This window comes from Proteus sp. TSJ240517, from assembly GCF_047921575.1.
Taxonomy (GTDB): Bacteria; Pseudomonadota; Gammaproteobacteria; order Enterobacterales; family Enterobacteriaceae; genus Proteus.
Genome location: NZ_JBLRMH010000002.1, coordinates 115,344 through 173,014 on the forward strand (window position 1 = coordinate 115,344; position 57,671 = coordinate 173,014).

Genomic DNA, 57,671 nt, shown 5'->3' on the forward strand with positions numbered 1-57,671 from the left:
ACAACTCTTTATTGATGCATATTACTTGTTATAGTGATGCATCAATTGACTTTTGTTCCTTGTTATCTCATTGAAAAGGTTATGAAAATGAAGCAGCGCAAGTTTCTTACACGTTTTGAGATCAATTCTATTTTGAAGCAAGCAAAGGAAGGACGGTATCCAGAAAGAGATTACTGTATGTTTTTAATGTGTTTTTTACATGGGTTTCGCGTGAGTGAACTATGTAATTTAACCTTAAGCGATATTGATTTAGAAAGTCGAATACTCTATGTCAGACGCTTAAAAGGCGGTTTATCAACAACACAACCGATTATCGAAGAGGAGTATGAAGCGTTAGTTAACTGGTTGAAAAAAAGGGAAACATGGAGAGAGGCTGACTCAGAATGGGTCTTTTTATCCCAAAAAACAGGTCCAATTTCTCGTCAACAAGTGTATGGATTACTTCGCCGTTTAGGTAAAGATGCTAATGTATCCATAGCCCCTCATCCCCATATGTTACGCCATGCATGTGGCTATGCACTCGCTGATTTAGGTAGAGATACTCGTTTAATTCAAGATTATTTAGGACATCGTAATATTTCACATACTGTTATCTATACCGCAAGTAATTCAAAACGTTTTGTTCACATTTGGGACGCAAGAAATTAACAATATTTATTTAATTAATATATTCTCTAAGAATTAATACACTAAATAGAGTAGGCTATATTTTTTCAATAAGAATACAGTTAATTTTAATATAACTAAGAAAATTAGGAATTGTTTTATATTAAATAAATAATCACGATTGCAGGTATTAATAATTTATTAATAATCGTTTTCTAATTAAAGAATAACCCAATATCATTATTCTTTTTTTGATTATCTTTATTGGAAGGCAATAAATTTAATATCAGTCTTTATTTATTAATAATATTAAACATTATTTGTTTGATTTTCGATCAAGAAATAAGGGTCTTATTTAAAGAAAATATCTATTCTTAAAAATTTTATTCATTTGCATTCCATGCACACGCTTTCATATCTCACTATCCCCAACGTTATCGTTTGGGGATAGTTATTAATTTCCTTAAAAAATACAATTATCCTTTTACACAAACAACCTGTCGTAGTGTATGAACAACCTCAACAAGTGATAACTGAGCCTTCATAACAGCATCAATATCCTTATAAGCCATCGGAATTTCATCAATCACATCTTCATCTTTTCGACATTCCACATGTGCTGTTGCTCGAATTTGGTCTTCAACACTAAAAGCTTTTTTCGCTGCTGTTCGGCTCATTACGCGTCCTGCGCCATGACTACATGAACAGAAACTTTCGGCATTTCCTTTTCCTCTTACAATAAAGCTCTTAGCGCCCATTGAACCAGGGATGATCCCCATTTCACCTTTCTGAGCTGAAACGGCTCCTTTTCGAGTCACCAGTACTTCTTCGCCAAAGTGCATTTCCTTTTGTACATAGTTATGGTGGCAGTTCACCGCCTGTTGCTGTGTCGTAAAAGGTTTAGTTATTTGTGTCGATAATGCCGCCAACACGCGTTCCATCATAATTTCACGATTATGTCGGGCAAAATCCTGTGCCCATTCTACGGCTTCTATATAGTCATCATAGAAAAGCGTTCCTTCTTTTAAGTACGCTAAGTTTTTATCAGGCAAATTAGCGATATGTTCCCTCATATCTTCTTGTGCCATTTGTATAAATAACGTACCGATAGCATTACCAACACCACGAGAGCCACTATGTAGCATTACCCAAACATTATCTGATTCATCAAGACACAATTCGATAAAGTGGTTTCCTGTTCCTAATGTACCAAGGTGACGATAGTTATTCGTATTTCGTAAACGTGGGTACTTATCGGTTAAAACCTTAAAACGCCCTTCAAGTTGTTGCCAATGTTGATCAACAAGTTTAGGTGGGTTCTTCCATGAACCACGATCATTCCCTGATTGATAACTTGTTCTTCCATGAGGTACTGCTCTTTCTATTGCCGTTCTTATGGCAAATAAATTATCTGGTAGATCATTTGCGTGTAATGATGTTTTCACCGCAATCATTCCACACCCAATATCCACACCAACAGCAGCCGGAATAATCGCGCCTTTTGTTGGAATAACACTCCCGATTGTTGAACCTTTCCCTAAGTGAACATCTGGCATTACCGCCATATGTTTGAAAATAAAAGGCATCTTCGCGGTATTAATAAGTTGTTTTAGAGCATCTGCTTCAACAGGTACACCATTTGTCCACATTTTGATTTCAGCAGTTCCTGCTTCTTTTACTATTTGATGATCCAATATCATGCCTGTGCACCTTTAATTTGTACTAACCCGTTTAATACTTGGTCTAAACCGCCATAAACGGAAATCTTATCAATACGTTCTGCAATACGTTCTACGGTTTCTAGCTCTTTTAATCGTAAGGCTACTGGGTTGTTTTCCATCACTTTTGCCGTATTTAATAAAGAACGCGTTGCGGATGTCTCTTCTCTTCGACGAATAACATTAGCCTGTGCTGATTTTTCTGCCTCAACCACTTGCGCTAAAATCGTTTTCATTTCGCCTGGTAAAACAATATCTTTTACCCCTAATGAAGCCACTTCAATACCATATCCTTTAGTCACTTCACTGATTTTTTCACTCACTAAGGTGTCAATCAGCGTTTTATTCTCTAATAATTCATCTAATGTTCTTGTTCCTACGGCTTCGCGTAACGCAAACTGCAACTCTTTATATAAGAACTCAAGAGGTGAACTCAGTAATTGGTACGCTGAAAGCACATCGCTATAACGCCAACTTGCTGACAAATTAATGCGTAATGTTACTTTGTCTTTCGTTAAGATCTCTTGACCACTCACATCGAGTGTTTGTAAGCGCATATCAACAACCTCAACATCAACTTTGTGCTGATAACGCCAATAGCCTTTTAATCCCGGCGGCAATAGTGATTGAACTTCACCATCAACACGGATAATGCCAGCATGCCATGTCGGAATATCCACACTTAATACACCTTCACTGCCTTTTACAGTTTGGTTACGTAATTTTGGATGCTGCAATTTTTTAACCAAAGTTGGCGAAACTTCCAATTCATTTGCTGACAACACTTCCATTGAGCGTTGTGCATAATTCCAATAGAGACGGCGAGTACTCGGCGCTAAGATCTCTTTGAGTGAGCCATTTTCATAGAGTAAGCCAATCTCTTCATCAGATAACACAATATCAAAACAATATTCACTCACCCATTCTGGATGATATTGGCGTAAAAACTCGGCTTTCTCTTTTTCAATTGCAGGGCCGTTTAACTCCACCAGCTCAACACTTAATTGGCGACGAAGATCGAAAAATTTATGCTCACCAGCTACAAGGACGTCAATATACTCATCATCCTTCTTTAATAAACCCAGCTGTCCTTGTTTCACTTTTATTGTTGTTCTTATCATCATTGCTTCCTTTTGCTCTTCTTTATTATTAGCTTTCTTTTATTACCATTTTTATCGTGACTTGCTTTCCACGAACAAACTTGGCGAAATCGAAGGGAAAACAAGAGAGGAACGTTACTTTGTTTGTCTCTTCTTCTGCCTTCAATCCAGCGTAGTTGCTGGTGGATAAGCAAGGTGACGGTACTGCTGTCACAACGATTTTCTATCTTTAATTTTACATTTGGATTTGTAATGGTTTTTGGTGTCAGGAATCGAACCTGAAAATAACCCTCTTCACCTACAGAGTCCCGATGTGGAGGAACACATTTAGATAACACCACAGAGTGTTCTTTATGTGCCTACCAGATTTAAAATCTGCTCAAGACGCTCATAATATTGCGAGGATCGTGCCAAGTTTTTAAATCTCACTAAAAATATTTTTAATTCATTGTTTTTATTTGAAAAAATACTTTTAACGTAATTTTTAAATATTTAGCCATTGAATTAAAAATGATAAAAACCTATCTTTTTATCTATACATTTATAAATATAGATAAAAAATAAGTAGGGATAACTTAATGAAACGCAAAGTGGTGATTGGTGTTTTAGGCACAACATTAGATAAACGAGGTAAAAGTCATAAAAGATGGAACTCATGGCGCCCAACAATTTCGATTTGCCATCAAAAAGATTTCCCCGTTAGTCGATTGGTCATGATCCATCAACCTAATGATTCAATGTTAGCGTCAAAAATCACTGAAGATATTCATACTGTCTCCCCTGACACAGAGGTATTACCTTACGAAATTGATATTTGTGATCCTTGGGATCTAGAAGAGGTTTATAGTCACTTTCTTGATTTTGCAGTAAATTACCCATTTGATACTGAAAATGAAGAATATTATGTACATATCACAACAGGTACGCACATTGCCCAGATTTGCTGGTTCCTCCTGACTGAAGCCCATTACTTACCTGCAAAACTATTACAAACCTCTCCTTCTTCTAAAATAGAAAATGAAGATGGCAGCAAAACAGTACAATCATCCACAGGTAGTTATGCTGTTATTGATCTCGATTTAAGCCGTTATACAAAACTAACGAGCCGATTTGAGCATTACCATAATGAGTCCCTCTCTTTCTTAAAATCGGGGATCGCCACACGTAATGAACGTTTTAATACTTTAATTGCTCAAATTGAACGTGTTGCATTGCGCTCCGTTGCGCCTATTTTATTAACAGGCCCTACAGGCGCTGGGAAATCATTCCTTGCTCAGCGTATTTATGAATTACGACAGTCTCGCCATTTTGTAAAAGGTCGTTTTATTGCTGTTAACTGTGCCACTTTGCGTGGTGACAATGCGATGTCCACTTTATTTGGGCATGTAAAAGGGGCATTTACAGGTGCATTACAAACCAGACAAGGATTATTAAGAGAAGCCGATAAAGGGATTTTATTTCTTGATGAAATTGCAGAGTTAGGACTTGATGAGCAAGCCATGTTACTTAAAGCGATAGAAGAGAAATCTTTTTATCCTTATGGCTCAGATACTGAGGTACAAAGTGATTTTCAGCTGATCGCAGGAACGCATCGTGATATGGACAAGCAAATTGCGAAAGGACTTTTCCGTGAAGATCTCTATGCAAGGATCAACTTATGGTCTTTTTCATTACCGGGTTTAGCCGATCGTAAAGAGGATATTGAGCCTAATATCGATTATGAATTGCATCACTTTGCAAAGCTTTATCAAAAGGCAATCCGTTTTAACGCTGATGCAAAATCACACTATATTCGATTTGCAACATCTGAACAGGCATTATGGCGTGGTAATTTCCGTGAACTTAGTGCTAGTATAACGCGAATGGCAACACTTGCCGAAAATGGTCGTATTACCCTTCCTCTTGTTGATGAAGAAATTAATCGTTTAAAACAAAATTGGGGAGTTGCTTCCTCTTCTTTATTTAATAGCACTGATATTGATCTTTTCGATCTTAGCCAACTGAATACCGTTATCAAAACGTGTCAGCAATCATCAACACTCTCAGAAGCTGGTAGAAAACTTTTCGCAGTATCAAGACAAAATAAAAAACAACCCAACGATGCCGATCGCCTACGTAAGTATCTTGCGAAATTCGATTTAAGTTGGGAACAAATTCGATATGGAGAATAATATTTCATTATGGAGCTCACTTTTTTAGGCACTAACGCAGGCGTTCCTTCTAAAGATCGCAATGTCACCAGTATGGTGCTCGATTTACAAAATAAACAAAAAAGTATGTGGATGTTTGATTGTGGTGAAGCGACACAACATCAAATATTGCATACCCGCGTGAAACTACCGCGTTTAAATAAAATTTTTATTACCCACTTACATGGCGATCATATTTTTGGTTTACCGGGATTACTTTGTAGTCGCTCAATGGGTGGAACGGAAACACTTTTAACAGTATATGGTCCTACGGGTATAAAAGCCTTTATAGAAACGTCGCTAACATTAAGCCAATCCTATTTAACTTACCCTATTAATATTGTTGAAATTGACAAAGCGGGTTTTCTTTTTGAAGAAGAAGGTATGAAAGTCAGTTGTGAGGCATTGTCTCACCCCGTACCTTGTTTTGGTTACCGCTTAGAAGAAGAAAACAAACCAGGTAAGTTAGATGCAGAAAAACTGAAAGCGGAAAATATTCCAGCAGGCTCTTGGTTACAAGACTTAAAGCAAGGCAAAACTATAACATTACCAGATGGACGAACAATTGATGGTAAAGACTATATTGGTGATGAAATAGAAGGTCGTTGTATTGCTATTTTTGGGGATACTCAACCTACACCTAATGCATTAAAGCTGGCTAATAATGCCGATGTTATTGTTCATGAAGCAACGTTTAAGCATGAAATGGCAGAGCAAGCAAATAGTCGCGGGCATTCAACAACTGTGCAAGCGGCAACATTAGCAAAAAAGGCTAATGCTAAAAAGCTGATTATTACTCATATTAGTAGCCGTTATTTACCCGAAGACTGCGTTGAGTTACTCAATGAAAGCCAACAGATCTTTAGCCATACTGAAATGGCTTCTGATTTTGAGGTATTTAAGTTGTAATGGCATTTTCGCTAAATAACAATGGCGACATGATGTCGCCATTTCGCTATTCACAAATCATCCAACCATTGATTTAAACTTCTTTAATTATCCTTCAATAGCGCGGTACGTTTTATCTTTCCATCTTGCAAAATAAAATTCACTTTGCCATCCCAAAATTCCGCCAAAAAAACATCTTCTGGTTTATCAATATGTTGATTTTTCATCTCATCTTGTAGCCACACTTCGTCTTTTTCTATTTGCGCTAATTCTGATGTTCGAATAACTCCGTCTTTCATGACAATAATCGAAGGCATTTTTGCACCATCACATACCACCGTGATTTGTCCATCAGGTTCAATCTGGGCGTAATTGACTTCCTGATATGAATGAATACCTTGAGCATGAAGACGAGACGTGATGTTAAGAATGTCTATTTTATTTTTTTTCTCCATGATGTTTTCCATAATAAACTCTCCCTTCTTGATAATAGGAATAGGATTACCAATGGTCACTGCACGGAAAAAATTGAAATGTTTGCTGATATAATTAAGCAAAGAGATAAAACAGACACCAATTAAGAAGACGATAATATATTGATAAAGAGGGATCGCATCGGTATAAATTACCCCACCCATAATGCCACCGAGCACAAAATTACCAATAAAATCAATAGGTGTTAATTGGGAGAGTTGTGTTTTACCCGATAAATTCATATGGGCTAGTATGATAGTAAAACCAATAATAAATTTGATAATAACCAGAAAGTAATATTCCATTTGCGTCTCACATTTCCAATAATTTCTGCACTTATTATAAAGTAGAAAATCTCATCTAGATAAAAATCTAAATTATTTTTACTTTGTTTTTCATGGGATTTGACTAAGAAAAAACACTTAATATACTTAGGTTTGTTGATTTTAAGACTCGCACTATACTTATTAAGATAGTTTTGCCGTAATCTCTTACAATCAACGCAATAGTTTCTCGCCTTTTCTAGTTTTTACGCGGGATATCACTGAATTGTTTTTGAACACATATTTTGGAGAAAAAAATGAATAAAAAACTACTTACTTCATTGGTTCTAGCGGGTCTTGTTACCATTACAGCTGGTTGTGATGATTCATCTAAAAAAGTTGATGAAGGCATTGACAAGGCGAAAGAGACAGCAACTCAAGTCACCGAAACTGCGCAAGATAAAGCGAATGAATTAACTGAACAAGCCAAAGATAAAGCTGCTGACTTGAAAGAAGATGCATCAGCAAAAGCAGATGAATTAACACAACAAGCTCAAGAGCTAAAAGATAAAGCTGAACAAAAAGCAGCTGAGCTAAAAGATGCAAGTGCTGCAAAAGCTGAAGAAGTTAAGCAAAACCTAGAAGCTGAAGGTAACAAATTATCTGAAAAAGCCGCAGAGTTAAAACAAGATGCGAGTAAAACAGCAGATAACCTAATGCAAGAAGCAGGCAACAAAATTGATCAGCTAAAAGGTGATGCTGCAAAAACAAGTGATGATGTAAAACAGCAAGCCCAAGAAACTGAAAACAAAGCACTTGATAAAGCGGATCAATTAACCGATCAAGCGAAACAAAAAATTGATGAGTTAAAAACTGAAAACAAATAATCCGATTTCAGTTTTTTTGATGATTTGTGAGCCAGTAAATTTTTACTGGCTTTTTTTGTTCATAAAAAAGACAAGGGTTGATCGATTAAGCAAAAAATGTAACCATGTTCTCCTTTTTTCAACAGGAGAAACCTATTAAAGTGCGAAAGCAGCTATAAACAAAAAACAGCAATAAATTGATTTAATTGTCATTTTCTTCATCTTACGGAAAAAATAATTTACTTCCGTTCTTTTTATAAAACATCACACTAATTTGATGCTTTATTCAAATTTTCTTATGAACTTTTCTTTTCTGATCACATAGACAATCAGAAAATTGATAGCGAAAAGTCTCTTTCTAGGAAAATAACAAAAAATAGGTTAGCTATGAGTCAACAAAACGATATAACCCCTCAAAAAGTTAGGATGAAAATTAATCCTCCCGTTTTTTATACATCTGCATTATTAATTTTATTGGTCGTTGGCTTCTCTGCATTATTTCCAGAGCTGGCAAATGATAAACTCAGTCATCTTCAGGAAAATCTCTTCACGAATGCGAGTTGGTTCTACATTCTAGCCGTTGCATTGATTTTGCTGAGTGTGACTTATTTAGGGCTTTCTCGATTTGGTGAAATCAAATTAGGCCCTGATCACGCTCGCCCTCACTTTAGTTATTTTGCTTGGTTTGCCATGCTCTTTTCAGCAGGAATGGGGATTGGCTTAATGTTCTTTGGTGTTGCTGAACCTGTTATGCATTATCTGATGCCTCCAACCGGTGAAGCTCAAACCATAGAAGCCGCAAAAGAAGCCATGCGATTAACCTTTTTCCACTGGGGATTACATGCATGGGCAATTTACGCCATTGTCGCTTTGATCTTAGCTTTCTTCTCTTATCGCCATGGTTTACCGTTAACACTGCGTTCTGCACTTTACCCAATTATTGGTGATCGCATACATGGCCAAATTGGTCATGCTGTTGATATTTTCGCTGTTATGGGAACCGTATTTGGTGTCGCAACTTCCCTTGGTTTTGGTGTTCTACAAGTTAATGCGGGTTTAAATCACCTCTTTAATGTACCTATTAACCCTACGATTCAAGTCGTATTGATTGTTGTGATCACAGGGCTTGCAACCATTTCTGTTGTTTCTGGTTTAGAAAAAGGCATTCGTTTTTTATCTGAACTTAACTTAGGATTGGCGGTTATTCTTCTTTTATTAGTCATTATTCTCGGTCCAACTGTATTGATATTAAAATCATTTGTTGAAAATACAGGGGGATATCTATCCGAAATTGTCAGTAAAACCTTTAATCTTTATGCATACGAACCAAAATCGAGTGATTGGTTAGGGGGATGGACACTGCTTTATTGGGGTTGGTGGCTTTCATGGTCACCATTTGTAGGGATGTTTATCGCCCGTATTTCACGAGGTCGTACTATTCGTGAATTTGTTGTCGGTGTTCTGTTTGTTCCTGCTGGTTTTACTTTACTCTGGATGACCGTTTTTGGTAACACAGCGATTCATTTAATCAAAGATAAAGGGGCAGAAGCCCTAGCCAATATCGTACAACAAGATGTGTCATTGGCTTTATTTGAGTTCTTAAATTATTTCCCATTCTCATCTGTTTTATCCTTCTTTGCGATGTTGATGGTCGTTGTCTTCTTTGTGACTTCAGCAGACTCAGGCGCGATGGTTGTTGATACTTTAGCTTCTGGTGGTGATAGCGAAACACCAGTATGGCAACGCATTTTCTGGGCGGGTTTAATGGGCGTTTCTGCAATTACTTTATTGTTAGCGGGTGGTTTAACTGCACTACAAACAGTAACCATTGCAAGTGCACTTCCCTTCTCGATAGTATTGCTTGCTTCTATTTATGGACTAATAAAAGCATTGCGAGTGGATGTATATAAACGTGATAGCCAACAACTCACGACAATTGCACCACCAGCAAGCCGCAATCCGATCCCTTGGCAACGCCGTTTAAGAAATATTGCCTATTTTCCTAAACGCTCTCATGTAAAACGTTTTATGGATGAAGTGATCCAACCCTCAATGGAAATGGTATCTGCTGAGTTAAGTAAGCAAGCAACGCAATGTTTTATCCATAATGAAGAAGATGATCGAATTGGTTTTGAAGTCGATTTAGGCGATGACATGAATTTCTTCTATGAAGTTCGCCTACGTTTTTATACTCAACCTGCCTTTGCTTTAGCTGGATTAAGTGATGAAGAAAAAGACGAAGAACATAAATATTATCGTGCTGAAATTCATTTAAAAGAAGGTGGGCAAGATTACGATGTAATGGGTTGGACGAAAGAACAAATCATTCACGATATTCTTGATCAGTACGAAAAACACATTCACTTTTTACATGTGTTAGGTAAACAATAATTCTATCCACTGATAAAAGTCCAAAAGGTGATGTGTTAAACATCACCTTTTTTCTTACTTTCAAGATAACTTATTTTTCAGCTTGCGCCGAGTCATCAGCCTCTAAAGCAATCAACTCTTTTAATAGACCTGACAGTCGCTGTAATTTTTCAGTGGAAAATTTTTGCTCAATTAATTGATAGCCCTTATCTATTTTAGGCTGAATTATGTCGTATAAATTTTGACCATTAGCAGAAAGAGAGACAAACAGCTTACGTTGGTCACTCACGGGTTTTAAGCGACAAATTAATTCGTCCCTTTCCATTCGAATCAGAATGCCCGTTAAACTAGGTCGAAGAATACACGCTTTTTGCGCTAATTCGTGAAAATCAATAGAACGCTTATCCGCAAGTACTCGAATAATCCGCCACTGCTGTTCTGTCAGATTATGCTCTTTGAGAACAGGTCGAAAAAAACCCATTGCAGATTCCCGAGCTTGTAATAGCGCGATAGTTAATGATTCATGCATAATCAAGAAGCTCTTTATATGGTGTTATAGGTGAAATGACAAAATATCACTCAATATAGACAGTGAAAAAGTACCGCTGTTTATGGTTTATAAAATGACTATATTCTAAGAATAGACTAATTGTTACAATTATTCATATTAACAAATAAATAAAGTTGACTCAATTTTTGCAATTTTCTTCCCTTTGTGCAATTTATCACCCACGTTCCTTTTTTAGGATTAATTTCATCTTCCGCAACATCTTGAGCTATACGCAATTTTTATGAATTGGCAATTTGTGTTATCTGTTTACCAATCAAAAAAAGTAGCCTAATTTGCCTATTATCCTACCTCTATATTAGGAATAATGGCGCTTAGCGATAAGGTTGTCTCACCGTTATTTGAGATAAAGTTAACGAGTTGTAACAAAGAAAGATTGCTATCTTTGTTCATGCGCGGTAGCGTTACGGCTTTAAAACAACGCAACAAAGAAACCGGCAATAACATCACAACTTTGTTAGCGAAGTAGTTAGGTGATTTTTTTAGTTATCTAACTAATAATTATTTTAAGTGAAGACGCCCACAGACGAGAAGTCTGGCAGTAGGAGTAAATAATGTCTGAGGAAAAACAGGCTAACCCACTTTTTCGGGATGCGATGGCAAGCTTAGGTGCTGCGGTCAATATCGTGGCAACAAATGGTGATGCGGGATGTTGTGGCTTAACAGCAACAGCTGTATGTTCTGTTACTGATAACCCGCCTACCGTGATGGTCTGCATCAACAGTAAAAGCCAAATGAACGCTATTTTTCAAGAAAATGGAAAATTAAGCATCAATATATTGAATCATGAGCAAGAAGAAATGGCATGTCATTTCGCCGGAATGACAGGGCTTGCGATGGCTGAGCGCTTTACCCAACCAGGATGGCAAAACGGACAATTACAACAACCCGTATTAACAAATGCGCTTGCCTGCCTAGAAGGTGATATTTATGATGTACGCCAAGTGGGTACACATTTTGTTTATATGACCGAAATTAAGAATATTTCGGTGCGTGAAGATGGTGATGGGCTTATTTATTTCAAGCGTCGTTTCCATTCTGTTAAAAATGAACAAGTACCAATCCCTGTTTAAATTTCACCTATTTTACCTCAAGATAAAAACGCACTTTTAATAAGGGCGTTTTTTTATTGATTATAATCACATCATAAATTAAATATTTATTTATATTAAATGAATATTTATTTAACTAAATAACATTCACTAGCGTTTAGATATTTATTAAATATTTATTAACATCTGTTTGTTATAAAAGATTAATTTTTAATTATAATGAAAAATTTCTTTCTAGAATCAATTAGTCACATAATCAAAAATATTTTCTCTCTACTTTTATCCTGTATCTTTATTTAATTTACTCAGATTAAAATACAAACAAATAATAATCTTCCTGATTATATTTTATACCAAAGATCAATTAAATGACTTTATTTTAAAATAAACTAATGAATATTTTTTTCAATCTGGTATTAATCTTACCCACAGTGTGATCAACCTTTGAGAAGTCATTCCATCAATATATTAGTCTACTCGACTTGCTGATTACCTTCTTAAATTTGCAAACATCACTCTAAATGCGACAGATAATGTTACCGTCGTGTAACATTCCTCGTGAATGTGAGTAAATAACATCGTTGTTGAAAATAAATAATAATTAGGGGCATTACAGATATGGATAAACCCGCTCAAGTCGGTTTATTACAACAGCCTAAACCATTCTTTATGATTTTCTTTGTAGAATTATGGGAACGTTTTGGTTACTACGGCGTACAAGGTATTCTTGCCGTTTATTTTGTTAGTAAACTCGGTTTCTCTCAAGAACAGGCTTTCATTACTTTTGGTGCATTCTCTGCACTGGTTTATGGGCTTATTTCTATTGGTGGTTATGTTGGTGACCACTTATTAGGAACAAAACGAACCATTGTTTTAGGTGCTATTGTTTTGGCTATCGGTTATTTCATGACTGGTATGTCAATTATGTATCCTAATTTAATTTTCTACGCATTGGGAACTATCGCAGTAGGTAATGGTTTATTTAAAGCCAATCCTGCAAGTTTATTAGCGAAATGCTATCCACCTAAAGATCCACGTCTTGATGGCGCATTTACGCTATTTTATATGTCGATCAATATCGGCTCATTAATTTCTTTATCTATCGCCCCAGTACTTGCTGAACGTTACGGATATGCACTGACTTATAATATCTGTGGTATTGGCTTGCTCATGGCGTTATTAGTTTATTTCTTCTGTCGTAAAATGGTTGCCAATATTGGTTCTGAACCAGACCATTTACCGATGAACTTTAGCAAACTGTTATTAGTTATTGCTGGCTCAATTGCTATGGTATTTGTTTGTGCATGGTTATTGCACAACGTTATGATTGCAAATATTGTCTTAGTTAGCTTGTCTATTATTGTTGTCTTCATTTATTTCCGTGAAGCGTTTAAACAAAAAGACAGAGTTGCTCGTAATAAAATGTATGTTGCATTTGTTCTGATGTTAGAAGCTGTTGTTTTCTACATTCTGTATGCTCAGATGCCAACTTCACTGAACTTCTTTGCTATTCATAATGTTCATCACACGCTTTTAGGCTTTGATATTAACCCTGTAAGCTTCCAAGCACTAAACCCATTCTGGATCATTATTGCTAGCCCAATCCTTGCTATCGCTTACAGCCATTTTGGCGCGAAAGGTAAAGATTTCTCAATGCCAGCGAAGTTTACTGCTGGTATGCTTCTGTGCTCATTAGGATTCCTTACAGCGGCAGCATCAGGTATGTGGTTTGCCGATGCTCAAGGCTTAACATCACCTTGGTTTATCGTTCTGGTTTACTTATTCCAGAGCTTAGGTGAACTGATGATCAGTGCGTTAGGTTTAGCAATGGTTGCAGCATTCGTACCGCAATACATGATGGGCTTTATTTTAGGTATGTGGTTCTTAACACAAGCCACGGCTTATCTGTTAGGGGGTTATGTAGCGACTTTCACAGCAGCACCAGAAGGTATTACTGATCCACTACAAACATTACCTATTTACACTGATGTATTTGGTAAAATTGGTATTGTGACCTTAATTGTTGGTTTAGTGATGTGGGCAACAGTACCTTTACTGAACCGCATGATGAAAGAAGAAAGCAAAGACGTTAAAGTCGCTGGCTAATCTTTCAATCAATATCTAATTGAATATTAAGCGCCTATTTATAGGCGCTTTTATTTTGGGCTAAGAAGATTATTCTCTTTTTGCTAGCCATAAAAAAACCCGCTAAATAAGCGGGTTTAGTTTAATCATTAAGAATGATTCAATTACAGAACATCAATTGCATTCAGTTCTTTAAAGGCTTGTTCTAAACGAACAACCATTGATGCTTGTGCTTGACGTAACCAGTTACGTGGGTCGTAGTATTTCTTGTTAGGTTTATCAGCACCTTCTGGGTTACCTAACTGACCTTGCAGATAACCTTCGTTCTTTTTGTAGAACTGTAAGATACCATCCCAAGTTGCCCACTGAGTATCTGTATCGATATTCATTTTGATAACACCATAGCCAACAGCTTCTTTGATTTCTTCTGCTGAAGAACCGGAGCCGCCGTGGAATACGAAATCTAAGCTATTGTGTGGTAAGTTGAATTTTTCTGATACGTAGTCTTGTGAGTTACGTAGAATTTTTGGCGTTAACTGAACGTTACCTGGTTTATAAACACCGTGAACGTTACCGAAAGATGCCGCGATAGTGAAACGAGGGCTTACCGCACTCAGTTTTTCGTATGCGTAAGCAACATCTTCTGGTTGAGTATAAAGCGCAGAGCTGTCCATACCCGTGTTATCAACACCGTCTTCTTCACCACCCGTACAGCCTAATTCGATTTCTAAAGTCATATCGATTTTAGCCATACGCGCTAAATATTTAGCACAGATTTCGATGTTTTCTTCTAATGACTCTTCAGATAAGTCAATCATGTGAGAAGAGAACAGTGGTTTGCCTGTTTTAGCGTAGTGTTTCTCACCAGCATCTAACAGACCATCAATCCATGGTAATAATTTTTTCGCACAGTGGTCAGTATGCAGGATAACAGGAACGCCGTAATATTCAGCCATTTGGTGCACATGGTGAGCACCTGAAATTGCGCCTAAAATAGCAGCTTGCTGTGGTACATCAGATTTAAGACCTTTACCTGCGATAAATGCAGCACCACCGTTAGAGAACTGTACAATAACAGGAGAACGAACTTTCGCAGCAGCTTCTAACACAGCATTGATTGAGTCAGTACCTACACAGTTAACCGCAGGCAGAGCAAATTTATTTTCTTTTGCTACCGCAAATACTTTTTGTACATCATCACCAGTGATGACACCCGGTTTCACGAAATCAAAAACTTTAGACATGTAATAAGATCCTATATTTGGAACAGGTAGAAAATAACTTTCTACCTGTATGAGCTGACTTAATTACTGTTTAGCGCGTTCTTCTAACATTGCAACAGCAGGAAGTTTTTTACCTTCAACGAATTCTAAGAAAGCACCACCACCGGTTGAAATGTAAGAGATTTTGTCTGCGATATCAAATAAATCAATAGCAGCCAGCGTATCACCACCACCTGCGATAGAGAATGCTTCACTATCTGCGATTGCATTAGCAATGATTTCTGTACCTTTGCGGAAGTTAGGGAATTCAAACACACCGACTGGACCATTCCACAGGATAGTTTTCGCGTTTTTCAGGATCTCAGCTAAACGTTCTGCTGTCACATCACCGATATCCAGCACTTGTTCATCATCTTTGATGTCACTTGCTGATTTTAAAACAGCTTCAGCAGTTTCAGAGAACTCAGTTGCAACACGAACATCACTTGGTACTGGAATATCACATTTTTCCATCAGTTTTTTAGCATCATCAACAAGGTCTGCTTCATATAAAGAACGACCTACTGGATGGCCTTCTGCTGCGATAAAGGTATTTGCGATACCACCACCAACGATTAATTGGTCAGCAATTTTTGATAAAGAATCTAATACAGTCAGTTTAGTTGAAACTTTAGAACCACCAACAATCGCAACCATTGGGCGAGCAGGTTTATCTAATGCTTTACCTAATGCTTCAAGCTCTGCTGATAACAGAGGACCCGCGCAAGCAACTTGTGCAAATTTAGCAACACCATGAGTTGATGCTTGAGCACGGTGAGCGGTACCAAATGCATCCATGACGAAAACATCACATAATGCAGCGTATTGCTTAGACAGAGTTTCGTCGTCTTTCTTTTCGCCTTTGTTAAAACGAACGTTTTCAAGAACAACTAATTCACCTGCATTGACTTCAACACCATTTAAATAGTCTTTAGCAAGGCTAACTGGTGCAGTTAATTTATCTTTCAGATAGTCAACAACTGGTTTTAAAGAGAACTCTTCGTTGTACTCACCTTCAGTAGGACGACCTAAGTGAGAAGTTACCATCACTTTAGCGCCTTGTTTTAACGCGGCTTCAATTGTTGGTAAAGAAGCACGGATACGCGCATCTGAAGTCACTTTACCATCTTTAACTGGAACGTTCAGGTCAGCACGGATAAGAACTCGTTTACCCGCTAGGTCTAAATCGGTCATCTTAATTACAGACATGATGAATCCTCTCATTGATTCTCTAAAATTTAGTAATCTTCTGTTCAGTGCCTTGTATTATTACGCGACACCGTCATTAAAACATGATTATTTAAAACCAGTTGCAGCCATTGCTAACGTTGTATCAAGCATTCTGTTAGCAAAGCCCCATTCATTATCACACCAGACTAAAGTCTTGATCAGGTGTTGCCCACTGACTCTTGTTTGTGTGCCATCAACGATTGCACTATGAGGGTCGTGGTTAAAATCAGTTGAGACTAATGGCAATTCTGTGTAATCCACTATACCACGAAATGCGCCAGTTGCTGATTTTTGAATTAACCGATTGACATCTAACACATTTACAGCAGTTTTTACAGTGACACTTAAATCAATTGCCGTCACATTAATTGTAGGAACTCGTACAGAAATTGCCTCAAAATGATCCTTAAATTTCGGGAAAATTCGAGTAATTCCTGCCGCCAATTTCGTATCAACAGGAATAATAGATTGTCCTGCTGCACGAGTACGGCGTAAATCCTTATGGTATGCATCAATCACAGGTTGATCGTTCATGGCTGCATGGATTGTGGTTACTGTTCCTGACTCTATATTAAACGCGTCATCCATCATTTTAATGATGGGAATAATGCAATTTGTTGTACAAGATGCGTTTGAAACAATTCGGTGCTCTTTTTTAAGTTCGTGTTGATTCACACCAAAAACGACAGTTGCATCTAAATCCGTTGTACCGGGATGAGAAAAAAGTACTTTCTTTGCGCCTTGTGCAATATGCGCTTCGCCATCAGCTCGTGAGCCGTAAGCACCACTACAATCAAGTACAACATCAATACCAAGTTCACCCCAAGGTAAATCAGTAATATCAGCGTGATGAAATAAACGAATAGTATCATCACCCACTTGCAATAAATCGTTATTAATTCGTACATCCCAAGCAAAACGTCCGTGGCTGGAGTCATACTTGAGAAGATGCCCAATACCTTGTGCATCAGCCAATTCATTTATTGCAATAACTGTTATTTCAGCTCGTTTACCTGATTCATAAAGCGCTCTTAACACATTACGCCCTATACGACCAAAACCGTTAATAGCGACTCTGATTGTCATGTGACTTCCTTGATAACTCGTGATTTGCAACCGCTTAGAATAATAGAGCAAGATACTAATCAACAACGATAAATCAAGTAAATCTAGAAATTGTGCAGTCACCGACATTTTAGGATTAACTGAAACGGTTCAGCTTACTGATAATCAGATTACGAGAAATGAGAGAAGATCGCAATAGTAAACAAAGATGGAAGGATAAAAAAAGAGCACATCTGAGAAATTCTTCCCAAAAATGTGCCCTTGTTAACATTTATTGATTATTTAAGTAAAGATTTTGCCTGTGTAACCACATTTTCAACAGTAAAACCAAACTCTTCAAATAACTCGTTTGCAGGTGCAGATTCACCGAAGCTACGCATACCTACAATCGCGCCATCTAAACCAACATACTTGAACCAGTAGTCAGCAATACCTGCTTCGATAGCAACACGCGCTTTCACTGATGCTGGTAATACTGCTTCACGGTAATCTGCATCTTGTTTATCAAATGCATCTGTTGCTGGCATAGAAACAACACGTACTTTACGGCCTTCAGCTGTCAGTTGTTCATAAGCGCTAACCGCTAATTCAACTTCAGAACCTGTTGCAATAAAGATTAATTCTGGAGTACCAACGCAATCTTTCAGGATGTAACCACCCTTCTCGATATTTGCCAGTTGCTCTGGAGTACGTGGTTGTTGTGCAAGGTTTTGACGAGAGAAGATCAGAGCTGTTGGACCATCTTTACGATCAATTGCATATTTCCATGCAACAGCTGATTCAACTTGGTCACATGGACGCCATGTGCTCACGTTTGGAGTTACACGCAGGCTTGCCATTTGCTCAACAGGTTGGTGAGTTGGACCATCTTCACCCAGGCCGATAGAGTCATGAGTATAAACAAAGATACTGCGGATCTTCATCAGTGCAGCCATACGTACAGCATTACGTGCATATTCCATAAACATCAGGAAGGTAGCACCGTAAGGAACAAAACCGCCATGTAGTGCAATACCGTTCATGATTGCAGACATACCGAATTCACGTACACCGTAATGGATGTAGTTACCCGCTTTGTCTTCGTTCAGCGCTTTAGAGCCAGACCACATAGTCAGGTTACTTGGTGCTAAGTCCGCAGAACCGCCCATGAATTCTGGTAATACTTTACCGAATGCTTCTAATGCATTTTGAGACGCTTTACGGCTTGCAATGCTTGAAGGGTTTTGTTGCAGATTTTCAATAAATGCTTTGGAATCTTTTTCCCAGTTTGCTGGTAATTCACCAGAAACACGGCGTTTGAATTCAGCCGCTAATTCAGGGAATTGTGCTGCGTATGCAGCAAATTTAGCATCCCATGCAGCTTCTTTTGCTTTACCCGCTTCTTTCGCATCCCACTCTTTATAAATTTCTTGTGGAATTTCGAATGCGCCGTATTCCCAGCCTAACGCTTTACGTGTTTCAGCGATTTCTGCATCACCTAATGGGGAACCGTGAGAATCAGCAGTACCAGCTTTATGAGGAGAACCAAAACCGATAGTGGTTTTACAAATCAGCAGTGAAGGTTTGTCAGTGATTTGTTTTGCTGCTTCAACAGCTGCTTTAATGCTTGCTGCATCGTGGCCATCAATACCACTGATTACATGCCAGCCATAAGCGTCGAAACGTTCTGCTGTGTTATCAGTAAACCAACCATGCACTTGACCATCAATAGAGATGCCATTGTCATCATAGAATGCAATCAGTTTACCTAATTGTAATGTTCCCGCTAAAGAACACGCTTCGTGGGAGATACCTTCCATCATACAACCATCACCCATAAAGGCGTAGGTGTAATGGTCAACAATGTCATGACCAGGACGGTTAAATTGAGCCGCTAATGTACGTTCTGCAATAGCAAAACCCACTGCGTTTGCAATACCTTGACCTAAAGGACCCGTTGTTGTTTCAACACCTGGGGTATAACCATATTCTGGGTGACCTGGTGTTTTAGAATGCAATTGACGGAAGTTTTTCAGATCATCTAAAGAAACTTCATAACCAGACAGGTGCAGTAAGCTGTAAATCAGCATTGAAGCATGACCATTAGATAAAACGAAGCGGTCACGATCAGCCCAGTTAGGGTTAGTTGGGTTATGATTTAAAAAATCACGCCATAATACTTCTGCAATATCAGCCATACCCATAGGGGCGCCAGGGTGTCCTGATTTCGCTTTTTGCACAGCATCCATACTTAAAAAACGGATCGCATTAGCAAGGGTTTTACGAGTGGTCATTTTCTACTCCAAGTCGGATAAAAAGCATCTAGATAGCTGATTCTCTCAATGCGGGCAAAAAACCGCAATATAAAAAATCCACAAAGGTGGCTATCGTAATTAGCATAAAGCAATAATTCTTTGATTTGCACAGCATTTTTTACAATCAAAGCGGAAAATAACATTACACCACCGCATTGTTGCGCAACAAAAAGCAAAAGAGACAATAATTTGCGCAATTGAGAAGCGTGCTATTAAACCCTAGCTTGATATGACTAATCAAGATAAAATTTCATTGCTGAATTATCCATCAAATCAAATAAATACCGTATTTGTGTTAATTATAGCCTAATAACTGACTGGACTTGTTATCAGGAAGTAGAATTATACAAATTTTAAAAAGATAAAAAGCAGATAATTCACTGATTCAGTAATAAAAATCCTATTTACATCATATATAAATAAAAGGAAAGCATCGCGTAACACAGTTGTTACCCCTTTTATAAAAATAACTTATTTATATATTCTACTTATTTTTAATTAATTTTAGATAAGTAATATTCTAAGTGTAATTCCTTAAAATCTTCTTTTCTGACAAAAAAATGCAAATCAATAATTGATTTCAATAATAGAAAAAACTTTAAATTATCTCTTCTACAAAAAGCTTTTAATTTCAAAATTTCATTTGGATTGTTTTTCAAAATATAATAATTATAATTCATGATGATCATTTTAGACACAAAGACATTGAGTGCTGATTGATCTTTACTTAAGAAACTGGCTAATATTTTAAATATTTTATCCGTATCATTTTTATACGCTTTGATAAATTTCTCAGGTGATAGATAAATTAAACATTGATCTTCTAGTGTAAAAACAAAGTTTTCATCTTTCTCTAGAAGAAAATTAACGATCTCTATTTGTTGTTTTTTAATTATATTAAAATCATCATGATGTTTTTCATTACTGTATTTTAATACAAGATCATAAGTTACATTAATTAGCTCGTCAGCTTTTATTACTTCATCACTAGAATAACGAAAGTAGAGTTTATTATCTTTAACAATAAAATAATGATAATAAAAATCAGCAAATCCCATATCATAGAATAAATAATTAATAAGTTCGGTTTTATAGGTATTCTCTTTTTCTTTACCTAAAAAAGAAAGATCGGATTTTAATTGCGAAACAATATAGCTTGAAAATAAATTTTTATTATAAAAATTTTCATTTCTATTTATAGATAATAAATTAGGTAATATTCTCAGAAAAGAAAAAAATTGATAATAATTTTGATCATAAAGTTCATCACTAATAATCTCATCTATTTTTTTTGAATTAAAAAGCTCATTCCACCACGAAAGATAAAGAGCTGATTTATTTTTTAGTTTTACTGAAATAATTTCATCCAATTCTCCCTCCCAAGGCTGTAAAAATAAAATACCATGTTCAAAAGAAAGCGCTCTTGGATTAAATAATTTTCTTAATTTATATTGATAAATTTTAGTGATATCCATTTCTCTACGTCCTTACGTTATTATAAAACCTTAAAAAAACCAGCAAATTTAAATAGTTATTACTTTATTATGGTAGATCCCTATTGGCCAATATCCTTGATAGTAGATATTAACAATATTTTCCCAGTTGTCTCCAAGGGAAAAGTATTTTTCTGATAAGTATTGCCGAAATGCGTAACTAATCGCATTTTTAGCTGCAATATTGAAATCATGGGCATCATATTGAAATGGAGTACACGGGATATTTTTCACGCTATCCATCACACAACACGTTATCTTTATACGTTGTTCTATTAATGCCTTAGGTAGGGTTTGCTTTGTATAAAAAGGATCATCTTGAGTTGGTGAGGTAGGTAACCATATAAAATCTAACTCAGAGAGCAATAAACTCTCCAGACCTGAAAATAAAATCACATTATCAGCCTGTAAATCCGCTTTTCCCATATTAGAAAAAAAAGCGGAGCTCTCTATTTTGTGTCGTACTTCGTCAAAAAAAATCATGATTAATCGGCTCAATAAACTCAACATCAATTCTATCAACAGTCACAGTAATATACTGATTTTCAAAATATGTGTAATGATAAAAAAGATCATCTTCAAAGACTAAATTAGCAACAATCAATTTGTTATCGAACAACATTCCAGTAAGTTGGTAAGAAAACGTATTTTCTATTAAACAAATTCCATTACTTTCCTTAAAATAAAAATATTGATGAGCCGTTATAAATTCGATATTCAGACTATGTAACGAACAAAGATCAACAAATTTTTGGGAAATAACTAATAAACCGATTTTTCATCCCTTTTACATCAATAAGTGCGCCTTATGTATTAGCAATAAAACCAAACTTATAAAATGTCATTATTTCTCCTTAGGATCAGTACCAACGTCCCATAGGTGAATTCTCTCTCAGATTTTTATCAATCAATTCTGGTGTGATAATATTTTGTTCAATAACAGGAAGCATAATTTCATCTAGAATTTCGCAATCAATATGACAACCTGTATTATGAAATATAAGGGTTAGCGCTTTATCAATTAATGCTTGCTCATCATATTTTTTTATTTCAAGAATAAATTGAACAATCGCTTGTTTTATCTCTTTATTTTTACTGTATTCGGCTTGTTCCGTTTCGAATTCTTGATAATAAAAGTTATCGAGTTCTTTGGATAGCGTATTTAAACGTAAACGAAATTCCTGCTTCATAAATGAATCCTAAATATACCTAAGAGTATGATTTGATGTCTTTTATCAATAGCAAACCATCCTTATAAATAAAGATAAGAAATAGCATGATTAAGACAGATAAGCAAAGTGCTTTAGTTTGATAAAAGGAACAGTTTGATAGGCTATAAACGCAAAAACCCCAGCATAAATGCTGGGGTTTGGAATGTTGGCGGAACGGACGGGACTCGAACCCGCGACCCCCTGCGTGACAGGCAGGTATTCTAACCAACTGAACTACCGCTCCGCGTATCCTTTCGGACGAGGTGAATATTACGAATCTCTTGCCTTGTCGTCAACTGTTTTTCTAACAAAAAGATGCATTTGGATAATTTTTAATCTCAACTTACTCTTTGTGCTTTTTTTATATTCAAACAGTTTCATCATTTGGTGCAGGACGCCATAAACAATGCCCGCCTTTCTTCTCAACTAAATCTAATCGAGACTCATGCTCAGCAAGTTCATCTGCGGTTGCTCTTATTATTCTTAATCCTGAAACTGGGCGCTCGATACGCTGAATATCATTTTGCTCTTGCTCGTTACTTGATTCGCCTTCCATTGAAAATGCCAATGCTGTTTGTCCACCGGTCATAGCCAAGTAAACATCAGAAAGTATTTCAGCATCCAATAACGCGCCGTGAAGAGTACGTTTAGAGTTATCTATTAAGTATCTATCACATAAAGCATCAAGATTATTTCGTTTACCAGGAAATAATGCCCTTGCCATTGCAAGGCTATCGGTAATTTGGCAGAACGTTTCAGTAGGCGGAATATCACGATTAAGCTTTCTAAACTCATAATCCATAAAGCCGATATCGAACGATGCATTATGAATGATCAGCTCTGCGCCACGAATATATTCTAAAAACTCATCGGCAATATCAGCAAAAGAAGGACAATCCTCTAAAAATTCATCACTAATACCGTGAACTTCAAACGCTTCAGGATCAACTAATCTTTCAGGCTTAATATAAACATGGAAATTTCGCCCTGTTAGTCGACGATTGATAACCTCTACGGCACCAATTTCAATGATATTATGACCTTCATAATGAACGCCCAGCTTATTCATACCGGTGGTTTCGGTATCAAGTACAATTTGTCGTGTGATTGGAGTGCTCATAATCCGTTTTTATGTCAGACTTAGGGTTAGTTTTTCGTATTAATCAAAAAGGATAAGTCGCCTTTATGCACAAGCAGGTAGAAATATTCACCGATGGTTCATGCTTAGGCAACCCAGGCCCTGGTGGTTATGGCGCTATTTTACGCTATCAACAACATGAAAAAACCCTAAGTGAAGGTTTTTTTATGACCACCAATAACCGAATGGAACTTCTTGCCGCTATCGTAGCATTAGAAACATTAAAATTCCCTTGTAAAATTACACTGACAACAGATAGCCAATATGTCAGACAAGGTATCACGCAGTGGATCCATAGCTGGAAAAAGCGCCAATGGCGCAAAGCAGACAAAAGCCCTGTGCTTAATGTCGATTTATGGAAACGCTTAGATAGTGCTATTACTCGTCATGAAATTGAATGGCATTGGGTAAAAGGCCATGCAGGTCATGATGAAAATGAACGTTGTGATGAATTAGCAAAAACGGCGGCTCAATCACCTACACAAGAAGATACTGGCTATATTGAAAGCCAGAAAGATAAAACACAATGAATCATATTTTATAGCTCTGAGTGATTGCGTGTAGCACCTAATACTCGACCTTTTACACTCATGCGTGGCAATGCAAATTTCAATGCAGTGGGTGTTAAAGGAAGCGTTCTTTTACGAGCAATAATTAAATTTAAACAGCCACCGGCGTGATAGCGGCTACCATCACGTTTTATTGGTCTTGAACATGGCATAATCTGGAAATTCTGTTGTGTCATCACTTCGTAATTTAGCACACTAAGCCAATCAATTTGGCGTCGAAGTGAAAACATACGACTTGAATAAGGCTGTTTTTGTCGTAAAACAGGCGTGCATTTACCCAGTCCTAATAAACTAATAGGGTTAAAGCTCGTTAATACTATCCAGCCATCATCAATTAAAACACGATCAGCTTCTCTTAATAGCCAATGAGGATCTGCACTATAATCAAGTACATGAGCCATAAGGCAAACATCAACCGATTTATTTTCAAAGGGTAGATAATCTAAAGACGCGATAACATCCGCATTTATTGCATTTGATGTCACATTGACTTGATGTGAAACGATACTTAATTTGGTATCCAACTCGGCACTGAGTTGACCGAGTTTTAGCAAATGAAAGCCATACATTTTCGGCCACCAGTTTTGTAAACGCAATTCAATCGCCATGCGATAATATTCCCCCCAAGGAATATCACGCCAAGAATCCGGCATTGTAATTGGTTTTACTGAACGCGCTGCTTTCATTGTTTACCCCTTTATATTTTATAAGTAAGGTAACTTATATGGAGCTTATCAGAATTCCTGCTTTATCCGATAACTACATTTGGCTATTAAGTAATGAAAATAGTGAATGTGTGATTGTGGATCCGTCACAAGCAAAACCTGTTATTGAAATGCTCTCTCAACGCTCACTAATACCTATCGCGATTTTATTAACCCACCATCATGATGATCATGTTGGTGGAGTTGCTGAACTTGTAAAAAAATATCCTAACATTGACGTTTTTGGCCCACAAGAAACACAAAATAAAGGTGCCGAAAATATTATTCATAATCAAGAGCGTATTATTGTTGGCTCTTTCACTTTTAATGTAATTGGCACACCAGGTCATACATTAGGTCATGTTGCTTATTATTGTGAACCATATTTATTTTGTGGCGATACACTTTTTTCTGGTGGTTGTGGTCGTTTATTCGAAGGTACCGCACAACAAATGTTTAGTTCATTACAAAGATTGAGTGCTTTACCTGATAACACATTAATTTGTTGTGCTCATGAATACACCCTATCAAACATGGTCTTTGCACATCATATCATGCCAGAAAATGCACTTATTACCGATTATTTAGCCCAAGTTAGTGAAATGCGTAAAAATTTGCAACCTACTGTGCCAATAACACTAAAAAACGAAAAGAATATTAATCTTTTTTTGAAATCTGACGATATTGATTTACAAAGGATTTTAGGTATAACCCCTAATACTTACGCGCCAATTAAGACATTTACAAAATTAAGAGAATTAAAAGACAACTTTTAATTTCTATTGGTTGTTTTATTTTGGCACACTAAGTATTATTTGGTTCAAAAAACACACAGGATGAATTTTTCTATTATGAAGACAAAAGCGATTTTGTTCTCCATATTGCTCTTGGCGGGTTGCCAGCAATCGGAGAACATTAAACCTAATTTGTCTGCGATCACACCAACATCAACGAAAGGGACTTCAACTTCTCACCAACCTCAATATGATGTAAAAACCAATTTATGGGGTTATGTGGTAAGTGAATTAAAAATGGACCTCCCTGAAAATGAAAGGATCTCGCAGCAAGAATTATATTTTTTAAATAATCCCAAACATATACAGAGTGTTGCTTCTCGTGCTGAACCTTATATGTATTCGATTATTGATGAAATTGAAAAGCGTGAATTACCGATGGAACTTGCACTTGTTCCTGTCGTTGAAAGTGCGTTTAATCCCCATGTTACCTCTTCTGCAAATGCCGCAGGTTTATGGCAATTTGTACCAATAACCGGTAATTACTATGGTTTGGCACAAAACCAATGGTATGACGGTCGTCGTGATGTTATGGCATCAACTAAAGCTGCCCTTGATTTACTTGAGCGCCTTTATGTGATGTTTGATAGTGATTGGGCACTTGCCCTTGCTGCTTATAACGCAGGTGAAGGCCGTGTTATGCAAGCAATAAAGGCAAATGAAAGTAAGAATTTACCAACAGACTATTGGTCGCTTTCTTTACCCAAAGAAACTATGAATTATGTTCCTAAAATTCTAGCATTGAGCAAAGTTATTCGTGAAAACGAAGAAACCATTACTTTTCCAAAAAGTAACTACCGAGATAAAGCGTTAGCCTCATTTGATGTCGGCGAGCAAATCACGTTAAATAAAGTCGCTGAATTAAGTCAGTTACCTATTAATACAGTAAAAGATTATAACCCCGGCTATAAGCGTGGAATAACCGCACCGAATGGCCCTCATGTCATTATGTTGCCTCGCAATAAGCTTGACCAATTCCGTAACGCTTTTGAAGATGAAGCTGTATTAGAAACTATTCGCTTGGCTGTTGCCAAAACGAATCAATCTATTAAGCAAGAAGGCGTTTATAAGGTTCGTTCAGGAGATTCGTTTTACGCTATTGCTCGTCGCTACAATATGAGTGTAAAAGACTTACAGCGTATTAATGGATTGAATGCAAAGAGCACATTACTGGTTGGTCAAACATTAAAAATTCATAATGCAGGTAGTGTCAGTAATACCACGACAACGAAACCAACAAAACCTTCACCAAGCTACTATAAAGTACGCCAAGGTGACTCTTATTACAGTATTGCCCGCCGTCACGGCATTAATCTTAAATTATTAATGAGTTGGAACGCCGACATTAAGATGTTAAAACCGGGTACACAACTCACGCTTTATACTAAATAATTAATATCGTCTCTGTTTTATGCTTCTTTAAAAGCCATCGATATGTTTAATACCTTACAGGTGATAAATGTCGATGGCTTTTTTATTACCAATAAAAAAGCGCCTGATATTAACTTATCAAGCGCCTTGTTTTTTTAACTCTACCTGATTAATTCAGCGTATTCACTTACAGCCAGAAGAACCAAGCAAACAGAGAGATAACAAAGATACACACTAAGTTTAGTACACCACCAACACGTACCATTTCAGTTTGTTTAATGTAACCTGAACCAAAGACAATCGCATTTGGTGGGGTTGCAACAGGCAACATAAATGCACAAGATGCACCGATACCGATAATCATTGTTAACGCCATTACAGGCATGCCTAATGCTTGTGCTACTGTTGCAAAGATTGGCACTAACAATGCGGCACTTGCTGTGTTACTGGTAAATTCAGTTAATACGATGATAAAGGTGGTCACGGCAAGAATAATCACAAACCAATGGCTATTACCGAAAGTATCTTTCATAAAGTCAGCCATAACAAGGCTTGCACCAGAAGACTGTAAAATTGCGCTCAGCGTTAAACCACCACCAAACAGCATTAATACGCCCCACTCTGTGTTTTCTTGTATTTGACTCCAACTTGCGACACCAGTTACACCAATAACAATGGCCGCGCTCACAGCAATAACTGTATCTAAATCTTTTACACCACCAAAAGCACTGCTGATGAAAGAGCTGAAGATCCAGCAAAATACGGTAACTAAGAAGATAATCATGGTGATAACACGTTTGTTATTCCACTCTAACACTTCTAGTTTTAAGTCAAATTTGTGTTTTAAGTTAGGACGTAGCATCAGGTACATCACAATAAACATGATAGGCAATAGCACCAACATGATTGGAATACCGTACTTCATCCATGTAATAAAATCTAAGTTCAGTTGAGCTGCGGCAATCGCATTTGGTGGGCTACCAACCAACGTACCTAAACCACCAATACTGGCACTATAAGCCACACCTAATAATACGAATACAAAAGTATTACGCTCTGAACGAATATCTAAGTTAGATAAAATACCTAAGACTAAAGGGAGCATCATTGCTGCTGTTGCAGTGTTACTGATCCACATGGAGAGTAATGCAGTAACGCCAAATAACAGTAATACCGCGACTGAAAGTTTACCTTTTGCAATCATTAGTAAGCGGTTAGCAATTAAACGATCTAACCCTTGAATATGAAGTGCTGTCGCTAAAGCAAATCCACCAAAGAATAAGAAAATGATAGGGTTAGCAAATGATTTTAATGACTCATTGGTATTCATTAGCCCAAGTACAACGGCTAAAATAGGAATGAATAATGCCGTGATCGTTACATGAATAGCTTCAGTTAGCCATAGTACCCCTACAAATACCATTAATGCTAGGCCAGCATTAGCCTTTGGATCATAAGGTAAAAACTCTAACAATAGCAGTAGCAAAACAACATCTATTGCTAGAATAATTAACCCTCTCTTATTTATCGGGCTTGATTTTGCCGATGGGGCTAAATTGGACGCGTCCATGATAATACTCCACATTAACTGATGTGAACATTAGGTTCACTAAGCTTGAATTGTTAACGAAATAGGTTATATGTGAAATATAAAAACATTTCGCACCATTGAAAATGCGCAAAAGCGATAATTGGGATCTCATCCACGAGAATTAACCAATTTATTAATAAAAGAGTAATAATTGAACACTATTATCTCTTATGCATCACACTTTTTGATCGTTTAAAGGCAGCGGTAATTTTATTTTTGTTATATTTAGGCAAAAAAAATGGGTAAACATCAGGTTTACCCATTTAGAATCAATTAGATTTTCTAATCAAATAAGCGATTATGCTTGGCCTTTAACTTCTTTCAGACCGTTGAAAGGCGCTTTATTACCTAATGCTTCTTCGATACGGATCAGTTGGTTGTATTTAGCAACACGGTCAGAACGGCTCATTGAACCCGTTTTGATTTGGCCTGCTGCTGTACCCACTGCTAAGTCAGCGATAGTTGCATCTTCAGTTTCACCAGAACGGTGAGAGATAACTGCTGTGTAGCCAGCATCTTTCGCCATTTTGATTGCTGCTAAAGTTTCTGTCAGTGAACCGATTTGGTTGAATTTGATCAGAATTGAGTTAGCGATGCCTTTATCGATACCTTCTTTCAGGATCTTAGTGTTAGTTACAAACAGGTCGTCACCAACCAGTTGGATTTTGTCACCAAGAACTTTAGTTTGGTATGCGAAACCATCCCAGTCAGATTCGTTTAAACCATCTTCGATAGAAACGATTGGGTATTGTTTAGTCAGTTCTTCTAAGTAATGAGTGAACTCTTGTGAAGTGAAGGTTTTACCTTCGCCTTTCAGTTCGTAGTTACCAGTTTCATTGTTGTAGAACTCAGAAGCTGCACAGTCCATAGCCAGAGTAACGTCTTTACCTAAAACGTAACCCGCTTTCTCAACTGCTTCTTTGATAGCAGCTAATGCAGCAGCGTTAGATTCTAAGTTTGGTGCATAACCACCTTCGTCACCCACTGCAGTGTTCATACCTTTTGCTTTCAGCACTTTAGCTAAGTGATGGAAGATTTCTGAACCCATACGCACAGCTTCTTTCAGAGTCGGTGCGCCAACTGGTTGGATCATGAATTCTTGGATATCAACGTTGTTATCTGCGTGCTCACCACCATTGATGATGTTCATCATTGGCAGAGGCATAGAATATTGACCGTGAGTACCGTTCAGATCAGAAATGTGCTCGTACAAAGGCATACCTTTTGCAGCAGCAGCCGCTTTTGCGTTTGCTAAAGAAACCGCTAGGATTGCGTTTGCACCAAAGTTTGATTTGTTTTCAGTACCGTCTAAATCGATCATGATTTTATCGATGTTAGCTTGGTCTTTTGCATCCTGGCCAAGGATCGCTTTAGCGATTGGACCATTAACAGCAGCAACCGCTTTCAGAACACCTTTACCTAAGAAACGTGATTTATCACCATCACGTAATTCTAAAGCTTCGCGAGAACCTGTTGATGCGCCTGATGGAGCAGCCGCCATACCAACAAAACCACCTTCTAAGTGAACTTCTGCTTCAACTGTTGGGTTGCCACGAGAATCAATAATTTCACGACCAAGTACTTTAACGATTTTGGACATTCGGTTTTCCTCTGTACAAGTTAAATTTCCGAGAAGAGATACCCTATCTCTTCTCATATATCCTATTTCAGCAGACCTTTTTGGTTATCAAAGGCTGCTTTCACAAAGCCTGCAAATAACGGATGGCCGTCACGCGGCGTTGAGGTAAACTCTGGGTGGAACTGACAAGCAACAAACCAAGGGTGGTTTGGATTTTCAATAATTTCCACCAGCTTGTTATCTACTGAACGACCTGCGATACGTAAACCCGCATCTTCGATACGTTTTAATAGCAGATTATTCACTTCATAACGGTGACGATGGCGTTCTGTAATGGTGTTTTTGCCATACAGAGTACGTACTAAGCTATCACCACTTAAATGGCAAGGCTGAGCACCAAGGCGCATCGTGCCACCTAAATCACTGTCTTCTGAACGCACTTCGACATTACCGTCTTCATCACGCCATTCTGTGATTAACGCAATGACTGGATATTTACAATCTGGTGCAAATTCAGTGGAGTTTGCATCTGCCATATTGGCAACATTACGAGCAAACTCAATCATAGCAACCTGCATACCTAAGCAAATGCCCAAGTAAGGGATTTTATTTTCACGGGCAAATTGAGCGGCCATAATTTTGCCTTCGACGCCACGTTCACCAAAACCGCCTGGTACTAAGATTGCATCTAACCCTTTAAGCATATCAGCGCCACGGGTTTCAACATCTTGTGCATCAATCAATTTGATATTTACTGCAACACGGCTTTTGAAACCGCCATGTTTTAACGCTTCAATCACTGATTTATAGGCGTCTGGTAATTCGACATATTTACCCACCATACCAATGGTCACTTCGCCTTCAGGATTAGCTTCTTCGTAAATAACTTGTTCCCACTCTGCAAGATTTGCAACAGGGCAATCTAAGCTGAATCGTTTACAGATATAATCATCTAATCCCTGTGATTTCAATAGTGCAGGGATTTTATAAATGGAATCGACGTCTTTTAATGAAATAACCGCTTTTTCTGGCACATTACAGAACAGTGCAATTTTGGCACGTTCGTTTGCAGGAATAACGCGGTCTGAACGGCAAATCAACGCATCAGGCTGGATACCGATCGACAGTAACTCTTTTACAGAATGCTGAGTTGGTTTGGTTTTCACTTCACCAGAAGCGGCTAAATAAGGCACCAAAGTTAAATGCAAGTAGAATGTGTGCTCACGACCCACTTCTGCTGCCATCTGGCGAATCGCTTCTAAGAATGGTAAAGATTCGATATCACCAACTGTCCCGCCGACTTCAACTAAAACGACATCATGACCTTCACCGCCACGGATGATACGTTCTTTGATTTCATTAGTGATATGAGGAATAACTTGAATTGTAGCCCCAAGATAGTCACCACGACGCTCTTTGCGTAATACTTCAGAGTATACGCGACCTGTCGTGAAGTTATTACGACGAGTCATTTTCGTACGAATAAAGCGCTCATAGTGTCCTAAGTCGAGATCAGTTTCAGCACCATCGTCAGTGACGAAGACTTCCCCGTGCTGAATTGGGCTCATAGTACCTGGATCGACGTTGATATACGGATCCAACTTCATCATGGTGACATTGAGTCCACGGGCTTCGAGTATAGCCGCCAGAGAGGCTGCGGCAATGCCTTTACCCAGAGAGGATACGACCCCGCCGGTCACAAAAATATAATTCGTTTTCATGCTGAACCTGAAAGTTTAGGTGTATTAGGATGATGGATATAACTGGACGGGAACACAGTATACCCGAACCTTATTTTCGCTACAAACATTCTTAGTAGTATAAAGTTCTTTTTCATCACGCCACTTATCCGTTTAAACACGAAAAAACAGTAAAAATTCAATTAACTAAACCCGTGAAAATATTTCTCAAGCATTTTAGCTTAATCCTTTCAGCTAAGATATCACTTTTAAACAAGAGATGCTTTATTTTTTTCACGATATTAAGTGTAGCAGGTTTATAGCGAGATCTTTTGCTTATGATCATGCTTTTAATTTTTTTGAGGTTAATCACATTTTTAATGCAATAAAATGTAACTGCGAGATTTTAAATTACCCAAAAACAAAAAAAACGAAATTACCTTTTATAATTTCGCTTTTTAAATATTTTTATAAAAATAGCTGAAAAAACGAGATGTTATAGACTATTTTTATCGCACTTTATGTCACGTTGACGTTAATTTGCGTGTCACAATTCACTCAACCTGTTGTCTTTTTGCTTTCTGCCAACAGATCTCCATCTCTTCCAATGAGGCATTTTCTATGCCTATACCTTCTTCTGAGAGCATTTTTTCAACAAAACGAAAGCGTTGTTCGAATTTTCGACAAGCTCGATTTAATGCTTGCTCCGGTTTCTGTTTTAAATGGCGCGATAAATTCACCACAGAAAACAGTAAGTCACCCAGTTCATCTTCAACTCGAGAAGCATCTTGAGGCTCTTTTTTCACTTCAGCCATCACTTCATCAATTTCTTCATAAACTTTACCTAAAACAGGCTCTAGTTCATTCCAATCGAAACCCACTGAAGCACAACGCTTTTGAATTTTTTCTGCTTTCATTAAGGCAGGCAAAGTAGCAGGAATATCGTCTAACAGAGAAAATTGATCTTTGGCTTCACGCTCTTGGGCTTTGAGTTTTTCCCAACGATGCTTTTCTGTAGCTAAATTATTGTCACTTTCAGATGCAAAAATATGAGGATGGCGACGTTCTAATTTATTGCTAATAGCTTCGCAGACATCATTAAAATCAAATAAATTTTGCTCTTTTGCCATTCGTGAATAAAAAACAACTTGATAAAGCAAATCACCCAACTCTTCTTTTAAATCAGAAAAATCTTTACGAGCAATAGCATCTAACACTTCATAGGTTTCTTCTAATGTATAAGGTGCGATAGTGTCAAAAGTCTGCACTTTATCCCATTCACATCCACTATTAGGATCACGTAGCTGCGCCATAATTTCTAATAAACGAAAGATTTCACGATTTTCTGACATCATATTGCCTTTTAAATAAGAGTTAGCTTTATTCTACCTAACACGTTTTTAGATAAAAAAATGCCGAGAACAGTAGTCTCGGCATCTTATCATTTTAATATTTTAGTGAGAAAAGCGTTTCGCTTCTATCACATCAGGCAACTGATTAAGTTTTGCCAATATACGACCTAATACTTGGAGATTATAAATCTCAATATTCATATCGATTGTCGCAATTTGTTGCTTCACATCGCTACGGCTACTCACACCCAGTACGTTTACTTTTTCATTGGCTAAAATTGTCGTGATATCGCGTAATAACCCACTACGATCATTCGCTACAACACGTACTACCAATGAATAACCACTGGAATAATTCTCTCCCCATACCGCATCAACAATACGCTCTGGTGCATGAGAAAGTAATTCAGCCAGTTGCTCACAGTCAGCACGGTGAATCGAAATACCACGACCTTTAGTAATAAAACCGACAATATTGTCACCCGGAATAGGCTGGCAACAACGTGCAATATGGTGCATTAAGTTACCCACACCTTCGACAACAATACTTCCACCCGAACCAGTGGTTCTTGGTGCTGGCGTTTTGTTTTCGAGCGTGCGCAGTGCCTCTTTATCTTCATCTTCTGCAGTGGCTTTATTCAATTTACTTTGAATAAAGTTCACTAACTGGTTGATTCGAATATCACCGACACCAATACCTGCTAATACTTCATCAACACTATGAACGTTATAACGTGCGATCAGCAGTTTTTCTGCTTCTTTCATGTTGATATCCATATGCGCCAATTCGTTATCTAAGATCTGACGCCCCGCAAGAATATTTTTATCGCGATCTTGCTTACGGAACCAATTATGAATTTTCGCACGTCCACGGCTTGTCGTGACATAACCTAAGTTAGGATTTAACCAATCGCGACTTGGATTTGGATGTTTTTGCGTAATAACTTCAATTTGGTCGCCCATTTGTAATTGATAGCTAAATGGCACAATACGTCCGCCAATTTTTGCCCCAATACAACGATGCCCCACATCACTATGGATATGATAAGCAAAATCAAGCGGTGTTGAACCTGCCGGTAAATCAACAACATCACCTTTTGGCGTAAAGACATAAACCCTGTCATCAAAGACTTGGCTACGAACTTCATCCAGCATTTCGCCAGAATCCGCCATCTCTTCTTGCCATGCAATCAGTTTACGTAACCATGCAATGCGGTTTTCATAGCTGCCTGTACCACCTTTCGTCGCAGCGCCTGTTGCACCTTCTTTATATTTCCAGTGCGCAGCCACACCCAATTCAGCATCTTCATGCATTTGTCGAGTACGAATTTGAATTTCAACCGTTTTACCTTCAGGCCCTAAAACAACGGTATGAATAGATTGGTAACCATTTGGCTTTGGATTTGCAACGTAATCATCAAATTCATCGGGTAAATGGCGGAAATGAGTATGCACAATACCTAATGCGGCATAACAATCTTGAAGACGTTCTACGACTATACGCACCGCTCTCACATCAAACAGCTCATCAAATGCAAGATTCTTTTTCTTCATTTTGCGCCAGATACTATAGATATGTTTGGGACGACCATAAATATCTACATCAACATTCTCTTCTTTCATATAACCGCGTACTGTACTGACAAAATTATCAATATACTGTTCGCGGTCGATACGACGCTCATGAAGCAAGCTGGCTATTTTCTTGTATTCATCAGGATGAAGATAACGGAAACAGAAATCTTCTAATTCCCATTTTAATTGTCCAATACCCAATCGGTTGGCTAATGGTGCATAAATATTAAAACACTCTTTTGCAGCCAGTACGCGCTCATCTTCTGTGGCATCTTTCACTTCTCGTAAATGGGCTATACGCTCTGAAAGTTTGATGACCACACAACGGAAATCTTCCACCATAGACAACAACATACGGCGAACATTATCCACCTGAACAGAACTTGTTTCATTGGTATGCGTTGCTTTTAACTGGCGTATGGCGTCCATTTCCATTACACCACGAACTAAGCTCCAAATCGCATCACCAAAATGTTCAGTAACGATTTCCTGATCAATAAGATTTTCTTCAGCAAGTGGGAAAAGAAGCGCTGCCCTCATGCTGTCTTTGTCCATGCTTAATGTCGAAAGAAGCTCAACCATTTCAACACCACGCCACAATAGCAGTTCGGCATCTTCATGCCCTTGAACAGTACGATGGCAGTATTCCCAGGTTTGCATGATTTCACTACCCGCATTGACATGGGTTAAGTTCAAGCTGTTGACCCATTTATCAACAGCAAACTCTCCTGCAGGTGTTAAGTGAGCACTTCTTACTGCAACCATATTCTCTCCCTACACGGTATAAATCTTATTTGCGACTTATTTACTGGCTAACTGTTTATTTTCGACTAAATTTATTTTCGACTAAACAGTGCCATTGATTCCAGATGACCCGTTTGTGGAAACATATCCAACATTTTTAAACCAGTAAGCTGATATCCAGAATCTAATAATATCTTACTATCTCTGGCTAACGTGGTCGGATTACAGGAGACATACACGATTTTTTCTGCGGATAACTTCACAATATGTGACATTACCTCCAAAGCCCCTGCTCTTGCAGGATCTAACAATACTTTGTTAAACCCTTCTTTCGACCACGGCATCGCAGAAAAATCAGACGATAAATCTGCATGCCAAAAATACGCATTACCTAATTGGTTTAGTTCTGCATTTTTTTTCGCCATTTCAACCAGTGCGGGCACACCTTCTATACCCACCACTTCACTGACGCGTTTTGCAATAGGCAAAGTAAAATTCCCCATACCACAAAACAGATCTAACACGCGATCTTCTGGCGATAAATCAAGCCACTCAATGGCCTGAGCAACCATCTTAGGATTTATTTCATCATTCACTTGAATAAAATCAGTGGGTGCAAAACGTAAATTAAGACCTTCTATTTGATAGAAGGGTTCCTTCTCAATTGAAGTTAATCGTGCTATCTCGCTATTATCACCTGCAAGATACATCGTAACTTGATGAGTTTGAGAGAAATCACTCAAACTCTGTTTATCACTCTCAGGCAATGGCGATAAATGGCGTAAAATAACCAGCGGCCCATTATCAGCGAGTACCATTTCAACATGCCCTAAATCACGTACTGATGTTAAATTTTTAAGGCATGTCCAAAGAGGAGACAATAAATCATTTAGCTGTGGCTTTAATACTGGGCATTTTTTTATCATGACCAAATCATTAGAGCGCTCTTGGCGAAAACCCATCACCAACCCTTTTTCTGGTTGATAACGTAATCCCAATCTTGCTCTACGGCGATAGCCATATTCGGCTCCCGCAATCACAGGCTCGGCTGAAATAATTACACCCGTTTCACGCTTAATAAGGTGCGATAACATACCTGCTTTTGTTGTACGTTGTAGCGCAATAGGTACATGCTGCTGCTGACAACCACCACAACGCTCATAATATTCACAATGAGGCGCTATACGCTGTTCGCTGGTAGTCAAACGCTTAATAACCTCGCCTTTAGCAAACTGGCGCTTTTCTTCTGTTAAACGAATACGAGCAGTTTCTTGTGGGAGTAATCCTTTTACAAAAATCGTTTTGCCCTCAGCATGAGCAATACCTTGACCATTTGCATCCAATGCACTGGCGGTCACTTCCAGAGTTGTTGCCTGTTTTTTCACAGGACGTTTTTTAGGGGAATAAAACTGCACCATAGTATTAAATTAAGTATCAATGACGGATTAACAGTGAAATGACATCGTTTTAGAATACGCTGTATGTTTTTCAGCGTTACATGAATGACTATGCATTTCAGAAGAAAACATGGGGAGAGTATAACATCGAACAAGTTATTTACTTAACTGATATAAGCAATATTTTTGTTAAATTGAGAAAACTTTTAATGATAACAACCTAAGATACTTGTTTTATGGATTTTATATTGTTCTATAACTAACAAATATTATATATAACTTTTATATTGAATATATTTACAATTAATAACATCTATTTTCTGTTATTTTAATAAATCTTTATTATCACTAAGAAAAGTCTAAAAATTATCACCAATCAATTAGATAGCGTTTCTCTTAATGATTATAAATTAATCACAAACCATTAATTTCCTATATTCTTCATAAGCATAATGATCGGTCATTCCACTGATATAATCTTGAATTAATCTTGTTCTATAATAAAACTCTAAAATCTTTCCTTTTTCAGAATTTATATCATCTAGCTTTTCTAACATCTCGTTATAAGCCAGTTTATGTTTAACAGAAAGCTTATGATATAAACGCGTCTCAATTACATATTTAGGATGTTCATTATATTTATGCAATCTTAAAAAATCTTCAGTTGATAATAAAAGCAAGGGCTTATAGATATCAAGTAATCCACTGATTACACGATATCCTTTCATTTCAAGCTCTTCAACTTCAGGATGGCTAAATACCCATTTTTTAGCGACACTTTTTAATGTCGTTAATAAACGATGCTCCGCACTATTTCCTTCAAGCAAGGCATGATTAAAGCTCCCTTCATAAACTTGGGGAAGGTTTTTTATAAAACGGTACGCCGTATAAGGCACTAATTTTCCAGTAATATAAACTCGTAAATACATAAAAAACTGGTCTTGCATACTGCGTTTGGCTTCATTTTGATCGACTTTTTTATAAGCACGATTCACAGTAATATCGAATAAATCACCTTCGATCACATCACCATTTTCACGCCATGCATCTCGTAAAAGCTGAACAAGGCGGTTGATATCAAAAATCCCCTTTTCTACCGCATCATCTAAATCCGCAATGCAATAAGAGATGTCGTCAGCCGCTTCCATAATATAAGTGAGAGGAAAGCGACAAAATTCCCCCATATCTAATTTTTCTTGCACTTCTTTTACGAATGCTAATTCAGACCAGTAATACCCCGGTTTTTTCATTAAATAGCTATATTCTTTAGGCACTTCCCCTTGCCAATAAGCAGGACGGGTATATTTCAATACACAACCTATTTGAGCATAGGTTAAATTCAATTTAAGCAGATGATGCGCCATTCGAATCGCTTGAGCATTCCCTTCAAATTGACATAAATCTTGGCGTAAAGTTTGTCGCAATTCATTTAATTGCACTTTAGCTGAATACTGCATAGGAATAAAAGGACAACTATCGAATTCGGCTGTCGCCTCTGGTGATAATACTTTTTGAAACCAATGCTTAATCGCGGCTTCACCAAAATGTCCAAAAGGCGGGTTACCAATATCATGCATTAAGCACGCCATCTCAATTAAGCTTTCTAAACTATCAATACGATCACTTAAACCATATTCTTCAAGCTTATTTTGTTTCTTTAATTCGCCAATAATCTGTTTAGCGATATAACGCCCAATTTGTTGAACTTCAAGAGAATGAGTAAGACGGCTACGTACAGCAGAATTTTGTTCTAGGGGAAAGACTTGCGTTTTTTGTTGTAAACGACGAATAGCGGCTGAGTTAATAATACGTCCACGATCACTTTCAAATTGACGAGAAACCTGAATTTCATCGTTAATATCGATATCACTGCTGTTATATTTGCGTTGATAATTTAACTTCAGCTTAAAATCGATCATTTCTGTCCTCTTTCTGGTTTCGATGAAACGAATTCTCTATTCTTTGTGTTATATCGTGTTTTTCCGATAGATGTTAAACTCTATTTAAATTTCTATTTATTATTAACCTACAAGTGAGTATGACACAATGAGAGTTGGCGTAATAGGTGCAATGGAGCAAGAAGTCACACTTCTGCGTGAGAAAATTGAAGATTGCCAAATCTTATCTCGTGGCGGCTGTGAAATCTATACAGGCACAATCAACGGTGTTGATGTTGCATTATTAAAATCAGGTATTGGTAAAGTTGCAGCAGCGATTGGTACAACATTATTACTTGAGCATTTTCGTCCTGATGTCGTTATCAATACTGGCTCTGCGGGTGGCTTAGACTCAAGATTAAATGTCGGTGATATCGTTGTTTCAACGGAAGTTCGCTATCACGATGCAGATGTTACTGCGTTTGGTTATGAACCTGGTCAAATGGCACAATGTCCTCCTGCTTTTATTGCTGAACCCAAACTTGTTCAAATAGCAGAAGAATGTATTGAATCGCTAAAATTAAATGCTGTTCGCGGTTTAATTTGTAGTGGTGATGCATTTATTAATGGCGCTGAACCTTTAGCCCGTATTCGTCGCACATTCCCAGATGTTGCAGCCGTAGAAATGGAATCAACCGCGATTGGCCATGTTTGCCATCAGTTTGGCACACCATTTGTTGTTGTTCGTGCTATTTCTGATGTAGCCGATAAAGAATCGCACTTAAGTTTTGATGAATTTTTATCTGTTGCTGCAGAACAATCAAGCTTAATGGTGACAGCGATGTTGGATAAATTAAAAGACTAATTAAGTCGAGATAATTCTAATATTGCTTTATCAATATCCCGCCTTTATTTTTTGCTTATTCTAAGATAAAAAATAGGTGGGTATTTTTTACTATTGGAAATGTAATGCGTTTATTTATCAATTTTGGGTTATTACTCTGTTCATTATTTTGGTTCAATTTCGCCATTGCTATCACGCCCGCTGATCGTGTTATTACACTATCACCATCTGCCACTGAAATGGCTTATGCCGCAGGTATGGGTGATAATATTGTCGGAGTTAGTGCTTACTCTGATTATCCAGAGGATGCTAAAAATATTGAACAAGTTGCCAATTGGCAGGGTATTAATATAGAGCGCATTCTATTATTAAAGCCTGATTTAGTGATTGCATGGCAAGGCGGTAATCCACAACGTTCATTAGATCAATTAAAAGCTTTGGGTATTTCTATCATTTATTCTAATCCACAAAGTATTGAAGAAATCGCAGACGATCTCGTTACTCTTTCCAATTATAGCCATCATCCTGATATAGCATTAAAAAATGCCCAACAATTGCGCCAGCAATATCAAGCGTTACAGCAAAAATATGTATCAAATATATCGAATCACCCTAAAAAAAAGGTGTTTATTCAGTTTGGGATGCAACCTTTATTTACGACATCAGCTCGCACATTACAGAGCCATATTACAGCGCTTTGTGGTGGGGAGAATATCTTTGCTAATAGCCCTGTCACTTGGCCTCAAGTAAATCGTGAGCAAGTACTTACAAAGCGACCTGATTTGATTGTATTCAGTGGTAAAGCAGAGCAAATACCTACCGTACAAACATTTTGGCAACCCCAGCTTACTGTTCCAGTTATTGCTATTGATGAAGACAGTTTTAGTCGCCCTTCACCACGTATTATTAATGCAGCACAGCAAATCTGCGAAGCCATCGCTAATAATGAATGAGTGATTTTATGAAATAAGCTCAGAAAGAATAAAGAAGAGAAAAAAATTTTAACCGACAGACAAAAGTCGTGAGTGAGCAAGCAGTGCAACAAGGCAGACAGCGCGCAGTAAGCGGAGCATACATTAGTATGTGAGCATTACGAGCACTGCTCTAACGCCGTGGCACTACTGCACAGCCACGACGCCAAAGAAGATAAACAGCACAAAGCATTACGAGCGGTGCTATAACGCCACAGCACTACTGCACAGCCACGACGCCAAAGAAGGATCAGATACTAAAAGAAGAGCCGCAACCACAGGTACTCTTAGCATTAGGATTAGTTACAATGAAACGCGAACCCTCTAACCCCTCGGTATAATCCACACAACCGCCCACTAAATACTGCAAGCTCATAGGATCAACCACTAAGGCAACACCTTGTTTTTCTATGGTCATATCGCCTTCGTTCATTGCATCATCAAAGGTAAAACCATACTGGAATCCGCTACAACCGCCACCCGTGATATAAACACGTAAACGCAGATTTGGATTTTCTTCATCTGCAATCAGATCTTTTACTTTATTTGCAGCCGCGTCAGTAAATTGTAACGGCAGAGCCATATCATCACTCATTGTTCACTCCAGACTGGGTATTCCAGCAAAAAAACAGCCAGCAAAAATTTATCTTTCTTGCTGATATAATGTGATGATTATCTAATACCTGCTCATAACCTTCAAGTTTGTTGTGGACAAAATACACTTTTTGCTACCTATCGCTTTTTACGATAATTCACATACTCACAATAACAGTGATAAATCAAAATCTTGTTGCCGTGTATTTGGCTTCATCTGCGCGGTGCTTTAGAATACGCCTTAATCTTACGCTCACCCATCATTAGGAGTCTGACATGAGCAAGTCTGAAACGCTTTATAATCTCGCACAACAAGTGATCCCCGGCGGTGTCAACTCACCTGTTAGAGCATTTAACGGTGTAGGTGGAACCCCTCTTTTTATTGAACGTGCTAATGGTGCGTATATTTATGATGCCGACGGACGCGCTTATCTTGACTATGTTGGCTCATGGGGACCGATGGTATTAGGACACAACCACCCTGCTATTCGTGATGCAGTGACTGATGCGGTACAAAAAGGTTTAAGCTTTGGTGCCCCAACAGCCGCTGAAGTTGAAATGGCAAACTTAGTCACTGAACTTGTGCCATCAATGGACATGGTTCGTATGGTGAACTCGGGCACAGAAGCGACAATGAGCGCCATTCGCCTTGCTCGTGGCTATACTGGACGTGACAAAATCATCAAATTCGAAGGTTGCTATCACGGTCACGCTGACTGCTTATTAGTAAAAGCAGGCTCTGGCGCATTAACTATGGGACAACCAAACTCACCAGGTGTACCTGCTGATTTTGTCAAACACACCTTAACTTGCACTTACAACGACTTAAACTCTGTACGCCAAGCATTTGAAAACTATCCTGAAGAAGTCGCTTGTATCATCGTGGAGCCCGTTGCTGGCAATATGAACTGTGTACCACCTAAAGCAGACTTTTTACCGGGTTTACGTGCGTTATGTGATGAGTTTGGTGCTTTACTGATTATTGATGAAGTTATGACAGGCTTTCGCGTGGCATTAGGTGGCGCACAAGCCTATTACGATGTTGATCCTGACTTAACGTGCCTTGGTAAGATTATCGGTGGCGGTATGCCTGTAGGTGCTTTTGGCGGACATATGGATGTAATGTCTAAACTCGCGCCAATTGGCCCTGTTTATCAAGCAGGAACCTTATCAGGCAACCCTATTGCAATGGCAGCAGGTCTAGCGTGTTTACACGAAGTTTCACAGCCAGGTGTTCATCAAACATTAGATGAGCTAACAACGATGCTAGCTGACGGTTTACTTGAGAAAGCTCAACAAGCAGGCATTCCAATGGTTATCAACCATGTTGGTGGTATGTTTGGCCTATTCTTTACTGATGCGAAAGAAGTCGCTTGCTACCAAGATGTGATGAATTGTGATGTCGAGCGCTTTAAACAATTCTTCCACTTAATGTTGGAAAAACGCGTCTACCTTGCGCCTTCTGCATTTGAAGCGGGCTTTATGTCTATCGCTCATACAAAAGAAGATATTCAACGCACTATTGATGCGGCGGAATATGCTTTTGAAAAAATGAAAGGCTAGTTTAAATATCCCTTTATAAAAGCCAGTTTAAGTCGCGTCAGCGTCTTAAATCATAACCACCCGTTTTACGGGCGGTTATGATTTCTTTTTCCTATCCAATATCAATAGAAATATCATTTTTGACATCTTTGAATTAAATTCAACCCATTGTTGCCATAATGACTTTAAAACACAAATCGAAGCATCATATTTGATACTTTCGTGTTAAATTTAATCATTTATTGCCATGGTGGCTTTAAAATAAGACTTAAAGTATCAAAAATGAGCCTTAATAAAATTTTGAAGACAATCGATGATTTATCAGCTGAAGAAAAAACAAGGCTATTCTTAGAATTAAACTCTAAGCAAAAATCAAATAACTATCGTTATTTCAATGAGATATGCAACCCTGAAAAATCACTTAATCTATTTGCACTAGAAGAGCATGAGATTAAAAAAATCATTACCTTAGAGCTAAAAAAGCAAGGCATTACCTATGAAGAGATGGCTATGCAAATTGATATTAACCTTAAACTTGCTCAAAATAACTACGCTATAGCAACAAAAAACAAACGGCACTTACGTGCCGTTTTTATTTTACCTAACCTACGTGATGACTTACTCAGAAAACAGATCTTGTAACCACTTTGGCGCGCCACTTTCATCGGTATCTTGCTGAACGGGCGTACACAATCCATCTGGGTTTGATGTCCATACTGGCAATGTACGCACTCCACCGCCATAACAAGCAAAGTTACCTTGGGCATCAACAGACATCTCTGCGATATCTTCTGGTGCTGGTGGATTTAATTTCAACGGTGCCTGATTCTCTAAATAGTTACGATACAGCAATAATGCCCCTGTTGAACCCGTTAAGTTCGTTGGACCATTATTGTCACGTCCCATCCATGAAATCGTCACTTCTTTGCCGTCAATCCCCGCAAACCAACTATCACGTAAATCGTTAGTGGTACCCGTTTTACCCGCAAGGTTGTAATTACCAAATTTTGGTTTTAATACACGCCATGCTGTTCCTGAATTCACCACTTGCTGCATACCAAATAGCGTCATATAAGCCGCTTGAGGTGAAACAGTGGTTTCCGCTTGAGGATAACTTTGATAAAGCACTGTACCATCTTGGGCAATAACAGAGCGCAATGATGATAGTTTTGCACGATTACCTAAACTACCAATTGTTTGGAAGGTTTGAGCCACTTCCATTGGTGTTAAGTTTAATGCACCTAATAGCATCGCGGGTACTTTTTCCAGATTTTCCGCTGGGGCGCCCAAGTTAATCCAAGTTTGAATTACTCGATCTAATCCGACTTCTAAACCAAGATTTACAGTAGGTATATTGCGTGAGGTTGCTAATGCATCCACCAGCATTAATTTACCTTTATAACCGCGATCGTAGTTACGGGGTTGCCAAGGCTTACTCCCCGGAATAGGCACTGAAATAGGTTCATCAGCAAGCCATGTATTTAAACGAAAACGATCAGGCTCACTTAATGCCGTTAAATATGTGGCAGGTTTTGCCAGAGAGCCAATAGAACGACGTGCAGATAATGCGCGGTTAAAGCCCGCATATTGTGGTTGAGAGCCTCCTACTAACGCCCTAACTTCACCACTTAAACGGTCAACAACCACCATTGCCCCTTCAAGATCGTCTATTTTACGTGTTTTACGTAAATCAGCGACACCCACTTCAACCGCTTTTTCAGCCGCGTCTTGCGAGACAGGATCTAATGTTGTGAAGATTTTCGTACCCGATAAATCTTTTACTTTATCGCCTAGGGTTGTTTGTAACTCTTGGCGAACCAATTGCATAAACGCAGGTTGAGGCGTTAACGCTTCACTACGTGGCTTCACCCCTAAAGGACGCGCACTAAGCACGTTATAAAGCTCTTGGTCGATTATCTCTTGGGTTTCCAGCAGTTTTAATACTACATTACGACGCTCTAACGCCGCTTTGGGATTACGCCAAGGGTTATAAGCTGATGCACCTTTAACCATACCCACTAAAAGCGCTTGCTGATCAAGGCTTAGTTCATCAACGGGACGACCAAAATAATAAAGGCTAGCTAATGGGAAACCACGGATCTGTTCATCACCACTTTGCCCTAAAAAGACTTCGTTAAGATACAGCTCTAAAATGCGATCTTTGCTATAACTCGCATCCATAATGATTGCCATATAGGCTTCATTAAGCTTTCTTTTTAGCGTTCTTTCGTTAGTCAAAAATAGGTTTTTCACTAACTGTTGCGTTAACGTACTACCGCCTTGAACCGCTTTACCCGCAGTAAAATTCGCTAATACAGCACGACCAATAGAATACAGGCTGATACCGTCATGCTCATAGAAGCGACGATCTTCTGTTGCAATTAATGTATCCACTAATAACTGTGGAAATTTGTCTCTTGCTAAGAATAAACGTTGCTCACCATTTGCAGATTGCATCATGGTAATCAGCTTAGGATCAAGACGGAAAAAGCCAAATTGGCGCTGATTATCCATGTTAGTGATACTAACAAGTGAATTTTGCTCAAAGGCTAATTTAGCTAAGATTTGCTCTTCACGACCATCAGGGAAATCAAATGGTCGGCGCAACATTTCAATGGTGTTGCCTCTTACCACAAACTCGCCAAGACGTGTGATTTTGTTAACATTGCGGTATTGCATACCCTCAAGTAAGCTCACCATCTCTTTTTGGCTATAATTCATGCCCGGTTCTAAGTTAACGGTACGTCCGTAAACCGCAGCAGGTAATTCCCAAACATTGCCATCAAGGCGCTCTTTGATTTGAGAATGTAAATAAACACCATAAATGCCCATTAAAACCGCAACCACAATGGCGATTTTGACAAATAACCAAAACCAAGAACGACCTCTTTTGGTTTGTTTCGCTGGTCTTTTCTTTCTACTCATGAACTGTATCTCTCATTAAAACCCCTTTATCACGGGATAAAGAAGCCTAACATTGTCGCTATTTTTCTGTGTGATCCCACAAGAAAGCTCTCAAATACGAATAAAACTAGAGCATATTGATCTGGGGTGAAACTAATATTCATTTATTGGCTATATTTTTTTACTCGCCGAGTCGGTGCCGTATTCGCTGGATCATCAGGCCATAAATGCTTTGGATAGCGCCCTTTCATCTCTTTTTGCACCTCTTTATAACTTCCTGCCCAAAACGTGGCCAAATCTTGTGTTTTTTGGATAGGACGATGTGCTGGTGACAATAATTCCATGACTACAGGCAATTGACCATTCGCAATAATAGGGCTTTGTTGTTCGCCATAAACTTCTTGAATACGAATAGCAATCACAGGCGGCAACTCCAAATCATAATTGATAATCACTTTTGTCCCTGTCGGCGCCAAATAATGCGTTGGAAATAAGCTTTGAAGCAACTGATTTTCATGCCATGTTAATTGATTTTTAATAATCGTATTAATATCAATTTGTTGTAATGCTTTTAATGTCTGAACTTCTCCAAGTTCAGGTAAGAGCCATGTTTCTAACGTTTCAAGTAACACAGCTTCTTCTAAATCAGGCAATAACGCTTCTGGGCACCACTTTTTCGCTAAAGAAAGACGAATAAAAAACTGTTGAGTCTCTTCACTAAGTGCTAAAGCACTTAAGCCGTTCTCTCTTAACCAATTCAATAACGCTTGTTGCATTTGCTGTTTATTGGGCTTGTCGAGTTGACGCTGACTTAAGGTTAATCGCCCTAATTGACGTTGTTGCCATGCAACTAACGTACCGCGTTTTTCATCCCATTCAACCGTGGTATTATTTTCAATAAGCTTAGGAAAGGTAGCTGATATTTCATCAATATCAATAGGCAAAGCTAATAAAATACGGACATCAGCATAATGTGCATTTTGCAGTAATAATGGCGCTAAAATCCACGGTGCATTACTCATAGATTGCGAGTCATCCATCATAGCACCTTGCCCATTTGCTAAACGAAAACGCCCTTGATTATCACGATTTTTAGCAATCCTATCAGGAAATCCTACCGCTAATAATGAACCTAACAATTCCGAGCAAAACGTTCCTTTTCGATGTTGAGAGAGCTGTTTTTCACGTCGCGACCAGAAGGTATTCTTTTGTTGTGCAATCCACTCTAGATTAATTTCTTGTCCTCTTGGAGGCTCTTCTAAAATTGCACATAGACGTGCGGCAGTAACAAGATGATTATCACTTTGCTCACTCGCATAATCCAAAATTGCTGCTAATCGAGGCTCAATGCCCCATTGCGCCATACGTGAACCTCGTGGTGTTAATCCACCTTGTTTATCTATCGCCCCCAAACGATACAATAACTCTTTAGCGGCATGTAATGCTTGTGGTGTTGGTGTATCCAACCAGTTCAACTGATTAATATCACGACATCCCCACTGCAAAACAGAAAGCCATAACGATGATAAATCACTGCTTAATATTTCAGGCAATTGATGAGAAGCAACGCGCTCTGCTTGTTCTTGGCTTATTAAATGCCAGCAAATACCTGCCTCAAGACGCCCTGCTCGCCCAGCTCTTTGCGTTTGTGATGATTGACTAGTTCGTTGACGCAATAAGCTAGTGACACCACTTTTCAAATCAAATTGAGCGCGCTTTTCAATAGCACTATCAAGGACTAAACGAATTCCTTCAATGGTAAGACTTGTTTCTGCGATATTGGTCGCAAGAACGACTTTCCGATAACCTTTCTCTGTGGGTTCAATCGCTTTTTGTTGTTCAGCTAATGAAAGCGCACCATAAAGAGGAAATAACAAAACATTGTTATCCACTTTATCTTTTAGAATGTCAGCAACACGCACGATTTCGGCACTACCCGGCAAGAAAATCAGCATGGAACCCGATTCTTGCGCAAGTAATCGTAAAGCCATAGTAGCAATTTCTTGCTCAAAGGGTTGATGTGTATTGATAGGAAAATAGACTCGTTCTACAGGATAGCTACGGCCTTCAGCGCTGATCATAGGAGCATCCGGTAATAATGCGGTGAGCTTTTGATTATCCAATGTTGCTGACATAATCAACACACGCAAATCATCACGTAATCCCATTTGTACATCGAGCAATAAAGCCAATGCTAAATCAGCCTGTAAACTGCGTTCATGAAATTCATCTAAAATCACAAGGCTTACGCCAGCCAACTCAGGATCTTGCTGTAACATACGGTTTAATACCCCTTCTGTTACCACTTCAAGTCGAGTTTTTGAGCTGACTTTGCTTTCCGCTTTCATTCGATACCCCACCGTATTGCCAACTTCTTCATTCAGCTGACTGGCTAAACGATAAGCAATACTTTTGGCAGCAATTCGTCTTGGCTCTAATAAAATTATTTTGCCATCAAAGCAATTTTGCTCCAGTAAATAAAGGGGAAGCGCCGTGGATTTACCTGCACCAGTGGGAGCATGAAGCAAAACTTGTGGGGATTGTTTTAACGCAGCAACGATTTTTTCTGTTACATCAAAGATTGGCAATAAATGCACACAGGCTCCATGATTCATTAACTTTCTTGGCTTGGCATTGTAGCATTAGCGCTTTATTAAAGGTCATATTTTCCTCGGAGTCATTATGAAATTTGAGCAACCGCTACAATCCGCCACTTTACTAAAACGATATAAGCGTTTTTTAGCAGACGTTGTCACCCCAAATGGGGAAGAATTCACGCTCCATTGCGCCAACACAGGCGCAATGACGGGATGTGCGACTCCCGGTGATACTGTTTGGTATTCCACCTCTTCAAATGCAAAAAGAAAATACCCGCACAGTTGGGAACTTACACAGACCCAAACCGATGATTGGATTTGTGTAAATACCTTAAGAGCAAACGGTATTGTTGCAGATGCCATTGAAGCAGGTGACATTCCAGAATTATCTGAATATGACGAGATAAAACGAGAAGTGAAATACGGTAGTGAGAACAGTCGTATTGACATTTTACTTAAATCAAATCATAAAGTTGACTGTTATATTGAAGTGAAGTCAGTCACCTTACTCGACAACGGTATGGGTTATTTCCCTGATGCAAAGACAGAACGTGGCCAGAAACATCTTAGAGAGTTGACCGCTATCGCAAAATTGGGTTTAAGGGCTGTCTTATTCTACGCAGTTCCCCATACTGGCATTACGGAAGTGACTGTTGCTAAAGAGATTGACCCTAACTATGCTTCACTGCTAAAAGAAGCGAGTGATGCAGGGGTTGAAATCTTGTGTTATCGCATCAATGTTAGTGAATACAATTTAACAATTGGACAGCAATTACCTTTTATTTCAAATAGTTAATTGAAAAGCATGGCATTAGTTAAGCATTTTTTAACTAAAAAGGGACATTTACTTGCGTGCCTTCACACCATGAGAAAACTTATTGAAGGAATAATTGCTATCCTCGCGGGCATCTGCTATTTATAGCGCCCTATTTTTTCCCCTTCCTGTTTTGAAGGTGGGGATTATTCAGAAATGCGTATGTAGGAGAAGCATTATGCAAGAAGGGCAAAAGCGTAAAACATCGTCCATGAGCATTCTCGCTATTGCTGGCGTTGAGCCATATCAGGAAAAAGCGGGCGAAGAGTACATGAACGAAGCCCAATTAGCGCATTTTAAGCTAATACTTGAATCTTGGCGCAATCAGCTCAGGGATGAAGTCAACCGCACCGTTACTCATATGCAAGATGAGGCGGCAAACTTCCCAGATCCCGTTGACCGTGCTGCACAAGAAGAAGAATTCAGTCTTGAGCTGCGTAACCGTGATCGTGAACGTAAACTCATTAAGAAAATCGAGAAAACACTGAAAAAAGTCGAAGATGATGACTTTGGTTTCTGTGAATCTTGTGGAGTGGAAATCGGCATTCGCCGTTTAGAAGCTCGTCCTACAGCAGATTTATGTATCGACTGTAAGACATTAGCTGAAATCCGTGAAAAACAGATGGCTGGCTAATAATGAGCAAACGCCTCAGCCTAATACGTTGAGGCGTTAATCTGAATCTTTCGATGCACGAGATTACAGACTATATTGGGCGCTTTGCGCCATCGCCAACGGGTCAACTTCATTTTGGCTCATTGGTTACTGCACTTGGCAGTTATCTTCAAGCTCGCGCACACCACGGGCGTTGGCTTTTGCGCATCGATGATATCGACCCTCTTAGAGAACCTCCCGGCACTGCATCCCAAATTATTCGTACATTAGAACATTATAGTTTGTTCTGGGATGAAGAGATCCTCTATCAATCGCAACGCCATGATGCTTACCGTGAGATTTTACACACTCTTTGGAAAGAAGGTGTTTGCTATCACTGTCATTGTAGCCGTCATCGTTTACATGACTTAGGGGGTGTGTATGATAACCACTGTCGTCATCGCGAGCCACTCACAACTAATGTTACACCTTTTGATAAAGAGAGTGCATGGAGGTTGATCCAACAGCATCCTGTTTATCATTTTGAAGATGTCATTCAAGGTACATATTATTCAAAGAGTACGTCTATCGTGTTAGAAGATATGATTATTCACAGAAAAGATAACTTATTTGCGTATAATCTAGTGACAGTGATTGATGATAGTTATCAGGGTGTAACCGAAGTTGTTAGAGGTGCCGATCTACTTGATCCCACATTGCGACAAATCAGTTTACATAAACAACTGAATTTACCTATTCCGCGTTATGCTCATTTACCTTTAGCAATAAATCATGACGGTAATAAATTATCAAAACAAAATCACGCAAATGCGTTACCAGATACTGATCCAAGACCCGTCATTATCGATGCTTTACGGTTTCTTAATCAGCCTATTATTGCGGGTTGGCAAGATTATTCGTTAGCATCATTGTTAGAGATTGCGATAGCGCAGTGGTCACCTTCTGAGATTTTAAAACAAAATCATCAGCAACAAGGGTATGAATAAACCACACAAAGCATTCTCAAAAAATGTTCAGTAGGCTATGATTAGCCGCTTAATTTTTTAATTATTAGAATTTATTATTCGAGGTGTCATATTTTTAATCGAGTAGCACATTTCTGCCGTAATCTGCTAGGGCGACAAACAACGTCATCAGACACACAACCGGTAGCGAGTGAAAGGCCAGTCACTGCATCTGACCGACCAATACAAGAAACACAGAAACCTGTGCGTCGGCGTCCTGCTATATCCGCAGACCGTCCCCGTAAAAAAAAGAGTAATAAAGAAAAGGCGAACGGGAGTGATTTGCCAATGACTGTGATCCCAAGAGATCAACACCCAATTTCACGTAACGACATCAGTGATAATGCATTAAAAGTGCTTTATCGCCTAAATAACTCTGGCTTTCAGGCTTATTTAGTTGGTGGCGGTGTCCGTGACTTATTACTGGGAAAAAAACCAAAAGATTTTGATATTGCCACTAATGCAACACCTGAAGATGTACGTCGATTATTCCGTAACAGCCGTTTAGTCGGTCGTCGTTTCCGTCTTGCTCATATTATGTTTGGCCCTGAAGTGATTGAAGTTGCGACTTTCCGCGGCTCTCATGAAGATCATGAAGTTTCAGACAATAACCAATCCCAGCAAGCACAAAGCGGTATGTTACTGCGCGACAATATTTTTGGCTCAATTGAAGAAGATGCCATCCGTCGTGACTTTACATTAAACAGCCTCTATTACGGTGTTGATGATTTTGCTGTACGTGATTATGTTGGCGGTTTAGCGGATCTGAAAGCGGGTATTATTCGCTTAATTGGCGATCCTGAAACGCGCTATCGCGAAGATCCCGTCAGAATGCTTAGAGCCATTCGCTTTGCTAGTAAATTGGATATGCAAATTGCGCCAGAAACCGCAGAGCCAATTGCCAGACTTGCTCCTTTATTACGTAATATTCCATCGGCTCGTCTTTTTGAAGAATCGCTGAAATTATTACAAACGGGGCAAGGATACAAAACTTACAAGTTAATGTGTCGTCATCAATTACTTGAACCGCTGTTTCCGCTGATTGCATCTAAAATGACAGAGCAACATGATACGCCGATGGAGAGAATGCTAGATCAAGTTCTCAAAAACACGGACTACCGCATCAATAAAGAGATGCGAGTCAATCCGGCGTTCTTATTTGCGGCGATGCTGTGGTATCCATTAATTGAACATGCCGAAAAATTAGTCCAAGAAAGTGGTCTTTCTTACTATGACTCTTTCTCTATGGCGATGAACGATATATTAGATGAGCAATGCCGTACTATTGCGATACCAAAACGCATTACCACAACAATGCGTGATATCTGGCAATTACAGCAACGTTTACCTAAACGCCAAGGTCGTCGTGCGAATAAATTACTTGAGCACCCTAAATTCCGTGCAGCATTCGATTTACTGGAATTACGTGCCAATGTACAACACAATCCAGATCTTCAAGCGTTAGCTGGTTGGTGGGCTGATTTCCAAGCCTCTAACAATACGCAACAGCGCTCAATGGTCTCTGAATTAGGCCAAGCACTCGTTCGTAAACGACCGCGTCCACGTAAACGCCCTCGTCATCCAAGTGCAAAACCAGCATCAAGACACGAGAACACCAATGAGTAAACAGAAAAAACGTGTTTATATCATTTTAGGTAGCAATTTGAATTCACCTGAAAATCAGGTGAATTCAGCGATTAAGGCAATCAGTGAGATCCCACAAACAACATTGATTGCACAATCATCTTGGTATCGTACTCGCCCAATGGGACCACAAGATCAGCCTGATTATCTTAATGTCGCTGTTGCGGTTGATACAACGTTAGCACCTGAAGAGTTGCTTAATAACACACAAGCGATTGAATTAGCGCAAGGTCGTGTTAGAAAAGAAGGCAACCGTTGGGGCCCAAGAACGCTTGATCTTGATATTATGTTATTTGGTGATGACGTGATCCAAACCGAGCGATTAACCGTACCTCATTACGGGCTTAAAGTACGTGAATTTATGCTTTATCCATTAGCGGAATTAGCACCCGACCTTCGCTTTCCTGATGGTGAGTTATTAGCAGATAGATTGGCGTTAGTGCCTGAAAACGGCATGGAAAAGTGGTAATTTCACACTAGTACGTTCTTAATGCTAAAGGTTGATACTGTAAAAAATATAAACAGTATCAGCCTATCTCTTCTCTTTTACTTTCCCTCAATTTTTCAAACACATCTCTCCTCCCCAATCTCTAAACTCTTTTATATTTATTTTTCACATATAGGCAATTGATAAATATAAATAAAAATTATCATTTATTATTTTTCATTACTCATTTAATTACTTTTTCTTCGTTTTTAGTCCTTAAATGCTACAATCGAAAGCGGCTTTATTTTGATGATCTAACATTTTCTTTAATAAACAAACAATTATGTGAAGTAATTAATTTTATCTACACACAAAAAAATGACAATGATGGAGTTTGTTACAATGAAACCCACTACGCTTTCAACGCTGAACCGCTATAAGCAAGAAAAGAAAAAATTCGCCACAATCACCGCTTATGATGCAAGTTTTGCTCGCCTTTTTGCACAAGAAGGTATTCAAGCCATGCTGATTGGTGATTCATTGGGTATGACACTACAAGGTCATAACAGCACCTTGCCTGTCACCGTTGAACAAATTGCCTACCACACTCGTTGTGTAAGAGCGGGTGCGCCTAATGCTTTCTTGATTGCAGATATGCCGTTTATGTCTTATTCCACCCCTGAGCAAGCTTGTCTTAATGCCGGCATTCTGATGCAAGCAGGAGCTAATATGGTGAAGATTGAAGGTGGAAGTTGGTTAATTCCTACCGTTAAAATGCTCACTGAGCGTGCGGTTCCTGTCTGTATTCATTTAGGTCTAACACCACAATCTGTCAACGTCTTTGGAGGTTATAAAATCCAAGGTAGAGAGCACGATGAAGCCGAGCAATTGAAGCAAGATGCCATCGCCCTTGAAAATGCGGGTGCTCAATTGGCGGTATTGGAATGTGTTCCTGTTACTCTGGCTAAAACAATTACAGACGCATTAACGATGCCTGTTATTGGTATTGGGGCAGGCAATGTCACAGATGGACAAATTCTTGTTATGCATGATTTATTAGGTTTAACACCTCAAGCCCCTAAGTTTTCAAAAGACTTTTTACAAGAAGCAGGCTCCTTAAAAGGTGCGGTTAGTCTTTATGTTCAACAAGTTGAACAAGGCCTGTTTCCAGAAGAAAAACATTCATTTAACTGATTTATTATCTTAATTATCAATATTGTTTAAAAGGAGTCACGCCGTGCTAATTATTGAAACTACGCTTATCTTACGCAGAGAAATCAAGCGATTAAAGCAAGAAGGTAAACGCATTGCATTGGTTCCAACAATGGGTAATCTGCATGAAGGTCACCTAAAATTAATTGAAGAAGCGCGTATTCACGCAGATGTTGTGATCACATCTATTTTTGTTAACCCACTTCAATTTGATAGAGAAGCGGATTTAGCAAATTATCCTCGTACTTTACAAGAAGATTGCGAGTTACTGCGTGATAAACATGTCGATATTATCTTTGCACCTTCAGCAAAAGAAATGTATCCACACGGTATGGAAAATCAAACAACTGTTGATGTCCCTGTATTATCTACCGTATTAGAAGGCGCAAGCCGTCCTGGTCATTTCCGTGGTGTCACGACAGTTGTCAGTAAGCTTTTTAACCTTGTACAACCTGATGTTGCGATGTTCGGTGAAAAAGACTTCCAACAACTGCAAATTATCAAAAAGATGGTAAGCGATTTATGTATGGATATCAGCATCGTTCCTGTTGCTATCGTACGTGACAAAAATGGTTTAGCGCTCAGTTCGCGCAATCGTCTATTATCTGATAACGAAAAACAACAAGCCCCTGCACTTTATCAAGCGATGCAAGAAATTGCTGAACAACTAAAGTCGGGTAATCATGATGTTAATCAGCTACTGCAAAATGCAAAAAACACCTTAGAGCAGCAAGGTTTTCGTGCAGATGAGTGCTTTATTTGTGATGCGGATACACTCACACCATTAAATGAAGAGAGCCATCGGGCCGTGATTTTAATGGCTGCATGGCTAGGTAATACACGCTTGATTGATAACCAGCAAGTTAACCTTGTTTAATATTCATTATTAGAAAAATAGGAAACACAACAATGCTACGCACTATGTTACAAGGCAAACTTCATCGCGTAAAAGTCACACAAGCTGATCTTCACTATGAAGGCTCTTGCGCAATTGATCAGGATTTTATGGATGCCGCAGGCATTCTTGAAAATGAAGCGATTGATATTTATAACGTTGATAATGGTGAGCGTTTTTCAACCTATGCCATTTGTGCCGAAAGAGGCTCTCGGATTATTTCAGTCAATGGAGCAGCTGCGCGTCGTGCCGCCGTTGGCGATCGCTTAATTATTTGTTCTTATGTGCAAATTCCTGATAGTGATGCGCGTAGCCATAAACCTAATATTGCTTATTTTGAAGATAACAACGAGATGAAACGTATTGCAAAAGCGGTTCCTGTTCAAGTTGCTTAATCAATAAGAAATAACACATTTCCCCATAAACAGAGGTTCCCTGTTTATGGGGAATTATCACCTGAATAATAAATAATCTATTGTTATTATTTGCTTGTCACGATTCACCACGACAAAAACGAGACATAAGATTCAAAACCGTGTTTCTTCTCCATTTTTCCTCGCTTATCTTTCTGTAGCTTGTTATAAATCATATAAGTATTGTCTGACTACTCTCTGACTAATAAAAAATTATGATAAAAGTTGCTTTAGTAGATGATCACATTGTTGTGCGTTCAGGATTTGCACAACTCTTAATGTTAGAACCCGATATTCATATCGTGGGTGAATATTCTAATGGGCAAGAAGCATGGCCTTATTTAGCACATGACGATATTGATGTTGCTGTGATGGATCTCTCTATGCCTGGCGAAAGTGGTCTACAACTCCAAAGTCGCTTAAAACAAAAGCGCCCTGATTTTCGCACCATTATTTTAAGTATCTACGATACGCCCGCTTTTGTTCAAAGCGCATTAGATTCGGGCGCCCGCGGTTATTTAACAAAACGTTGTGGCCCTGAAGAGTTAGTACAAGCCGTACGCGCTGTACATCAAGGTGGCTGTTATCTTTGTTCTGATGCAATGAAAGCGTTACGACAAACACCCGAAAAAGAAGATGCATTACATACGTTAACACCTCGCGAAAGAGAGATTTTCAATCTTTTAGTTCAAGGCGTTAATGTCAAAACAATTGCGGTACAACTTAACCTTAGCCACAAAACCGTTCACGTTCATCGAGCCAATGTTCTTGGTAAATTAAGCTGTGAAACCACTATCGATCTGGTTCATTTCGCCTTAAAAAATCAATTGATTACAGGCTCGCTGTAAAATGAAAAGGGGACTGCGTTTTTTTCTTCAATCCCTCTTTTTATTACTCACCTACTCTTTACTTTGGCTATCGCTTTGGGTGATTGGCTTCTATTTAAGTAAAAACGGGCAACAAGCCGCCCTTTTCTTACCTCAAGGTCTACGATTAGCCCTAATAATTTTACTTTGGCGGCGTTTTTGGCTACCAATGTTATTTGCTGAATGGGGGCTTTATTACTGGTTAGCGCAAGAGCAATTAATTACCCACGCCATTATTTATCTCTCACCAATACTAAGCCTTATTATCGCGTTAGAAGTTCAGCGTATTTGGTGGCGATATCCTCTTTATTGGCAACGCCTAACCCTATTAATTAGTGCCGTTGGCTTTAATAGCCTGCTACAAGCCTTTATTCTTGGTTTTGTAATTAATACCACCAGCGGTATTTTTCTGACATCCGTTACTGGTGGCATATTACTCGCCCCTTTTGTTTTTTTACTTTATGAATATCTACGCGAATTACAAAGTCGCACTTTAGTCTCTGACGGCACACTCGATCCGCCATTAAGAACCCCCTTACTCATGTGGGGATTTCTATTTTGCCTTATCGGATTAAGTGCACAGTTTTTCTTAACACCCGAAATAGAACGCTTATTAGTTATTCTTGTTTTTATCCCTAATGTATTTATGGCGTATCGTTATGGCTGGCAAGGCGGCGTATTATCTGCAATATTAGGCAGCTTAATTATCACCTTTGCTCGACAAGTTAATGGCGCGTTTAATGACTTACGTGAGTTAGAAATGTTTTTAACTACGCAAGCTATTATTGGCATTGGTTTAGGGATAGCAATAAGCCGTCAACAGCAATTAGCCCATAATTTACGTCACTATCGATTACGCTTAGAGCAAGAACTTCAAGCTAGACGCGAACTAATGGAGCAACTTGTTCACACCGAAGAAGATGTGAAAAAAGCCATTGCTCGTGAATTACATGATGAGATTGGGCAAAATATTACAGCCATCCAAATTCAATCAATGTTAGTAAAAAAGATGGCTGATAACGATAAAACGCGCCAAACAGGGGAACAAATCGAACGGCTTGCACTGCAAATTCATCAATCTACACGTCAACTACTCCGACAATTACGCCCTCCTGTTTTAGAAGAAATGTCGCTTGAAAAAGCCCTTCACCATTTAATTAATGAGTTTGCTTTTGATGACAACGGTATCATCTGTAATTTTAATTACTCGTTAGATAAAGAGCCTAA

Annotated in this window: 49 protein-coding genes and 1 tRNA gene (1 of these 50 only partly in view); 24 read left to right on the forward strand and 26 right to left on the reverse strand. The window is 38.5% G+C overall.

From position 1 onward, the window contains the following. Window positions 1-87 precede the first annotated feature (87 nt). Complete coding sequence (gene mrpI, locus ACNARN_RS04170) at window positions 88-648, forward strand: phase variation DNA invertase MrpI (protein WP_109371496.1); 561 nt, start codon at window positions 88-90, stop codon at window positions 646-648. A gap of 434 nt (window positions 649-1,082) precedes the next feature. Here mrpI and ACNARN_RS04175 read toward each other — a convergent pair whose 3' ends face one another. Genes ACNARN_RS04175 through ACNARN_RS04185 form a run of 3 tightly spaced genes read right to left on the reverse strand, consistent with a single transcriptional unit; the run spans window position 1,083 to window position 3,638 of the window. Then, a complete protein-coding gene (locus ACNARN_RS04175) occupies window positions 1,083-2,306 on the reverse strand; it encodes an RtcB family protein (RefSeq protein ID WP_088493562.1) in 1,224 nt (407 codons plus the stop codon). Then, window positions 2,303-3,442 carry a slipin family protein gene (locus ACNARN_RS04180; protein WP_198619451.1) on the reverse strand — a complete coding sequence of 380 codons (1,140 nt, stop codon included), beginning with the start codon at window positions 3,440-3,442 and terminating at the stop codon, window positions 2,303-2,305. Before ACNARN_RS04180 ends, ACNARN_RS04175 begins: the two co-directional genes overlap by 4 nt. 31 nt (window positions 3,443-3,473) lie before the next feature. After that, window positions 3,474-3,638: a hypothetical protein gene (locus tag ACNARN_RS04185; protein WP_198619430.1), complete on the reverse strand. Its 165-nt coding sequence runs from the start codon at window positions 3,636-3,638 to the stop codon at window positions 3,474-3,476. Window positions 3,639-4,002: 364 nt separating this feature from the next. Between ACNARN_RS04185 and rtcR the strand changes: the two genes are divergently transcribed. Together rtcR and rnz are read left to right on the forward strand one after the other, a co-directional pair. After that, entirely contained in the window at window positions 4,003-5,595 is a 1,593-nt protein-coding gene (rtcR, locus tag ACNARN_RS04190) for an RNA repair transcriptional activator RtcR (RefSeq protein WP_416304181.1), read from the forward strand. Between the two features lie 9 nt (window positions 5,596-5,604). Next, window positions 5,605-6,522, forward strand: coding sequence for a ribonuclease Z (rnz, locus tag ACNARN_RS04195; RefSeq protein ID WP_349442787.1), 918 nt, complete (start codon window positions 5,605-5,607; stop codon window positions 6,520-6,522). Window positions 6,523-6,605: 83 nt separating this feature from the next. Here the strand turns inward: rnz and ACNARN_RS04200 are convergent, their stop codons facing one another. Beyond that, window positions 6,606-7,280, reverse strand: a complete 675-nt coding sequence (locus tag ACNARN_RS04200; protein WP_198626063.1) for a DUF421 domain-containing protein — start codon at window positions 7,278-7,280, stop codon at window positions 6,606-6,608. A 275-nt stretch (window positions 7,281-7,555) separates the two neighbouring features. On the opposite strand from ACNARN_RS04200, the gene ACNARN_RS04205 reads away from it, so the two are divergent. Continuing rightward, the gene (locus ACNARN_RS04205) at window positions 7,556-8,125 is read left to right on the forward strand and encodes a hypothetical protein (RefSeq protein ID WP_198619427.1); all 570 of its coding nucleotides are present in this window, start codon (window positions 7,556-7,558) and stop codon (window positions 8,123-8,125) included. Between the two features lie 366 nt (window positions 8,126-8,491). Next, window positions 8,492-10,495, forward strand: coding sequence for a choline BCCT transporter BetT (gene betT, locus ACNARN_RS04210; RefSeq protein WP_416304182.1), 2,004 nt, complete (start codon window positions 8,492-8,494; stop codon window positions 10,493-10,495). 70 nt (window positions 10,496-10,565) lie between these two features. On the opposite strand, the gene hpaR is transcribed toward betT, so the two are convergent. After that, on the reverse strand, window positions 10,566-11,003 hold the full coding sequence (gene hpaR / locus ACNARN_RS04215) for a homoprotocatechuate degradation operon regulator HpaR (RefSeq protein WP_109371512.1): 438 nt from the start codon (window positions 11,001-11,003) through the stop codon (window positions 10,566-10,568). 593 nt (window positions 11,004-11,596) lie between these two features. Here hpaR and hpaC point away from each other — a divergent pair. Together hpaC and dtpB are read left to right on the forward strand one after the other, a co-directional pair. After that, a complete protein-coding gene (gene hpaC, locus ACNARN_RS04220) occupies window positions 11,597-12,115 on the forward strand; it encodes a 4-hydroxyphenylacetate 3-monooxygenase, reductase component (RefSeq protein WP_198619425.1) in 519 nt (172 codons plus the stop codon). A gap of 597 nt (window positions 12,116-12,712) precedes the next feature. After that, window positions 12,713-14,200, forward strand: coding sequence for a dipeptide/tripeptide permease DtpB (gene dtpB, locus ACNARN_RS04225; RefSeq protein WP_198619424.1), 1,488 nt, complete (start codon window positions 12,713-12,715; stop codon window positions 14,198-14,200). 143 nt (window positions 14,201-14,343) lie between these two features. On the opposite strand, the gene fbaA is transcribed toward dtpB, so the two are convergent. From fbaA to dnaQ, 10 genes are all read right to left on the reverse strand, one after another. Beyond that, window positions 14,344-15,423 (reverse strand): class II fructose-bisphosphate aldolase, encoded by a 1,080-nt coding sequence (fbaA, locus tag ACNARN_RS04230; RefSeq protein WP_198619423.1) that lies wholly within the window; start codon window positions 15,421-15,423, stop codon window positions 14,344-14,346. A 63-nt stretch (window positions 15,424-15,486) separates the two neighbouring features. Further along, window positions 15,487-16,650: a phosphoglycerate kinase gene (gene pgk / locus ACNARN_RS04235; RefSeq protein WP_099074324.1), complete on the reverse strand. Its 1,164-nt coding sequence runs from the start codon at window positions 16,648-16,650 to the stop codon at window positions 15,487-15,489. Between the two features lie 87 nt (window positions 16,651-16,737). Next, entirely contained in the window at window positions 16,738-17,757 is a 1,020-nt protein-coding gene (epd, locus tag ACNARN_RS04240) for an erythrose-4-phosphate dehydrogenase (RefSeq protein WP_098940985.1), read from the reverse strand. A gap of 257 nt (window positions 17,758-18,014) precedes the next feature. Continuing rightward, the gene (gene tkt, locus ACNARN_RS04245; RefSeq protein ID WP_198619421.1) at window positions 18,015-20,009 is read right to left on the reverse strand and encodes a transketolase; all 1,995 of its coding nucleotides are present in this window, start codon (window positions 20,007-20,009) and stop codon (window positions 18,015-18,017) included. Then, window positions 20,006-20,173: a hypothetical protein gene (locus ACNARN_RS04250; RefSeq protein ID WP_159363819.1), complete on the reverse strand. Its 168-nt coding sequence runs from the start codon at window positions 20,171-20,173 to the stop codon at window positions 20,006-20,008. Before ACNARN_RS04250 ends, tkt begins: the two co-directional genes overlap by 4 nt. Window positions 20,174-20,524: 351 nt before the next feature. Continuing rightward, a complete protein-coding gene (locus ACNARN_RS04255) occupies window positions 20,525-21,505 on the reverse strand; it encodes a hypothetical protein (protein WP_368887495.1) in 981 nt (326 codons plus the stop codon). A gap of 48 nt (window positions 21,506-21,553) precedes the next feature. Further along, a complete protein-coding gene (locus ACNARN_RS04260) occupies window positions 21,554-22,006 on the reverse strand; it encodes a hypothetical protein (protein WP_368887496.1) in 453 nt (150 codons plus the stop codon). A 377-nt stretch (window positions 22,007-22,383) separates the two neighbouring features. Continuing rightward, window positions 22,384-22,713: a hypothetical protein gene (locus ACNARN_RS04265; RefSeq protein ID WP_198619418.1), complete on the reverse strand. Its 330-nt coding sequence runs from the start codon at window positions 22,711-22,713 to the stop codon at window positions 22,384-22,386. A 188-nt stretch (window positions 22,714-22,901) separates the two neighbouring features. Then, window positions 22,902-22,978 (reverse strand) — tRNA-Asp (locus ACNARN_RS04270). Between the two features lie 123 nt (window positions 22,979-23,101). Further along, window positions 23,102-23,854 carry a DNA polymerase III subunit epsilon gene (gene dnaQ, locus ACNARN_RS04275; protein WP_198630210.1) on the reverse strand — a complete coding sequence of 251 codons (753 nt, stop codon included), beginning with the start codon at window positions 23,852-23,854 and terminating at the stop codon, window positions 23,102-23,104. 65 nt (window positions 23,855-23,919) lie between these two features. Between dnaQ and rnhA the strand changes: the two genes are divergently transcribed. After that, on the forward strand, window positions 23,920-24,402 hold the full coding sequence (gene rnhA / locus ACNARN_RS04280) for a ribonuclease HI (protein WP_023581088.1): 483 nt from the start codon (window positions 23,920-23,922) through the stop codon (window positions 24,400-24,402). A gap of 8 nt (window positions 24,403-24,410) precedes the next feature. Here the strand turns inward: rnhA and ACNARN_RS04285 are convergent, their stop codons facing one another. Further along, on the reverse strand, window positions 24,411-25,127 hold the full coding sequence (locus ACNARN_RS04285) for a methyltransferase domain-containing protein (RefSeq protein WP_198626060.1): 717 nt from the start codon (window positions 25,125-25,127) through the stop codon (window positions 24,411-24,413). 38 nt (window positions 25,128-25,165) lie between these two features. On the opposite strand from ACNARN_RS04285, the gene gloB reads away from it, so the two are divergent. Together gloB and mltD are read left to right on the forward strand one after the other, a co-directional pair. Further along, window positions 25,166-25,921 (forward strand): hydroxyacylglutathione hydrolase, encoded by a 756-nt coding sequence (gloB, locus tag ACNARN_RS04290; RefSeq protein WP_198619416.1) that lies wholly within the window; start codon window positions 25,166-25,168, stop codon window positions 25,919-25,921. 75 nt (window positions 25,922-25,996) lie between these two features. Continuing rightward, window positions 25,997-27,331, forward strand: coding sequence for a murein transglycosylase D (mltD, locus tag ACNARN_RS04295; RefSeq protein ID WP_109371532.1), 1,335 nt, complete (start codon window positions 25,997-25,999; stop codon window positions 27,329-27,331). A gap of 166 nt (window positions 27,332-27,497) precedes the next feature. Here the strand turns inward: mltD and ACNARN_RS04300 are convergent, their stop codons facing one another. The 7 genes from ACNARN_RS04300 to dgt form a co-directional block, all read right to left on the reverse strand. Continuing rightward, entirely contained in the window at window positions 27,498-28,880 is a 1,383-nt protein-coding gene (locus ACNARN_RS04300; protein ID WP_109371534.1) for an SLC13 family permease, read from the reverse strand. Window positions 28,881-29,199: 319 nt separating this feature from the next. After that, window positions 29,200-30,501, reverse strand: coding sequence for a phosphopyruvate hydratase (gene eno / locus ACNARN_RS04305; protein WP_036911952.1), 1,302 nt, complete (start codon window positions 30,499-30,501; stop codon window positions 29,200-29,202). A 62-nt stretch (window positions 30,502-30,563) separates the two neighbouring features. After that, window positions 30,564-32,201, reverse strand: a complete 1,638-nt coding sequence (gene pyrG / locus ACNARN_RS04310) for a glutamine hydrolyzing CTP synthase (protein WP_109371536.1) — start codon at window positions 32,199-32,201, stop codon at window positions 30,564-30,566. A gap of 512 nt (window positions 32,202-32,713) precedes the next feature. Next, window positions 32,714-33,511, reverse strand: a complete 798-nt coding sequence (gene mazG / locus ACNARN_RS04315; protein WP_198626059.1) for a nucleoside triphosphate pyrophosphohydrolase — start codon at window positions 33,509-33,511, stop codon at window positions 32,714-32,716. Between the two features lie 102 nt (window positions 33,512-33,613). After that, a complete protein-coding gene (gene relA / locus ACNARN_RS04320) occupies window positions 33,614-35,851 on the reverse strand; it encodes a GTP diphosphokinase (protein ID WP_416304183.1) in 2,238 nt (745 codons plus the stop codon). Window positions 35,852-35,922: 71 nt separating this feature from the next. Further along, the gene (gene rlmD / locus ACNARN_RS04325) at window positions 35,923-37,248 is read right to left on the reverse strand and encodes a 23S rRNA (uracil(1939)-C(5))-methyltransferase RlmD (protein WP_416304184.1); all 1,326 of its coding nucleotides are present in this window, start codon (window positions 37,246-37,248) and stop codon (window positions 35,923-35,925) included. Window positions 37,249-37,637: 389 nt separating this feature from the next. Continuing rightward, window positions 37,638-39,146, reverse strand: a complete 1,509-nt coding sequence (dgt, locus tag ACNARN_RS04330; RefSeq protein ID WP_198619413.1) for a dGTPase — start codon at window positions 39,144-39,146, stop codon at window positions 37,638-37,640. 127 nt (window positions 39,147-39,273) lie between these two features. Between dgt and mtnN the strand changes: the two genes are divergently transcribed. Together mtnN and btuF are read left to right on the forward strand one after the other, a co-directional pair. Next, entirely contained in the window at window positions 39,274-39,969 is a 696-nt protein-coding gene (gene mtnN / locus ACNARN_RS04335; RefSeq protein ID WP_109371548.1) for a 5'-methylthioadenosine/S-adenosylhomocysteine nucleosidase, read from the forward strand. 104 nt (window positions 39,970-40,073) lie between these two features. Further along, window positions 40,074-40,901 (forward strand): vitamin B12 ABC transporter substrate-binding protein BtuF, encoded by an 828-nt coding sequence (gene btuF, locus ACNARN_RS04340; protein ID WP_416304185.1) that lies wholly within the window; start codon window positions 40,074-40,076, stop codon window positions 40,899-40,901. A gap of 268 nt (window positions 40,902-41,169) precedes the next feature. Here btuF and erpA read toward each other — a convergent pair whose 3' ends face one another. Then, window positions 41,170-41,514 (reverse strand): iron-sulfur cluster insertion protein ErpA, encoded by a 345-nt coding sequence (gene erpA / locus ACNARN_RS04345; protein ID WP_006534944.1) that lies wholly within the window; start codon window positions 41,512-41,514, stop codon window positions 41,170-41,172. Window positions 41,515-41,789: 275 nt separating this feature from the next. Between erpA and hemL the strand changes: the two genes are divergently transcribed. Both hemL and ACNARN_RS04355 read left to right on the forward strand, forming a co-directional pair. Next, on the forward strand, window positions 41,790-43,076 hold the full coding sequence (gene hemL / locus ACNARN_RS04350) for a glutamate-1-semialdehyde 2,1-aminomutase (RefSeq protein ID WP_416304186.1): 1,287 nt from the start codon (window positions 41,790-41,792) through the stop codon (window positions 43,074-43,076). A 201-nt stretch (window positions 43,077-43,277) separates the two neighbouring features. Beyond that, entirely contained in the window at window positions 43,278-43,697 is a 420-nt protein-coding gene (locus ACNARN_RS04355) for a hypothetical protein (protein ID WP_416304187.1), read from the forward strand. On the opposite strand, the gene mrcB is transcribed toward ACNARN_RS04355, so the two are convergent. Together mrcB and hrpB are read right to left on the reverse strand one after the other, a co-directional pair. Then, window positions 43,674-45,980 carry a bifunctional glycosyl transferase/transpeptidase gene (gene mrcB / locus ACNARN_RS04360; RefSeq protein ID WP_416304188.1) on the reverse strand — a complete coding sequence of 769 codons (2,307 nt, stop codon included), beginning with the start codon at window positions 45,978-45,980 and terminating at the stop codon, window positions 43,674-43,676. The two genes, ACNARN_RS04355 and mrcB, sit on opposite strands and share 24 nt — an antisense overlap. Window positions 45,981-46,123: 143 nt before the next feature. Next, the gene (gene hrpB, locus ACNARN_RS04365) at window positions 46,124-48,556 is read right to left on the reverse strand and encodes an ATP-dependent helicase HrpB (protein ID WP_416304250.1); all 2,433 of its coding nucleotides are present in this window, start codon (window positions 48,554-48,556) and stop codon (window positions 46,124-46,126) included. Between the two features lie 85 nt (window positions 48,557-48,641). Between hrpB and sfsA the strand changes: the two genes are divergently transcribed. The 10 genes from sfsA to ACNARN_RS04415 all read left to right on the forward strand — a co-directional run. After that, a complete protein-coding gene (sfsA, locus tag ACNARN_RS04370; protein ID WP_416304189.1) occupies window positions 48,642-49,352 on the forward strand; it encodes a DNA/RNA nuclease SfsA in 711 nt (236 codons plus the stop codon). A 196-nt stretch (window positions 49,353-49,548) separates the two neighbouring features. Beyond that, window positions 49,549-50,004, forward strand: coding sequence for an RNA polymerase-binding protein DksA (gene dksA, locus ACNARN_RS04375; RefSeq protein ID WP_023580786.1), 456 nt, complete (start codon window positions 49,549-49,551; stop codon window positions 50,002-50,004). 53 nt (window positions 50,005-50,057) lie between these two features. Beyond that, window positions 50,058-50,969, forward strand: coding sequence for a tRNA glutamyl-Q(34) synthetase GluQRS (gene gluQRS, locus ACNARN_RS04380; protein WP_416304190.1), 912 nt, complete (start codon window positions 50,058-50,060; stop codon window positions 50,967-50,969). A gap of 90 nt (window positions 50,970-51,059) precedes the next feature. After that, window positions 51,060-52,613: a polynucleotide adenylyltransferase PcnB gene (gene pcnB, locus ACNARN_RS04385; RefSeq protein WP_416304251.1), complete on the forward strand. Its 1,554-nt coding sequence runs from the start codon at window positions 51,060-51,062 to the stop codon at window positions 52,611-52,613. Continuing rightward, window positions 52,606-53,100 carry a 2-amino-4-hydroxy-6-hydroxymethyldihydropteridine diphosphokinase gene (folK, locus tag ACNARN_RS04390; RefSeq protein WP_100159309.1) on the forward strand — a complete coding sequence of 165 codons (495 nt, stop codon included), beginning with the start codon at window positions 52,606-52,608 and terminating at the stop codon, window positions 53,098-53,100. Before pcnB ends, folK begins: the two co-directional genes overlap by 8 nt. A 360-nt stretch (window positions 53,101-53,460) precedes the next feature. Then, entirely contained in the window at window positions 53,461-54,252 is a 792-nt protein-coding gene (gene panB / locus ACNARN_RS04395) for a 3-methyl-2-oxobutanoate hydroxymethyltransferase (RefSeq protein ID WP_109371570.1), read from the forward strand. A gap of 43 nt (window positions 54,253-54,295) precedes the next feature. After that, a complete protein-coding gene (panC, locus tag ACNARN_RS04400; protein WP_198619406.1) occupies window positions 54,296-55,147 on the forward strand; it encodes a pantoate--beta-alanine ligase in 852 nt (283 codons plus the stop codon). Window positions 55,148-55,179: 32 nt separating this feature from the next. After that, complete coding sequence (gene panD, locus ACNARN_RS04405; protein ID WP_064719124.1) at window positions 55,180-55,560, forward strand: aspartate 1-decarboxylase; 381 nt, start codon at window positions 55,180-55,182, stop codon at window positions 55,558-55,560. A 233-nt stretch (window positions 55,561-55,793) separates the two neighbouring features. Next, complete coding sequence (locus tag ACNARN_RS04410; RefSeq protein ID WP_109371574.1) at window positions 55,794-56,426, forward strand: response regulator transcription factor; 633 nt, start codon at window positions 55,794-55,796, stop codon at window positions 56,424-56,426. A gap of 1 nt (window position 56,427) precedes the next feature. Continuing rightward, window positions 56,428-57,671 carry the 5' portion of an MASE1 domain-containing protein gene (locus ACNARN_RS04415; RefSeq protein ID WP_416304191.1) on the forward strand. Its footprint extends 313 nt past the window's final position, so the window shows 1,244 of its 1,557 coding nt (coding positions 1-1,244); the start codon lies at window positions 56,428-56,430; its stop codon lies off the right edge, out of view.

Excerpts from the sequence above, each read along its gene's own strand:
- dgt (WP_198619413.1), bottom strand. The coding sequence starts at position 39,146 with ATGATCGATTTTAAGCTGAAGTTAAATTATCAACGCAAATATAACAGC.
- rlmD (WP_416304184.1), bottom strand. The coding sequence starts at position 37,248 with ATGGTGCAGTTTTATTCCCCTAAAAAACGTCCTGTGAAAAAACAGGCA.
- pyrG (WP_109371536.1), bottom strand. The coding sequence starts at position 32,201 with ATGAAAACGAATTATATTTTTGTGACCGGCGGGGTCGTATCCTCTCTG.
- rnz (WP_349442787.1), top strand. The coding sequence starts at position 5,605 with ATGGAGCTCACTTTTTTAGGCACTAACGCAGGCGTTCCTTCTAAAGAT.
- mrpI (WP_109371496.1), top strand. The coding sequence starts at position 88 with ATGAAGCAGCGCAAGTTTCTTACACGTTTTGAGATCAATTCTATTTTG.
- hpaC (WP_198619425.1), top strand. The coding sequence starts at position 11,597 with ATGTCTGAGGAAAAACAGGCTAACCCACTTTTTCGGGATGCGATGGCA.
- gloB (WP_198619416.1), top strand. The coding sequence starts at position 25,166 with ATGGAGCTTATCAGAATTCCTGCTTTATCCGATAACTACATTTGGCTA.
- ACNARN_RS04175 (WP_088493562.1), bottom strand. The coding sequence starts at position 2,306 with ATGATATTGGATCATCAAATAGTAAAAGAAGCAGGAACTGCTGAAATC.
- relA (WP_416304183.1), bottom strand. The coding sequence starts at position 35,851 with ATGGTTGCAGTAAGAAGTGCTCACTTAACACCTGCAGGAGAGTTTGCT.
- hemL (WP_416304186.1), top strand. The coding sequence starts at position 41,790 with ATGAGCAAGTCTGAAACGCTTTATAATCTCGCACAACAAGTGATCCCC.
- dtpB (WP_198619424.1), top strand. The coding sequence starts at position 12,713 with ATGGATAAACCCGCTCAAGTCGGTTTATTACAACAGCCTAAACCATTC.
- panD (WP_064719124.1), top strand. The coding sequence starts at position 55,180 with ATGCTACGCACTATGTTACAAGGCAAACTTCATCGCGTAAAAGTCACA.
- ACNARN_RS04205 (WP_198619427.1), top strand. The coding sequence starts at position 7,556 with ATGAATAAAAAACTACTTACTTCATTGGTTCTAGCGGGTCTTGTTACC.
- pgk (WP_099074324.1), bottom strand. The coding sequence starts at position 16,650 with ATGTCTGTAATTAAGATGACCGATTTAGACCTAGCGGGTAAACGAGTT.
- eno (WP_036911952.1), bottom strand. The coding sequence starts at position 30,501 with ATGTCCAAAATCGTTAAAGTACTTGGTCGTGAAATTATTGATTCTCGT.
- mrcB (WP_416304188.1), bottom strand. The coding sequence starts at position 45,980 with ATGAGTAGAAAGAAAAGACCAGCGAAACAAACCAAAAGAGGTCGTTCT.
- mtnN (WP_109371548.1), top strand. The coding sequence starts at position 39,274 with ATGAGAGTTGGCGTAATAGGTGCAATGGAGCAAGAAGTCACACTTCTG.
- rtcR (WP_416304181.1), top strand. The coding sequence starts at position 4,003 with ATGAAACGCAAAGTGGTGATTGGTGTTTTAGGCACAACATTAGATAAA.
- erpA (WP_006534944.1), bottom strand. The coding sequence starts at position 41,514 with ATGAGTGATGATATGGCTCTGCCGTTACAATTTACTGACGCGGCTGCA.
- ACNARN_RS04300 (WP_109371534.1), bottom strand. The coding sequence starts at position 28,880 with ATGGACGCGTCCAATTTAGCCCCATCGGCAAAATCAAGCCCGATAAAT.
- ACNARN_RS04255 (WP_368887495.1), bottom strand. The coding sequence starts at position 21,505 with ATGGATATCACTAAAATTTATCAATATAAATTAAGAAAATTATTTAAT.
- sfsA (WP_416304189.1), top strand. The coding sequence starts at position 48,642 with ATGAAATTTGAGCAACCGCTACAATCCGCCACTTTACTAAAACGATAT.
- ACNARN_RS04410 (WP_109371574.1), top strand. The coding sequence starts at position 55,794 with ATGATAAAAGTTGCTTTAGTAGATGATCACATTGTTGTGCGTTCAGGA.
- ACNARN_RS04265 (WP_198619418.1), bottom strand. The coding sequence starts at position 22,713 with ATGAAGCAGGAATTTCGTTTACGTTTAAATACGCTATCCAAAGAACTC.
- ACNARN_RS04260 (WP_368887496.1), bottom strand. The coding sequence starts at position 22,006 with ATGATTTTTTTTGACGAAGTACGACACAAAATAGAGAGCTCCGCTTTT.
- dnaQ (WP_198630210.1), bottom strand. The coding sequence starts at position 23,854 with ATGAGCACTCCAATCACACGACAAATTGTACTTGATACCGAAACCACC.
- ACNARN_RS04200 (WP_198626063.1), bottom strand. The coding sequence starts at position 7,280 with ATGGAATATTACTTTCTGGTTATTATCAAATTTATTATTGGTTTTACT.
- epd (WP_098940985.1), bottom strand. The coding sequence starts at position 17,757 with ATGACAATCAGAGTCGCTATTAACGGTTTTGGTCGTATAGGGCGTAAT.
- ACNARN_RS04285 (WP_198626060.1), bottom strand. The coding sequence starts at position 25,127 with ATGAAAGCAGCGCGTTCAGTAAAACCAATTACAATGCCGGATTCTTGG.
- mltD (WP_109371532.1), top strand. The coding sequence starts at position 25,997 with ATGAAGACAAAAGCGATTTTGTTCTCCATATTGCTCTTGGCGGGTTGC.
- mazG (WP_198626059.1), bottom strand. The coding sequence starts at position 33,511 with ATGTCAGAAAATCGTGAAATCTTTCGTTTATTAGAAATTATGGCGCAG.
- folK (WP_100159309.1), top strand. The coding sequence starts at position 52,606 with ATGAGTAAACAGAAAAAACGTGTTTATATCATTTTAGGTAGCAATTTG.
- fbaA (WP_198619423.1), bottom strand. The coding sequence starts at position 15,423 with ATGTCTAAAGTTTTTGATTTCGTGAAACCGGGTGTCATCACTGGTGAT.
- panB (WP_109371570.1), top strand. The coding sequence starts at position 53,461 with ATGAAACCCACTACGCTTTCAACGCTGAACCGCTATAAGCAAGAAAAG.
- rnhA (WP_023581088.1), top strand. The coding sequence starts at position 23,920 with ATGCACAAGCAGGTAGAAATATTCACCGATGGTTCATGCTTAGGCAAC.
- tkt (WP_198619421.1), bottom strand. The coding sequence starts at position 20,009 with ATGACCACTCGTAAAACCCTTGCTAATGCGATCCGTTTTTTAAGTATG.
- hpaR (WP_109371512.1), bottom strand. The coding sequence starts at position 11,003 with ATGCATGAATCATTAACTATCGCGCTATTACAAGCTCGGGAATCTGCA.
- btuF (WP_416304185.1), top strand. The coding sequence starts at position 40,074 with ATGCGTTTATTTATCAATTTTGGGTTATTACTCTGTTCATTATTTTGG.
- gluQRS (WP_416304190.1), top strand. The coding sequence starts at position 50,058 with ATGCACGAGATTACAGACTATATTGGGCGCTTTGCGCCATCGCCAACG.
- ACNARN_RS04250 (WP_159363819.1), bottom strand. The coding sequence starts at position 20,173 with ATGTTATTTTCCGCTTTGATTGTAAAAAATGCTGTGCAAATCAAAGAA.
- dksA (WP_023580786.1), top strand. The coding sequence starts at position 49,549 with ATGCAAGAAGGGCAAAAGCGTAAAACATCGTCCATGAGCATTCTCGCT.
- betT (WP_416304182.1), top strand. The coding sequence starts at position 8,492 with ATGAGTCAACAAAACGATATAACCCCTCAAAAAGTTAGGATGAAAATT.